Origin of the sequence: Rhizobium sp. BK289, from assembly GCF_014193575.1 — a bacterium.
In the GTDB taxonomy this organism is placed as follows: Bacteria; Pseudomonadota; Alphaproteobacteria; order Rhizobiales; family Rhizobiaceae; genus Rhizobium; species Rhizobium tropici_C.
Genome location: NZ_JACHZO010000001.1, coordinates 686131 through 743239, shown reverse-complemented (window position 1 = coordinate 743239; position 57109 = coordinate 686131). Strand labels below are relative to the sequence as shown.

The window sequence follows — 57109 nt, the reverse complement described above, 5'->3', positions numbered from 1 at the left end:
GAGGGGTCGACACGATAGACATTGCAGGGCAATTCCTGCTCGCTCCTATGACCTTCATAGTCCGTCGCAATGCCATAATGCGGATCGCTGAACCAGATGGCGCCGTCCGAGGCAACGATCACGTCATTCGGCGAGTTCAGCCGCTTGCCCTGATAGCTGTCCGCAACGACCGTGATCGATCCGTCATATTCGGTACGCGTCACCCGCCTGCCGCCATGCTCGCAACTGACGAGCCGACCCTGCCGGTCGCGCGTATGACCATTCGAAAAATTCGAAGGCTCGCGAAAGACGCTGACGCCGACGCCCGGTACCCAGCGCATGATGCGATTATTGGGAATGTCGGAAAAGAGCAGGCAATTCAGATCCCCGAACCAGACAGGCCCTTCCACCCAGTCGAACCCGGTGGCGATCTGCTTGACGGGGGCGTTGCCGAGGATGAATTTCCCGAAGGCCGGATCGATGATCTCGAAGAACGACATTGTGACAATACCTCCCATAAGGTTACATCTGGAGACCGACGTGTTATCGATAACATACTAAATTGAGTCCGCAAGCGGGAGGATAGTTGCATGAGCCATGTTCTGACGTCGAGTGTCTTGAGCGACGAAGGCGTAATGACACTGTTGACGGCGGCCATCGCCGCTGCCACCGAGATGGGGCAGCCACAATGTATCGTTATCGTCGATCAGTCCGGCGTGACGCTGGGCTCGTTCCGCATGCATGGTTCACGCTTCCAGTCGCTGAAAAGTGCCGCGGCCAAGGCGCAGACCGCCGCCTCCATCGGTGCGCCAAGCCACTCCTTGCCGGAGCATGCCAGGGTGCCGCTGGCGATTGCCACGCATGGCGGGATGACGGGCCTGCGCGGCGGCTTGCCGATCCGCGTTTCAGGCGTGCTTGTCGGCGGCATCGGCGTCGGATCGGGTTCCGGCGAACAGGACGAGCAGGTGGCACGCGCTGCCCTCAAGGCAATCGGCGCCGATCTCGATTAACAGGATGACGCCTCCCTCGGATCTCGCCGATCCAAGGGAGGTCGCACAATCGCAAACGATCAGGCGAAGACGATCTGCGCCTTCATCGCCTTGCTTCGATCCGAGGCGATCTCGAAGGCGCTGATCGCCTCGGCAAGCGGCACGGTATGCGTGATGAGCGGCCGCACATCGATAAGACGCTTGCGCATCAGATCGACGCCGACCGCAAACTCCTCATGGAAGCGAAAGGAGCCGCGCAGCTCCAATTCCTTGGCGGTAATCGCCATCATCGGCAGGCTCATATCGCCGCCGAGACCGAGCTGCACGATGATGCCGCGCGGGCGAAGCGCTGCAATACCGCCGACCAGTGCGGCAGCGGCTCCCGAGCATTCGTACAGGACATCGAAGGTGCCCTTGTCGGCGGAATATGCGGCTAGAGCTTCCGGCTCATTCTTCGTATTGATGATCCTGTCGGCGCCGGCCTGCTTGGCAAGCGATAGGGTGAAATCGGAAAGATCGGTGGCCACGATCTCGCCAGCACCCGCCCGGCGCGCGGCAAGGATCGACAGGACGCCGATCGGGCCGCAGCCAGTGACGAGAACGCGCTTGCCGAGCATCTCGCCCGCGCGTCGCGTGGCATGGAGCGTGACGGCCAGCGGCTCCGCCATCGCCGCTTCGCCCGGCGTCAGGCCATCAGCCGGCACGCATTGGATGGCGTCGGCGACGAGCGTCTCGCGAAATGCGCCCTGGATATGCGGGAAGGGCATGGCGCTGCCATAAAAGCGCATGTTGAGGCATTGGTTGGGCAATCCCTCCAGGCAGTAGCGGCAGGTTCGGCACGGGCGGGAAGGGGAGACGGCAACGAGCTGTCCGACCTCAAGGCCCTGCACGCCGGAGCCGAGAGCGATGACGGTGGCGCTGACTTCGTGGCCGAGGATCATCGGCTCCTTCAGGCGCACGGTGCCGAAGCCGCCGTGATGATAGTAGTGCAGGTCGCTGCCGCAGACGCCACCGGTTGCGAGCTTCAGCTTCACTTCTCCCGCGCCTGGTTCTTCCTCCGGACGATCCTCGATCCGCACGTCCTTGGCGGCGTGAGCGACGATGGCTTTCATCTTTTCCTCCTCAAAGAACGGGTGTTGGCAGAGCCTGGCCGGCGAAGTGGGCTGCCAGATTGTCGCGCAGCAGCTGCCCCATCGCCTTGCGCGTCTCCACGGTGCCGGAGGCATGGTGGGGCTGCAGCAGCACGTTGTTCAGCGCCAGGAAACGCGGATTGAGCTTCGGCTCGCCTTCGAAGACATCGAGCGCGGCCGATCCGAGCTTGCCGGCCTCCAATGCGTCGAGCAGCGCTTCTTCGTCTATATTGGAGGCCCGGGAAATGTTGATCAACATGCCTTCCGGGCCGAGCGCCTCGATCACTTTACGGCCGACGATGTGCCGGGTCGCGGCGGAAGCGGCGAGCGTCACGAATAGAAAATCCGACTGTCGCGCCAATTCGGCACCATCGGCCACGAAGGTTAAGTCCGATGCATATGGTTTTGCTTCAACGTCGGAATAGGCGATCTGCATATCGAAACCCTTCAGGCGCTTGGCGACTTCAAAGCCGATGCGGCCGAGGCCGAGCACGCCAGCACGCCTACCCCAGACGCGCCGCTTGAGGGGGTAGAGCCCCTTTTGTGCCCAGCTGCCATCGCGCACCCAGGTTTCGGCACCAATCATGCCGCGCGACAGGCAGAGCATCATGGCAATCCCCAGATCCGCGACATCATTGGTCAGGACGTCGGGTGTGTTGGTGACGCGAATGCCGCGCTCGCGGCAGGCCTGCAGGTCGACGGCATCGAAGCCCACGCCATAGACCGAAATGACCTCGAGATTCGGACAGGCCTCGATCATCGCCCGGTTGGCGCCGAGTTCCCCGCGTGTGGCAATGCCCCTGATCGATGGTCCGACGTCGGCAAGCAGTTTCGCCTTGTCGCCGGCCTCGAAATAGCGATGAACCTGAAATGCCGCATCGAGCGGTTCTTGATCCCATTGCGGATAGGGGCCAATCTGCAGAATTGACGGCTTGTCCATCTTTCATGTCCTCCCTTGACATAGAATGTTATCGATAACATAAACGGGGAAGGCAATCATTGTCGAGATAAAAAACGGAGGAAACGATGTCTCTTAGCCTCTTCGATCTGAAAGGGCGGCGTGCCCTGGTCACGGGCTCTTCCCAAGGCATCGGGCTTGCGCTGGCGAAAGGATTGGCGGCAGCAGGCGCCGAACCGGTTCTCAACGGCCGCGACAAGGAGAAGCTCGCCAAGGCGGCCGAAAACTTCGAGGGCAAGGTGTATCAGCTGGCATTCGATGCCACCGATCATGAGGCCGCGCGGCAGGCTATCGATGCCTTCGAAGCGGAGACGGGTGCGATCGATATCCTCGTCAACAATGCCGGCATGCAGTTTCGCACGCCGCTTGAGGATTTTCCCGCTGACGCTTTCGAGCGGCTTCTGCGCACCAACATCTCCAGCGTCTTCAATGTCGGCCAGGCGGTCGCCCGTCATATGATCAAGCGCGGCGCCGGAAAGATCATCAACATCGCGAGCGTGCAGACGGCGCTGGCGCGGCCCTCGATTGCGCCGTACACCGCAACCAAGGGCGCCGTCGGCAATCTGACGAAGGGCATGGCGACGGATTGGGCGAAGTACGGGCTGCAATGCAACGCCATCGCGCCCGGCTATTTCGACACGCCGTTGAATGCGGCCCTCGTTGCCGACGCCGATTTCTCGGCATGGCTTGAAAAGCGCACGCCTGCCGGCCGCTGGGGCCGCGTCGAAGAACTGGTCGGCGCCTGTATCTTCCTTGCTTCCGATGCGTCCTCCTTCGTCAATGGTCATGTGCTCTATGTCGACGGCGGCATCACAGCTTCGCTCTGATGGCGCTTTGCCGCGCCGCTTCGTCATCATGGGCGTCAGCGGCTGCGGCAAGTCGTCGGTTGGCTCGGCGAGCGCAACGCGCCTTGGAGGCATCTATGTCGATGGCGATGATCTTCATCCATCGGCCAATGTCGCCAAGATGAGCGCCGGCATTCCGTTGACCGACGCCGATCGTTGGCCTTGGCTCGACAAGGTCGGTCAATACCTGGCTTTGACGCAGGATACGGCATTGATCGGATGTTCGGCGCTGAAGCGCATTTATCGCGATCGGATCCGCGAGGTCGTCGCCGCGCCGGTTTCCTTCATTCATCTCGCCGGAACGAGGGAAACCATCCTGAAACGCATGCAGGCAAGGCAGGATCACTTCATGCCGTCGGCCTTGCTCGACAGTCAATTTGCCGCGCTCGAGCCGCCGGGCGCCGACGAGCAGGCGATCACGGTCGATATCGATCAGCCGCTGGATCAAGTCGTGGCGGCCATCTTAATTGCATTGGAGGAGGATCAATCATGAGCAGCAAGGTGGCGCTGATCGGCGCCGGTGCAATGGGCGGCGCGATCGGCGCCCGCCTGGCGGAAACCGGCAATCGGCTGACGGTTTTCGATCTCGACAAGGATAAGGTCGGGGCTCTGACCGCAAAAGGCGCCACGGCAGCCGCCAGCGCAGCCGCGGCGGCAGCCGTTTCCGATTTCGTCGTCCTCAGCCTCAATTCGCCGAAGATCATCCATGCCGCGGTATTCGGGCCCGAAGGCGTTGCCGCAGGTGCAAGAGCAGGCACGCTGATCATCGATATGTCGTCGATCGATCCCGATGCAACCAAGGCTCTTGCAGCAGAGGCTGCGGAAAAGGGATTGCGATGGGTGGACAGCCCGCTGTCCGGTGGAGCGCCGAAGGCCCTGATCGGACAATTGACGCTGATGGCCGGAGGCAGCGAGCGGGATGTCGCGGATGCGCATCAAGTCCTGCGCCATGTGGCTTCGAACTACACGCATATGGGTCCCGTCGGTGCGGGCCAGACGACGAAGCTCATCAATCAGGTACTTTGTGCGTTGAATTTCCTCGCGGTCGCCGAAGCGACGCAACTGGCGCTCGATGCCGGCGTCGATGCCGCGAAAATCCCGCAGGCGCTGAAGGGCGGGCGGGCCGACAGCGCCATCCTGCAGGAATATATGCCGCGCTACGTCAGCAAGGATTATCGCCGCACCGGCCGCATCGACAATATGGTCAAGGATCTGAACGGTGCTCAGGATCTCGCGCGCAGGACCAATACCGCCATGCCACTGACGGCGGTGTGTGCCGAGATACACCGCATGCTGACGGCTTCCGGGCTTGGCGGCGAGGATCAGGCGGCACTGATGGAATTCTTCAAGGGGCCGAACAAGGAGATCGCCGGATGATTACCCGATACGCATTATTCGAAGGCAAGATCAGGGAAGGGGAGGCGGAGGCGTTTCGAACGGCCGTCATGGAAACCATCCTGCCGAAGTGGAAGCAGTTTCCCGGCGCTCTCGACGTGCGGGTGACCTTTGCCGAGGCGCGCGATGAAGGCGCTCCGGAGTTCCCGATGATCTTGGCCGTGAACTATCCGGATATGGCTGCCGTGGGGAAAGCTCTTGCAAGCCCGGTACGCACCGAGGCACGTGCGGCGACGGAAGCGGTTCTCTCGCGCTTTTTCGAAGGACGCATTCATCATCATGTGACGCTCGCCCATGAGTTCGAGCTTTAGACTCTCATCACAGGACGCTTTCCGATGCGCGGCACCGGTGGTGACGTGTGCGCATGGCGGGGTAGCTGAAAGCGCCTCTTGCTATTCTGGGAAGAGGCATATTACTCTGATGGTAACGATAACATAGGCCATTGATGAGTAACGATCGCAAAACGCCGACCATGGCAGACATAGCCCGCGTCATGGGAGTTTCTCCCATGACCGTGTCGCGTGCCTTCAAGGCCGATAGCCTGGTTAGTCCGGAGACGCGCGAGGCGATCCTGAAAACGGCGGAGGAGCTGGGCTATGTCTTCGACAGCACAGCGTCCAACCTGCGTTCGCAAAAGTCCGGCTTCGTCGCCGTTACCATTCCTTCCATCAACAATGCCAACTTCGCAGATACGGTCGGCGGCCTCTCGGACACCTTGTCCAAGCGCGACATGCAGATCCTGCTTGGTTATACGAACTACGATGTCGAAGAGGAGGAGCGGCTGATCGAGCAGCTGCTGCGCCGCAAGCCGCAGGCGATCGTCGTGACCGGCGGCACACATACGCAGCGGGCGCGCAAACTTCTGCAGACTATTGCGATCCCCGTGATCGAGACCTGGGATATCCCGACCGATCCGATCGGCCACTATGTCGGCTTTTCCAATAGGGCCGTCATGCGCGATATGGTCGATCATTTCGTCGCGCTCGGCTGTCGCCGCATCGCCTTCATCGGTGGTGATGTCCAGCGGGATTCGCGCGGCAGCGAACGCAGACTCGGCTTCATTGCTGCCATGCAGGCGCATGGGCTCGACGCCACGAGGCTGATCGCAGCCGGATCGCCGCCGATCTCTATGCGGGAAGGCGCCAATGCCATGGCGAAGCTGATCGAGCTCTATCCCGATACGGAAGCGGTCGTCTGTGTCTCGGATCTTGCCGCCTATGGTGCGCTGACCGAATGCCGGCGGCTCGGGATTCCGGTGCCTGAGCGCTTTTCCATCGGCGGTTTCGGCAATTATGAAATCGGCGAGGTCTGCGTGCCGACCTTGACGACGATCAACGCCTTCGCACGTGAAATCGGCGAGCGGACGGCAGCGTTGATCCTCGATATTCTTGATGGCAATCAAGGCGCTGATGTCAGGATCTCACCCGAACTGATTGCGCGCGACAGCAGCCGATAGAAATTAGCCTTTTTCTGAATGACATGGCGCGGCCGTAGACCGCGCCACATCTTTTGGCCGGGATCACTTACCCCAGATTTTCTTGTATTGGTCCTTGTAGCCGTTATCCGGATCGAAGGTGTTCTTCGGGCCACCATCGGACTGGATATTGTCTGCCGTCACGACATGCAGCGGCGAGAGATAGCCGGACCATTTTTCGCCGGCGAAGGCACGATTGAGTTCATCGACCAATTGCCAGCCCTGGAGATTAAGAGGTTCGGCAACCGTGACCTTCTGGAATTGACCGGCGCGGATGCGCTCATAGGCCGATTGCGAACCGTCACCGGCAGCGACATTGATCGGCGCATCGGTGCCGCTCTTGCCGGCGGAGGCGAGCGATGGACCCATGAAATCGAAATAGAGGTCGTTGATCGCAAGCGAATGCGTCCAGCTGTCACCGTATTTCTGAAGGAGGGATGTCGTGAGCTGCGGCATGCGCTGCGATGTCTCGGCAATCGGCGTATCGACATATTCGAGCACCTTGCCGCCCAGCCGCTCGATCTCCTGCTTCATCCTGTCCGCTTTGGCGATGGCGATCGCATAGGTGGAGTCGGTGAAGATGATGACGCCCGGCTTGCCTTTGGCATCGACGAAGGCCCAATCGGCGGCCGCCTTCGAGACTTCCATGGCGTCAGTGCTGACATTGGCAAAGAGGCCATTCTTGTCGTCGGGGCCGATGGTCGGGCCGGCATGCCAGGCGACCAGAGGGATCTTCGCGGCCTTTGCCTGTTCTAGTGCCGGAGCCTGTTCGACGGCATCGAAGCCATCGATGATGATGCCGGCGGGCTGCAGCGCTATCGCCTGACCGAAGGCGGCCGTTCGCCCGCCGATGGAACCCGCACCATCCAGAACCTTCACTTCCCAGCCGATCGCCTTCGCCGCTTCCTCGACACCGTTGCTGACGCCGAGAATACCGCCATTCTTGAGATCGCCCGCGAGCACGACGATCGTCTTGCCGGCCTGTGCCTTCGGACCTGTCGTGGGGCCGTCCCATTTGGTGACCGGGGTTGCGTATTTGTCGACGACGGCCTTCGCATCCGCCAGCGGATCGGCATAGGCCTGGCTGGCGCATAGCACCAGCATCGCTGTCGTCGCCTGCAGGAATTGTCTACGGTTCATGTCTTCTCCTCCCTTTGGACATTCGAACTTCAGATGATCTTCATTTCTCCGCCGGCTTGGCGGAAAGTTGCGGCGCCTGAGCCGGGGCCATGCGCCCTGCATGGCTGCGGCGGCGCTGGGCGTAACCGGCAATGCCGATCGCGACGAGCAGGGTGACGCCGTTGAACAGGGGCTCGACATAGAAGGAGCCACCGAATTGCTGGATGCCGGCAATGCCGACTGCCAGAATGATGACGCCGATCATCGTGCCCCAGACGTTGACGCGACCGGGCTTGATGGTGGTTGATCCGAGGAATGCGCCGACCAATGCAGGCAGCAGATATTCAAGCCCGACGCTCGCTTGGCCGATGCGCAGCTTGGAGGCAAGCAGAACACCGGCGATGGCTGCAAGCGTTCCCGAGGTGACGAAGGCGCCGATGACGAAGCGGCGGACGGGAATGCCGTTGAGCGCGGCCGCCTTCGGGTTGGCGCCGATCGCATAGATGTAGCGGCCGATCGGCAGGTACTCGAGGACGATCCACATGACGAAGGCAAGTGCCAGGACATAGATGCCGGTGATCGGCAGGCCAAAGACCATGGTGCCGTTCAGCGCATAAAACCCTTGCGGCAGCATGCCCACAACCTGCCGGCCGCCCGTATGCCAGAGCGCGATGGCGTAAAGGACCGTGCCGGTGCCGAGCGTGGCGATGAAGCTGTCGATCTTGGCGATCTCTACCAGCAGGCCATTCAGGAAGCCGGTCAGTGCGCCAAGTGCGATGACGATCAGGACGGCAACCGGCCAAGGCAGCCCGAACATCGTCTGAAGGCTGATCGCCAGCACATGCCAGAGGACGATGCCGTAGCCGATGGTCAGATCGATGCGGCCCGCCGCCATCGGGATCATTGCCGCCAGCGACAGGATGGCGATGATGGTCTTGTCCGAAATGATCGAACGCAGGTTGAGCATCGTCGGGAATGTCTGCGGCAGCAGAATGGAGAAGAGCAGGATCAGGAAGATCGTCAGGATGACGAGGCCATAGACGGGCAGCAGGCGCTGGATCTTCTGGCCGAGGCTCATGGCCGAAAGCTCGGCGCGGGTCGGCTCGAGCGCGTTGGATTCGATCGATTGCATGGTGTTCTCCTCCGGTTCAGGCCGCTTCGGATGCAGATGCGGCGGCGATGACCGCCGGCGTTGTAAGGTCGGCACCGCTGAGTTCGCGCACGATCCTCCCGCGCGAAAACACCAGGGCACGATGGCAGATATGAGCGATTTCCTCGAAATCGGTGGAGACGACAAGAACGGCAAGGCCGGCCTCGACGGCCTCGGCGATCAGCCGATAGATGTCGGCCTTGGCGCCGACGTCGACGCCTGCGGTCGGATCCTCGGCGATCAGCAATTTGCGTCCGGTGGCCAGCCACCGTCCTACGACCACCTTCTGCTGATTGCCGCCGGATAGGGCTTCGATGGCAAGGCTCTGATCGTTAGGCCTGAGGCCGACACGGCTACCGAGAGAATAGGCGGCTTCGGCTTCGCGGCGCGGGGACAGGAACGAACACAAACTGCGCCCCGAAGCGCCCGGATTGAGGAACGTGTTTTCGCGCAGGCTGAGCGACATGGCGACGGACTCTTCCGTCCGATCCCTGGCGATTAGCCCGATACCCGAAGCCATCGCGGCGACGGTGCTGGAAAGATCGGGTGCCGTCCCATTCAAGCGAACGCTGCCCTGCGATGGTTCGCAACCGAACAGCGCGCGTCCGATCAATTCCTGACCGGCGCCGCGCAGGCCGACGAGACCGAGCAATTCGCCCTGTCGGATATCGAAGGATACAGGACCTGCGCCGCGGCAGGTGAGCTCTTTTACGGAAACGATGGCGGCCCCAGCGCTTCTTTCTGCCTTGACGAACAGTTGGTCCGCCTTGCGCCCGACGATCATGCGGATGAGTTCATCCGGCGTCGTCTCGGAGACTGGCTTCTGGCCCACCAGCTGACCATCGCGCAGCACGGCAACCCGGTCGGCAATACGGAAGATCTCGTCGAGACGATGCGAGACATAGATCATCGCCACGCCGCGCTCTTTCAGCGGGCGGATGGCGGCAAAGAGCTTCTCGACCTCATCGGCGGGCAGGCTGGCCGTGGGTTCGTCAAGCACCAGCACGTCGGCTTCGACAGCGAGTGCGCGGGCGATTGCCACAAGCGATTTCTCGGTGCGCGTCAGCTCCTGGACGCGGGTCGACGGATCGAAATCGCAGCCGACGAGTTTTAGCGCTTCCGCGGTGCGCCGCTCGGTCGCCCGCCAGTCGATCAAGCGGCCGCGCAGAGAATAGCCCTGGGCGAGACCGACATTTTCGCCCACCGTCATCCATTCGATCAGTCCGAGATCCTGATGGATGAAGGCGACGGGCTGGCGCTGGTTGGGTTGGGGTGGGCGATGATGATAGGGCTTGCCGCGAAACAGGATCTGCCCGCCATCCGGCTTGTAGATGCCAGCCAATGTCTTGATGAGCGTCGATTTGCCCGCGCCATTCTCTCCTAGAAGCGCGAGAATTTCGCCCCGCTGCAGGTCGAGAGATACGTTCGACAGCGCGCGCGTTCCGCCAAATTCCTTGGTGATATCGGAAAATTCGAGCAGCTTTCCGTTGTCCATCCTGCTCCTCCCAAAGCGTCGATGAAGGGAGGCTATGTTATCGATAACATTCCGTCAAGGCCTCCTGTTCCTGACCTCGTTACCGAGGCGTTCCTTTAACATTGAAAGAATTAAACTCCGCACCGCATAAGTGATTTCTTTTATATGTGAAATAAAGAAACGAGATATCGCAATCATCTTATGAAATGACGATCGTTCCCGCCAAACGTTCAAAGTACTAACCGCGGTTGTATGCCTTTAATTCGGACTAATGTTTCTTGGGTAGTGCGTTCGGTTCATATCTCGTCTAAAATTATTTGCGGATAATATGAATAACGGGCCGCTGCCGCACGCTTTGAGAAATTCCAAGGGAATGCCTCTCATCGTACGCATTTGAGGGAAATTTTTGACGTACGTTACTCAATCGGTATTCAAAATTGATAACGCCGATGCCGAAGAGATGACGGCGCATTATGCGAGGACCCTGTTTCCTGCCGTTGTCGAGCCACTTCAACGAGGCGCTTCGATTTCGGTGGAGGACCGGCATTATACGGTCGGCTCCAGTAGCGTATGGAACGGCAAATGCCACTCCGGAATGAGCGTGATGCTTTCGGGAGGTCCTGATGCCTATGGTTTTTATCTCCCAACCATGGGCAAAATGCTGATCGATGCAGGAGGGCGACAGCTGCTGTCGGAAGCAGGCAAGGGCCTGCTTGCAGATATGTCGTCGTTTGAAAAGCTGACACTGGAAGAGCGGCGCGGCCATATGGGCATGGCCTTCGAAAAATCGGCAATGATCCGTCAGCTAAGCGAATTGCTGGACGGCCCCGTTCTCGACGACCTGGAAATGGGCGGCACCGTCGATCTCACGACGCAAAGAGGCGCGCAGATTGCGGCGCTCGGAAATTTGATCTGGCATGATCTGACGGTCGATGATGCGGACCGCTCTTCCCCGGTGTTCAGCGAATGTCTGTTGCAGGCGATGATGATCGCGCTGCTGGAGGTGGTGCCGCATAACTATTCGGCGCAATTGCGCAGGCCGGTTTCGCCGGCGATGCCGAAACAGTTGAAGCGCGCGATCGAATATATGCATGCCAATGTCGGCGCCGATATCCGGATCGCCGAAATCGCGCGTGAGGCAGGAACGAGCGTGCGGTCGGTTCAGGCTGCCTTTCAGCAGTTCAAGAACATGACACCCCTCGACTATCTGAGGATGATCCGTCTGCAGGGCGTTCGCAGAGCGCTGCTGGACTGCGGATCGGCACGGCCTGTCGCCGGGATCGCGCGCGATTGGGGATTTTCCCATTTGGGCCGTTTTGCGGCGCTCTATCATCGCGCCTTTGGAGAAATGCCATCCGAGACCGCGAGAAGGCTCCGAAACGGCGATAGATAGGATGACGCCTCCGAAGCCGCATCCGTAAGCAGCCTGCGTGGGCTATAGCGATTGCGCAAAAAAGTTGGTTGTAGGCGGGGAGAATCCGCCTAATCTTGCGATGCAGCGCAGCTCCAGGTGATATCGTTGGCGACGGAGTGAGACAGAGATGCATCCATCGAAAATCACCATCCTGTCCTGCAGCATGGATCCGGAAAGCCGCAGCCGCCGGATCGCTCGTCAAGCGGAGAAGCTGTTGCGGGAGAGGCGGTCCGAGGTCGAATTTATCGATCTTCGGGACATCGAGTTGCCGGTATTCGACAATTTGAACTGCTATGGGCATCCTTCATACGACAGGCTTTATCGCGCAATTCGCGATACGGATGGCGTGCTGCTGGCCGTACCCATTTACAATTGGTCGGTCGGCAGCGCTGCCAAGAGCCTGATCGAACTTACCGGCGCGACAGGTGCGGGCGGTCGAAAATCCGCCTGGTTCGACCAGATCGTCACGTTCGTCTGCTCCGGCGGGCTTCCTCACAGCTACATGGCTTACGGAAATCTGGCGATGTCGCTGATGCTCGATTTCAAATGCGTGATCAATCCCTACGTCGTTTATGCGACGGAGAGAGACTGGATCGATGGTGACAACCTGTCCGGCGCGCTTGCCGCAAGGCTGCGAAAGACGGTCGAGGTCAAGCTGGAACTCGCGTCGCGTCTCCGGGGGAGAGGTTATGCTTCAGATTGGGAGATCTAAGGCGACCGGAGTCAAAGGAAACTCGCTTCCCTATCGCAATCCCGGCGAATGCGGGCTTCGAAAAGTTCTTCATTCTAATTCCTCTTTAGATTATTCTAGATACGTATTATGACATCTATATGTCGTATTATGATTATCGAAGATCAGAGGCTTGGCTGACCGGTCGGATCAGTTGGCGGCAACCGGATTGGGGATCTAAGAATGACGGCGATGGGCCGGGGTCGACAAAGGCTGGCGCAACAGGTGATCGATCAACTGCGAGCGCAGATCGAAACGGGCAAATTGAAGGTGGGGGATCAATTGCCGACGGAACCACAGTTGGAGGCGGCGTTTGGTGTCAGCCGTACCGTCGTGCGCGAAGCGATTGCCGATCTGCGTGCCGCCGGGCTCGTCAAGCCGGTTCAAGGCAAGGGTGTCTTCGTTGCGGAACAGACGGCGCGCGGCGGATTGGCGCTGACGCCAGTGGAAATCAAAAGCATCCCGGAAACCCTTGAATTGCTGGAGTTTCGCATGGCGGCAGAGGGGGAGGCGGCGGCGATTGCCGCTTATCGAAGAACTGCCGCGCAGGAAGCGGCGATCGCTGCGGCCAATCGCAAGATGGCAATGCTGATCGACCAAGGGCTGCCGACGGTCGAGGCGGATTATGAATTTCATATGGCCATAGCCGCCGCCACGAACAATCGATTCTATGTGGATGTTCTCATGCATTTCGGTGCCCGCACGATCCCGAGGGGCCAGTTTCCGACGCTGCCGGAAGCCAATGATCGCGCTTATCTCGAGAAAGTTCATGCCGAACATGTCGAGATTCTGGCGGCTATTGCGGATCAGGATCCCGAACGCGCGCGCCAGGCGATGCGGTCGCATATGATGGCCAGTCAACGCCGCTATCGCTTCCTCGCCGATCAGCAACAGGAATAGGGCTCGACTCCATATATAACTCATATTATGTCATATGATATTGTGTGAGATCAAACGGAGACATTGCGGGTGTATGTAGGAACGCAGGTCGACGCGCGGGACGACGATGACTATCGGGTGTTTGCGCAATTAGGGGTGAAGCACATTTGCGCCGATCCGCCGGGAAAGCCAGTGAGCTGGACGCTGTCCGACCTGGAACGTCATCGCGACAAGATAGAAAGCTTCGGATTGATTCTGGACATGATCCAGCTTCCGTTGCCGTCGCAGCCGATCGAAAAAGCGTCCTATCCCGATATCCTTCTCGCCGGGCCTGATCGCGATCGCCAGATAGACGCGGTCTGCAAGCTGATCGAGGATGTGGCCACGGCCGGCATTCCGGCAGTAAAATACAATTTAAATCTCATCGGTATTCCGCGCACACCGGAAGAACGGGGGCGTGGGGGCTCGATGAATGCGAGCTTCCGCTGGGACAAGGCGGATCATGACGCGGCGCCAGGTCTTGCGGGGGTTTTGTCGGAAGACGAAAACTGGGAGCGCATCGATTATTTCCTTGAGCGGGTTATCCCCGTAGCGGAAGGTAATCGCGTCCGTCTTGCCTGCCATCCCCATGATCCTTACACGCCACCGGGCTATCGCGGCGTCACGCGCGTACTCGGCTCAGTGGAGGGTTTGAAGAAATTTGTCCTCATGCGCGAAAGCCCCTATCACGGGCTGAACTTCTGCCAGGGATCGATCGGCGAGATGCTCGACAATCCGCGCGAGGAGATCGACGATATCATCCGCTGGTTCGGCAGCCGCGATAAAATCTTCAACGTCCATTTCCGCAATATCAGGGGCGGCAAGCTGTCCTTCATGGAGACCTTCCCCGACGAGGGCGACATGGACATGGTCCGCTCCGCCAAGGTGTATAAGGAGGTCGGGTATCGGTACATGCTGATGCCGGATCATGTCCCGACGATCAGCGGCCGTGATCCGACCGGCGTCGCCTTCGCCTTTTGCTATGGCTATATCGCGGCGCTCGTTCAGGCGCTCGAGCAGGCCTGAACCTTGTTGCCAGTTGAACGAAGACAGGATTCCACGATGAACCCGATTGAGCTGAAAAAGGCGGTTGGCAGCGGCCTGCTGTCGTTCCCGGTCACGCATTTCGATCAGAACCTGACATTCGACGAGGCGAAGTATCGCAGCCATATCGAATGGCTGGCTGGATTCGACGCCGCAGCACTCTTCGCAGCCGGCGGAACGGGCGAGTTCTTTTCCTTGAACCCCTCGGAAATCCCGCAGGTCGTGCGCGCAGCCAAAGCGTCGGCCGGCAAGACGCCGATCATCTCGGGGGCGGGTTACGGAACGTCGCTTGCCGTCGAAATCGCCAAGGCCGCGGAAAAGGCCGGCGCCGACGGCCTCTTGCTTCTGCCGCCATATCTCATGCTTTCCGAGCAGGCAGGCCTGATCGCCCATGTAAAGGCGGTCTGCCAGTCCGTCGGCATCGGTGTCATCGTCTACAATCGCGACAATGCGGTGCTCAGCGCAGATAGTTTGGCTCGGCTCGCCGACGAATGCCCCAACCTTATCGGCTACAAGGATGGGATCGGCGATGTCGACAAGGTGATTGAGATCACCACGACCCTCAAGGATCGTCTGGTCTACGTCGGCGGCATGCCGACACATGAGGTCTACGCCCAAGCCTATTTCGCGGCCGGCGTCACGACCTATTCTTCCGCGGTCTTCAATTTCGTTCCGGCTCTGGCGCAGCGCTTCTATGCCGCACTGCGCGTCGGAGATCAGGCAACGGTCGACCATATTCTCCGGAGCTTCTTCTTCCCGCTCGTAACCCTGCGCAACCGTAAGAAGGGTTACGCCGTCTCCATCATCAAGGCGGGCCTGCGTATCGTCGGCAAGGATCCCGGCCCGGTCAGGCCACCGTTGACGGATCTGACGCCGGAGGAAATGGCTGTGCTAGAAAAGATCGTCGCCTCAGCGGAGTGACGGTGGCCAGGACTTGAGCGATGGTTTGCGATAACGAGGATCCGTATTGGAGGGAGGAGACGCGTGACGGAGACATCCTTTGGACTTACCGCATCGGCGCTGGCAATGACGTCCATGCTTTCAAGTGCCGGCAACCCTTCTGCAAGGACATTCGTTTACGTTTCGGCAGCGACGGCCGGAGCGATCGACACTTACAGCATGGACGCGAAAACCGGGTCGCTTAAGCGAGTGTCGAGCTTCGATGCGGGCAAGATGGTCATGCCGATGACCGTCAGCGCCGATAAGAAACACCTCTATGCTGTCATCCGTTCGCAGCCATATCGCGTGCTGACGCTGGCGATCGATCCTGCCACCGGCAAACTCAGCCAGGAAGCCGTCGCCGCCTTGCCCGACAGCATGCCTTATGTCTCCACCGGCCCGTCGGGCCGTTTACTGTTCACCGCGTCTTATGGCGGCAACAAGATCGCCGTACTGCCGATCGGCAGGGATGGGCTCGTGACCGATGGTATCAGGCAGATGATCCTGACCGGCCGCAACGCGCACTCCATCGTAAGCGACCGTACCGGCAGATATGTCTTTGCAACCAATCTCGGCTCCGATGTCGTGCTGCAATTCGTGCTCAATCCGGAGACCGGCATGCTGGAGGCGAACGATCCGCCCGAGATCGCGACAAAGCCGGGCTTCGGTCCGCGCCACATCATCGTCTCGCCGGATAACAAATCCGTCTACGTTCTGACCGAATTGACGGGCCACGTTATCCACTATGCTCTCGATACGGCCAAAGGCACGTTGAGCGAGGTCGAAAGCGTGAAATCCGTTCCTGATGATGCCGGGCTTTTTCCGGGCATTGCCCCGCCGGCCCCGGCAGCGTTCAACGCAACCGCGCCGGTTGCGGTTCAGGCCGATGACGGCAAGCCGAAGGTATGGGCTGCCGATATCGGTATCACGTCGAACGGACAGTTCCTCTATACGACCGAGCGAACCACCAGCAGGATCGCGCTCTTCCAAGTGGCCGCAGGCGAGGGGAAGTTGACCTATGTCACGAATTACCCCACCGAGCAGCAGCCGCGCGGCATTCGCATCGATCCATCGGGCCGCTTCCTTGTCGCCTCCGGCGAGAAATCCGACAGGCTGTCGGTCTATGCCATCGATCAGGCAAGCGGCGTGCTCACGCCGGTCGGTCGATATCCGGTCAATGCTGGCGCCAACTGGATCGAGATCGTGACGTTACCCTGAAGCGCAGCCCTATGCTGTAAATGCCAAGCGTCAGCTTCGTTATTCGGCCTTGGCGATCATCCCGGCAAGCAGGCTTTCCACCTCGGAAGAGGGAAGGGGCCGGGCAAACAGATAGCCCTGGAGAAGCTCGCATCCGGCCCCTTCGAGGAAGCGGGCCTGTTCTTCGGTCTCCACGCCTTCGGCCACGACTTCCAGTTCGAGGGTTCGGCCGAGCGACACGATGGCGGAGGTAATTGCCATATCGCCGGGCTTGGCCGGAATATCGGCAATGAACGACCTGTCGATCTTCAATCGGGACAGCGGAAAACGCCGGAGGGTGCTCAGGCTTGAATATCCGGTACCGAAATCGTCGATTGCGAGACTGACGCCCAGCGCCTTCAGTTCAAGCATGCGCTCTATCGCTCCCTCGACGTCGCGCATGATCAGGCTCTCCGTCAGTTCAAGCTCGAGCCATTGCGGATCGAGGCCTGCCGCCTGCAGCGCCGACGCAACCTGGCTTGTCAGCGAGCTCTCCAGAAATTGCCGTGCCGACACGTTCACACCGATACGCAGCTCCGGCAGGCCGCGATCCCGCCATGCTCTGGCCTGCTGACAGGCTTTGCGCAAAACGATTTCACCGAGCGGGACGATGAGCCCCGTTTCCTCGGCGAGCGGAATAAAAGCATCGGGAAGCAAGAAGCCCTCGGAAGGATGCTGCCACCGCACCAGCGCTTCGACGCCGATCACCCTGCCGCTGCGGATCTCCTTTTGCGGCTGGTAATGCAGCACGAATTCATCCCGCTCCACTGCGCGCCGCAGCTCTTCGATGCGGATCAGCTTGTTGCGGGCATCTTCCGCCATGGCCGGCGTGAACAATCGAATGGAATTGCGTCCGGCTTCCTTGGCGCGATAGAGCGCCATATCGGCACTTGCAAACAGGTCCGAGGCGGTCTCGCCATGCTCCATGGCGCATGCCACACCGATGCTGCAGCCGACGCGGATTTCGACACCGTCGATCGTCAGCGGCTTGGATATGTCCTTGAGAATGGCGGTGAGCCTCTCGTATACGGTGTCGGAGGATTCCTCCAGGACGATGATGAATTCATCGCCGCCGATCCTCGCAACGATGCCGCGGCGGCCGACTTGGGTCGATATGCGCTGTGCGACCGCCATCAGCAATTCGTCTCCGGCTGCATGACCGAGTGTATCGTTCACCAGCTTGAAGTTATCCAGGTCGACAAAGGCAACCGCCAGCGGCTTTTGCTTGCGCGAGGCTTTTTCCAGAAGAGCGCTGAGCTTGCGGTCGAGCAGCATGCGATTGGGCAGGCCGGTGAGGGCATCGTGCTCGGCCAGATAGGCAATGTGGGCGATGTCCCGATGGCGATCGATAGCGATCCCAATCGTCTGCGCTATGCCGGCGAGGAATTCCATGAGCCCGGCTTCGTCGCCGTCGATCGTTTCCGTTATCAGCGCCCCATGTCTGCCGCCATCCCGCGAGAAGATCGGAAATTCCTGAATGTCGCCGGCCAAGGATTCAGGTTGCTTGCTGTCGAGAACAAAGTCGATCTGCCGGCCGTCGAGCAGCCGCTCGAGGAGGGATCGCGCATCCTTCAGAAGCTCGTCAAGATCGACGCCCCGCGCCACATCCTGCAGGAGCTTCGTTTGTGCGCTCATCAGTTCTTCGGCGCGTTTGCGAGCGGAGATATCGCGTGAGGCTCCGACGACACCGATGATGTTGCCGTTTCTGTCCCGCAACGGCACGCGCGACATCATCAGCCAGCCTTCGCCCTTGAGGCGCCGCTCTTCCACGCCGAGATCGGCTTCGCCCGTTTCCATGACCTGACGCTCGACTTCCTCGATCTTATGCGCGTCGGCCATCGGATGAATTTCGGCGTCCGTGAGGCCGATCAGTTCAGTGACATGTGTAAAGCCATTGTTGAGAACGATGGCCTGATTGGCAAAAAGGAAACGGCCGTCTCTATCCTTGGCGTAGATATAGTCGGGCACGTAATTGATCATCGCTTCGAGCCATTCGTAACGCTCGGTGAGCGATAGATGCTGAGCCTGGAGCAATTCAAGCAGCTCACGGACATGCCGGTCATCATCGTTCGCATCTGTATTCGCCGACTTCGACGATCTACCCGGCCGCTGTGTCATCAATGTTCTCTCACGTGGTGAACGGACAATAGAGGCAAGCAGTTATGTAACCATGAAAACGGATGGCCATTTTGGCCGTCATAAACGAAAGCGTAAAGGCATATTTATCGAAGCTTTAACCAGAAGAATCTCGTCAGCTGAGCATTCATGCGGCGGTGAAACATTGCCCGATCGAAGCCGTCCGGATCGGCGCTCAAGAGGGGCGGATTGGGAGGCGTCGCGCTGCATGGTGGGAGAAAATCACAATGCCAAGCAAGCGCCATAGCTTGGCGCTTGATGATGTAGCTAGAATTTCGTTCTTGCTGCCGCGCCGGATGCCGATCTTATTCAGCTTGACGTGTGTCGGTTGCCTTGCGGAGCAGGGACGAAAGCCGCTAAAGCCGAGGCGGAGGAAATACAGGATTCGCAAGGATGAAAGACATGAACGTTCGCAAGGCTGCGGCGAATGGCAATCTCGTGCTTGCCGGCATGCTTCTGATGCTCGTCGGCGATTTCATGTTTTCGCTGAACGATGCCATGGGCAAGTGGTTGGTTGCGAGTTTCTCCGTCGGGCAGATTCTGGTCATCCGCTCGCTCGGCTCGTTTATCGTCCTGGCACCCATGATTGCACGGCAGGGTGGCGACGCGCTCTTTCGCCTCGAGCAACCGCCGCTGCAGCTCTTGCGGGTGGCTATGACAACGCTCGATGTCGGTCTTTTCTACGCCGCCGTCGCCTATCTGCCGCTTGCCGATGTCATGACTTTCTATATGGCCGGCCCCATCTATGTCGCCGCCATCTCGCATTTCTTCCTGGATGAGAAGATCGGCTGGCGGCGCTGGCTGGCCGTTTTCGCCGGCTTCCTCGGGGTATTGATTGCCCTCAGACCTTCGGCGGCCATGTTTTCCTGGCCATCGCTTTTCGGCCTCGGCGGCAGTCTCGCATTCGCGATGACGCTTGTGCTCGGGCGGCGACTGCGGCAGACGAGCGATGCCACGCTCGTCGCCTGGCAGACGGTTGGCGCCCTTGCGGCCGGTCTGACGCTCAGCATCGGCAATTGGCGCGCGGCATCGGCACTCGATTTCGGCGCCATGCTGGCGCTCGGAGTCGTTGCCGGCAGCGCACACTTGATGATTACACGATCGTTGAAGCTTGCTCCGGCTTCGCTGCTGGCCCCGCTGCAGTACAGTCTTCTCCTTTGGGCGATCATACTGGGCTTTGTTTTCTTCGGCGATATTCCGGATGCTCAGATCATCATTGGATCTGTCGTCATCGTGCTCGCCGGGCTCTTCATTTTCCATCGGAAGAATCTGGTCGACACGATCCCGAAGGACGCGATAGCGCGGGATGGGCACTGAGGCCGATACGTCTCGCCATCTTGGTGATGTCTCAGCCATACGGCAGCGCGCCTGCCTCGGAAAGGCGCCGCAGGGATTTGTAGGGATCTGCCAGACAGAGGAGAGGGGAGGCTGGATCCAGCCACTAGGATTCGTGTCCATCCCCCGTTACGATAAACCGCGCGTCAACAAATCCGTGGCAGCCTATGGAAGCCAACGACTGGAACGGGGAATATGAGCCTGCTGTCGTCCCTGATGAGAAGAGTGCGGAGCCACCCCGATGTACCAGGCATCGATCGCCTCGATCCGTCATACGATGTGCACCATCTGAAAAAGGTTTTCGACCGCTGTTCCAAGGCCGCCAGGATCGGAGTGTGGGAGTGCAGCCTTCCGGATGAACGGCTCTCCTGGACGGACATGGTCTACGAACTGTTCGATCTTCAACCGGGAACACCCCTGGTCCGCGATGACATCGTCGCGCTCTATTCGCCGGATGCAGCCAGGGAGCTTGCGCGGCTTCGAAATGCAGCCATCGAACAGCGCGGCAGCTTCTCACTCGATGCCGAGATCGTCACCTGCAAAGGCAATCGACGCTGGATCAGGATCACGGCGACGGTCGAATGCGAGGATGACATTCCCGTCCGCATCTTTGGCCTGAAGCAGGACGTCACGGCAGAAGTCATGATGCTGCACGAGATTCGCCGCCGGGCAGACTTTGATCACCTGACCGGACTGCCTAACAGGTTCAGGTTTCATGAACGCCTCGACATGCTTTGCGGATTGGGATCGGCCACCAACACAGCTCTTCTGCTGATAGATCTCGATGGGTTTAAGCGCGTCAACGATACTCTGGGCCACCGAATGGGAGATACTTGCCTGGTAGAGGCAGCAAGGCGTCTGACCGGCGCAGCCGAGCACGCCGATCTGGTGGCAAGAATCGGAGGCGACGAGTTCGCCGTAATCTATACCGGAGCCTCCGTGGGGGATGTTGAGCATGCTGCCAGCCGTATTGCGCAGGAAATGCTGTGGGACGCTCGTGACGGAATCATCCTCGGCGCGTCCGTCGGTATCGCTTGGGCAGTGCCGGGAACGACGCCGGCCTCGCTCTACGAGGAGGCCGATAAGGCCATGTATCGGGCCAAGACCCAGGGTCGGGCTCGCCTTGTCCCTCAATGCTCAGCCATGGACGAGCCGCGGCCATTCAAATCCGCTGGATGACTTCAAGGCGTGTTCGGACACTTGGTATTCGCCTTTTGCAAGGGAGGCACGCGATTCTGGTGGTTCATTAGGCAGCGCTGATCACCTAAATTCCTGCCTTCCAAAACAAAGGACCAAGATGTCTGAACATTCACGACCGCTTGAATCGACAAGGCACTGCGTATCTGACCGCAAGCCGAAAGGGACGAGCACTTATATAGCCGTAGCAATCATCGCTGTTCTCACATCCGCGATTTCAGCCCGACATGAAGCTCCCGCGCCATCGCAGAAACCCGTTGCGACATTGCTTCACGACGTCAACTGATCTGCCGGGACTTTGCCGCATATCGACATCGTCAGCGGTTGTGAATTATTGCTTGGACAATCTGTGATTGATGACAGATAACATACATTATGGAACTGAACTTCCTGCCGCCGGATATCGACAGTCCATGCGCAAAGCATCTATAAAGCTTCAATAATCGGCTTACCGATCAACGCTGTCTGCACTCACCAGAAGCTTGTCGATCCGGCGACCGTCGAGGTCCACCACCTCGAAATGCCATCCGTCTTTTGCGAAGCTTTCGCCAACGTCTGGAAGATGGCGCAGTTCCTGCAGCACGAAGCCTGCGACGGTCTGATAGTCGCGATCGCCCTCGATCTTGAAATCCATGAAATCGGCGAATTCATCGATGGGCATCCATCCGGACACGAGATAGCTGCCATCATGACGGCGGACGATGGCCTGTTCGCCGCCGGCATCGGCTTCTTCCCGCACTGCTCCGAGAATGGCTTCGAGAATATCGCGCGAGGTAATGACGCCTTCGAAGTGGCCATATTCGTCGTAGACCAGTACCATGTGCGACGATGAGCCGCGCAGCGCCTTGACAACGTCAAGCGCGCCGGAAAGATCCGAGACGATCGGCACCTGCTTTGCCAACGCCGGAATATCGGCAGCGCCACCGGAGGCCAGCGCATCGAAGAAGTCACGCGTCGTCAAAACGCCGACGATCTCGTCGGAACTGTCCTTTCGCAACGGCAGCCGCGCCTTTTCAGTGCGGCGAAGCTGCTCGCGGATCTCATCGAAACTGTCTTCTATATCGATGACCTCTACATCGCGGCGCGGCGTCATCAGCGCCCTGGCAGTTCGGTCGGCCAATCGCATGACGCCCGAGATCATCGCCTGTTCTTCCGTCGCGATGACGCCGGCGCTCTGCGCTTCGGCCAGAACCGTCTTGATTTCTTCGTCGCTGACGCCGTCCGCGGCTTTGCCGGACTGACCGAGCGCGCGAAGGACCAGCCTCCCCGACATGTCGAGAAGCCAGACGAGCGGTGCTGCCGCACGAGAAAGGAACACCATGGCCGGGGCAACCTTGCTGGCAACGGCTTCAGGCGCCCGAAGTGCCACCTGCTTGGGCACCAGTTCTCCGATGATCAGTGATAGGTAGGTGATGGCGACGACAACGGAACCGACGCCGATGGTATCGGCAACCGCGGTCGATAGGCCCTGCGCGGCAAGCCATCCCGACAGCCGGGCGCCCAGGGTGGCGCCCGAAAAGGCGCCGGACAGGACACCGACGAGCGTAATGCCGATCTGTACCGTGGACAGAAAGCGGCCCGGCTCTTCGGAAAGCCTTATTGCCATTGCGGCGCCGCGGCTGCCTTGATCCGAAAGGACCTTAAGTCGGGCGGGCCGTGACGATACGATCGCCAGTTCCGACATGGCAAGCACGCCGTTGAGGAGGGTGAGAACGACAACGATCGAAATTTCAAGAAGCAAAGGCGGCCCTTTTTGGTTTCTTCGGAAAGATAGGTACCAGCGGCCGCGAAAGCCAGCATCCGATAGACATGATTTCCATTGCCACCTATCTTCGGCACTACCATCAAGAGCAATTCGCTGACCCTAGCGCATGGCCGGCAGGATATCCGCAGCAAGCTCCTCCATGACATCGCCGGGCGGCCTGCCCTGTGCGATGAGGTTGAAGGCGACGTGATGAATGCCGGCTTCGCGCATTGCCGATAGCGTCTCGATCAGGCCCCGCCTGCCGGTTCTGCCGCCGAGATTGACCTCCTCATACGGCGCGTCGGATTTGTCGAGCAGATCCAAAACCATCGATTGGCCGAAGCCGCGGAAATCGGTAGCGACTTTTGTCTGAGCATTATGCCAGAGCCCCAGCCGGTCTTTCTGAACCGATAGCGGGCGGTAGTAGGTCATCCAGGCCGTTGCATGCCTGGCGATCCATTCGAGGGATTGCGACGATGAGCCCACAGCCACCATCGGAACGGACGCTTGCTGCAGGTGGGGCCTTATGGCGAATTCTTCCCGCGGGCGACCGTCGTCGTCGATTATCTGCTGATCCGGGCTGAGAGCGGCGGCGAGACGCTCCCAATGCGATTGGAAGAGCGTCTTGCGGTTTTCGATATCTTTTCCGAACACGCTGTATTCGGTCGGCCTGTCTCCGGAGCCGAGACCGAGGATGAATCGTCCTTTCGAGAGGGATGCCATCGAAAGGGCGGCCTTGGCGATATGGAGCGGATGGCGCAGAGGCAGCACGATCGCGCCCGTTGCCAGGGCGATCCTGGATGTGGAGGCCGCCAGCGCCCCGAGGAAAACCCATGGATCGGCGTGACCGATCGGATCGGGATAGCTTTCGCTGTTGAGGGGAACGTCCCTCACCCACAAGGCATCGAAACCCAATACGTCCGCTTGAACGGCAACACCGAGCTGATCATCGAACCGCACGTCGGTAAGGGTTCTTTTCTGCGCCGGCAGGACAATGCCGAATGAAAGCCGATCTGGATGAAAAACCACGTTACGCCTGGATCCTATTGCCTCTGGCATGGAGATAAGGCGACCTACCCTCGGGAAAAAGGGCTTACGTCGAGCTGCGTGGAGTGATGTGATGTTCGCCTGGCATAATCCGCCCGAGGAAGGGGATCATGCGGCTTGCAAATAGCATTTCCGATGAGAGGCTGTGCCGGCAACTCAGGGCCTGCCTGAAACAGATCGCTGTCGAACTCAGGTGAGCTTTCCCGTCAGATGCAGAGCGCCGCCCGAGCCGATATCCAGAGCGAGGCGGTCGTAGCTTTCGATGCTCGGATGCCGCGTGAGCAATGGCGCCCGATGGGTGGCGCTGATGACGAGCACGGAAGCGCCTGAGGCCTCCGCTGCCTCTATGCCGGCAGGTGCATCCTCAAAAACAAGACAATCTTCAATGGGTTGCCCCAATATCCTTGCAGCCAGAATGAAGCAATCCGGCGCCGGCTTGCCATTGTGCACATCCTCCCCGGCAATCAGAACCGGTGGGCGGGGAATACCGGCCGCCTCAAGGCGAACTCTAGCCAACTCCCGCGGCGCGGAAGTGACGATCGCCCAGCGATCCGATGGCAGGTTTTTCAGAAAGGCGATGGCGCCCGCGATCGGCTCCACGCCGGCGACATCATCGATTTCGGCTTGTGTGAGTACCCTCACTTCTTCGGCAGGGTCGATCCCCGACAGGTTGAGCCGGGTGATCGTCTCGATCGCCTTGCGGCCGTGAACGGTCGCCAGAAGACTGACGGCGTCGATGCCGCGTTTTTCCGCCCATGCGGTCCAGACCCGTTCGGCGACCGCAATCGAATTCAGGACGGTTCCGTCCATGTCGAACAGGAAGGCGCCAAAGGAGCGGCCGTCGAAAGACATCAGGATCGATCCTCGGCTTTCTGATTGGATGACAGACAATCAAGAATGGCCTGCGCGGTATTGGCGTCCGTCACCAGCGCATTGATCATTCCCGACCGTGCCGCGCCGATGATGCCGCTTGCCTTGCCGGGGGTCGCCGCGACCGCAATACAGAGCGGCACCTTGCGCAATTGTTCGGGCGAGGCTGCGATCATGCCCTCCTCTCCATCCCAATGCAGGATTTCGCCGGTCTCGGTAACATAGTGGCGCAGCACGTCTCCGGCCGCGTGGCTCAAGGCCTTTTCTCCCGGCAACGCCGTTTCGGAAGGGTTTGCCGCATGTGTCAGTCCCACACCGACAATTGCCGCATCCAGCCTGTCCCAAAGGGAGGTCACCTGCTGCACGGTAGGGTCGCCCAGAATTGCGTCCCGGAGTTCGGCCGAGGAAATGTAGGGCGCATGCAGGAAATGCGGCACGCCTCCCATCTGGGCTGCCGCCTGGCGGACGAATTCGTTGATCTGAAAGTGCGGGGCTGCCTGCTGCATGCCGCCATTCAGCGCGACCGTGACGATACCGGGCAATTGCGGCAGGCCCGCCAATGTCACCTCGCGTACCGCCCTTCCCCAACCGATGCCGAGCGTCGAGCCGGAGCGCAGACCCGCCTGCTGCAGAAGCGAGCCGACCGGTGCGGAAAGCGCGCTCAATACGTTTGACGACGGCGTATCGATTACCGCGGCCGCGCGCAGCTTCAGGCCCTCGATCAGCGCAGCGCTCAGATCCTCGGCGGGCGAGAGATCGATCACTTCGATCCGGACGATCCCGACCGCCCGAGCCCGCTGCAGCAATCGGGAAACCGTCGCCGTTGATAGGCCGAGCTTCCTGGCGATATCCACCTGCGACATGTCGGACTGGTAGTGCAGTTTGGCGACCGTATGCAGCAAAGCGCGATTTGCCGCAGCCTCCTGCGATTGAGATGAATTCAGGTTGAAATTCCTTTCTGCAATGTGTTACACATGCGGCACTTGAGGGAGTTATCGCTCAAAACAGCCGGTTTCGCAACGTTTATACCGCGCATGGGAGCCCTCAATTTCAAGAGCATGCCTCTCTCGGGGAGTGGTGAAGGCGTGCTCGGACGGGTGCCGTTTTTTCAGCGGCTGGAGGAAGGATCATATGACGAAATTGACGACAGCGGAGATGCGCGGCTACCAGCAGATTTGCGGCAGCGATGGTGCCATGATGGTGATTGCCTGCGACCAGCGCGGCGGCATGCGCAGTCTCCTGGCCAAGGATCCGGCGGAACAGGCGGCCATCTCCGACCAGGTGCTGGGGAACACCAAGGCCGATATAGCCCGCTTCCTGGCAAGCAAGGCGTCCTGCGTGTTGGTCGATCCGATCTGCGCCGTGCCGGCGCTGGTCGACGAACGCGTCCTCCAGCGCGATACCGCGCTGCTGATCGGGCTCGACGCTTCCGGTTGGGATACCTCGCCGGAAGGCTATCGTCTGTCGAAATTGGTCCCCGGCATTTCGGCGCGCCGCGTGCGCCAGTTGGGGGCAACCGGCGGTAAGATCATGGTCTACCTGCGTTCGGATCGGGAAGCGGCGAATGTCCATAACATCCGGATTCTGAAGCAGTGCATCGAAGACTTCGCTCATGAAGATCTTCTGCTTGTCGTCGAATTCCTGACGTACAAATTCGATGACGAAGACGAGGCCGATTATAGAGCGAAGCTGCCGTCTCTGATCGTCGGCGGCAGCAAGATTTGCCTCGATCTCGGCGCGAAAGTCTTGAAGATCCCCTATCCTGGATCATCGGAAGCTTGTGCCGAGGTCACGCGTCTTGCGGGCGACGTGCCGTGGGCGGTGCTGTCGGCCGGTGTCGACCACGCAACCTTCCTCACCCAGGTTGAGGATGCCATGCGCAACGGCGCTTCCGGCGTCATCGCCGGCCGGTCGCTTTGGAAGGACTGCATCTCGCTCGACCGCACGGTAACGAAGGATCGACTGGAGACGATCGCGGTGCCGAGGCTTCGTGAAATCCAGGCCGTCATCGCGACACACTTCAAACGGGTTGGATCGGACGATTCTGACCAGAGGCAACGCGCCAATGGTTGATATTGCCATCGGCGTCGATATTGGCGGCACGAATATTCGTGCTGCCCTCGTCTCTGCCCAGGGCGAAATTCTTGGCAAGCTGTCGGAACGAACCCCGACCGATCCGACGCTGGCATTGGAGCGCGTCATCGCGATGGCGCGTGCGCTCGATGTTCCCGAAGTCCTGGGGGTCGGCGTCGGCATACCCGGACGGGTCGATATCGCCAGCCGTGAAATCCTGTCGGGTGGTATTCTCAATCTTGCCGGCCTCGACTTCGTGCCGCGGCTCGAGGCGGGACTTGGAAAGCCCGTCGTCATCGAGAATGATTGCAGCATGGCGCTGATCGCCGAAATGCGGATCGGCGGCGCCAAGGGCTTTCAAAATGTTGCGATGTTGACAATCGGAACGGGCATCGGCGGCGCTGTCGCCCATGCCGGGCGCATTTATCACGGGCATAGGGCCGCCGGGCAGCTCGGTCACATCTGCGTATCTCAGGATGGCCCACCCTGCCCCTGCGGCAGGCGCGGCTGCGTCGAGACCTTCAGTTCCGGAACGGCATTGCGCCGTCATATCGCCGAAGCAGGATTGTCTGTCGCGACGATCGGGGAAATTTTCAGCATGGCAGCCGAGGGGAATGGCGCGGCGGTGCGCGTCTTGCGCCAATGGGCCAATCCTCTGCGGGCGGCGCTCGACAACATCGCGGCGACGATGGATCCCGAAATCATCCTGCTTGGTGGCGGGCTCGGCTGCGACGCTGCGCGTGCGCTTGCAGACCTGCCGGCGACAGCGCCCTGGTTCTGCCCGCCAATATTGCCGGCGAAACTTGCCGACGATGCCGGCGTCATCGGCGCTGGCCTGTCGATTTTTACTGCCGATCCGTCGTCACGAGGAAAGCGGGTCGTCCTGGTCAACGGCGTGCCGGCCTCCGGTAAAAGCCGCCTTGCCAAGGCTTTGTCCGATCGAACCGGTTGGCCGGTCCTGTCCCTCGACGGCATCAAGAATCCGTTCCTGCAGCATATCGGACCGGTCGATCGCGACTTTAACCGGACTTTGGGAAAGGCGAGCTATCAAGCGATCTGGTCCGTCGTCGCCGAGGCGCCGGCCGGTTCGACCTTCATCATCGATGCCTGGTTCGGTTTTCAGCCGAAAACGCAGCTCGAAAACTATATCGGTGCTGCGAAAGTCGGGGATGTCGCCGAGCTTTGGTGCAAGGTGCCGGGATTGGTTGCGGGCGAGCGTTATGCCAGTCGGCTGCACGATCGGTTGCCGGGCCATCCGGGTGCCGAATATGTGCCCGAGCTGATGGTACTTGCCGATCGTGCCGAGCCGATGGGCTGCGGTGCCGTGATGACGATCGACCAGACCAAAGAGCCGGACATGGACGCGATCCTAGCCTGGGTTCGGCGCGTGTTCGACCGCGAATGATATCGGTCGCCGCCCGGATGGACGGCTCGGCTGCGGAATAATGATGAACGCCGTGCGACGCTATGTCTCCCGGCGGATGATGATATTGCGGCCACTATTGAATTACTTAATTATATCAATTGGATAAAAGAAATTCCTTGCAGAAAAAAATTACTTGACGCGTCGCGGTAACCCACTGATTATCGCTGTGCCGAACAGGGGAGGTTCGGCTTCAAGAGGAGGAAAATTATGGAGCGCCGCTCATTTCTGAAGGCCTCGGCCGTGGCATCGCTCGCGACGGGTGTTGCAGCTGTTGCCGGCACCGCCAGGGCTGCAGACAAGAAATTTACGATTGCCCTTATTCCGGGGCTGACGACGGATGCTTTTTACATCACCATGCGCAAGGGCGCCGAGGCCGCGGCCAAGGCCATCGGCGCGACGCTTGTGTTTCAAGGTGGCCCCGATTTCAATCCGGTGACGCAGGTTCCGGTTCTTGACGCGGTGATCGCCAAGAAGCCAGACGCGATCCTCATCGCCCCGACCGACAAGGATCAGCTGATCCAGCCGCTCAAGAAGGCGGCGGATGCCGGTATCCCGGTCATCACCGTCGATACCTTCATCGGCACCGGCGTCTACCAGACCGGCAAGGGCGATGCCGATTTTCCGCTGTCCTACATCGCTTCCGACAACCTGCTCGGCGGTGCGATTGCCGCACGCGCGCTGGCGAAAGCCGTCGGCGAAAAGGGCAAGGTCTACGTTTCCAACGTGAAGCCCGGCATCTCGACTACGGATCAGCGCGAGCAGGGCTTCAAGGAGGAAATGAAGAAATATCCGAACATCACCGTTCTGGAGACGCAGTATAACGACGACGACGCCAACAAGGCGGCATCGCAGTTGCAGGCGGTCTTTGCCCGCAACTCCGATCTCGATGGTGTCTTCGGGGCCAATCTATTCTCCGCCCTCGGTGCCGCAAACGGCGTGCAGCAGGCCGGTCAGACGGGCAAGATCCGTGTGGTCGCCTTCGATGCGCCGACGTCGATCGTCGACAACATCAACTCCGGCCTTGTCGATCTGGCGATTGCACAGCATCCGGCTGAAATCGGCTATTTCGGCGTGATGGCAGCCTACGCCCACCTGACCGGCAATTCGATCCCGACGGCGATCGGCACCGGCTTCACGGTCATCGACAAATCGAACGTCACCGACAAGAACGTCGCGAAGTTCATCTACTCCGATTGATCCGGAGCTAGTCTGTGCCTCGCCACAGGGCGAGGCACATCATCCAACGATGATAGAGCGAACGGCGCCGTGATCTTCGCGCCTTCAACGCTTCAGTTTGGACAGTCAATGACAATCGACAATGCAGAGGTCCGCAAGGCGGATCACCACGTGGCGCCGCAGGCGGACCACGGCGACCAGGCAAAAACCATCCTAAATCGCATCGCGCAATTGCGCGCGTGGCTGTTTCTTGCCGGACTTATCGTGACTTTCGAAATCTGGGCACGGATCGATTTCGGCGGCACGTTCATCGGCTCGAGCTTCAACTGGCAGTCCGTCGCGATCTTCGCCGTAGCGCCGCTGCTGCTGGCGATCGGACAGACCTTCGTTATCATTTCCGGCGGCATCGATCTGTCGACCGGCTTCATCATGGGGCTTGCTGCCGTCGTTGCGGCGCATATCGCCAATATCGCCGGGCTCTACATGCCTCTGCCGATAGCGATGGTATTCGGTATTCTCGTTGCCATGCTCGCCGCCGCGGTCCCCGGCTTCATCAACGGTCTGCTGATTTCCCGTCTCAAAGTTCCGCCGTTTATCGGCACGCTTGGCATGTTCGGCGTGGCCCGGGGCACGGCCTTCCTGATTGCCGGCGGCACCACCGTGCCGGTCAAGAATTCCTATTTCGCCGAGCTCGGCAACGGGCGGCTCTACGGCGTGCCCTATCTCGTCATCGTCACGCTGGTCTTCGTGGTGATCATGCATTACTTGCTGAGCCAGACCCGCTTCGGCCAGCATAATTATGCCATCGGCGCCAATGCGCAGGCCGCGCGCCGCGCCGGCATCGACATCAAGTCCCATCTGCTGCGGCTCTATATCCTCTCTGCTGTCTGCGCAGGCCTGGGTGGTGCGCTTTATGCAGCTCGTTTCACCGCAGGCGCTGCCCAGGCCGGCGAACCCCTGCTGCTCGATAGCGTGGCCGCCGTCGTCATCGGTGGCGCGAGCCTGTTCGGCGGGTCCGGCACGATCATCGGCACCATTGCCGGTGCTCTCGTCATCGCCGTCATCCAGTATGGCCTCGTCTTCATGAACGTGGAGCCGTTCTGGCAGTTCATTGCCGTCGGCATCGTCATCATCATTTCGGTGCTCATCGACCAGGCACAGCGCCGGTTCAGCGGAGCGAAACAGGATGAATAGTGCAACTCCCCTCCTCGAGGTCCGCAATCTCTCGCGCTATTTCGGCGCGGTGCGTGCCCTCGACAATTGCTCCATGGTCGTTCGGCCCGGCGAAGTCGTGGCACTTGCCGGCGATAATGGTGCGGGCAAGACGACGATGATCAAGGCGATCTCCGGCGTCTACCCGCCGACTGCGGGCGAGATCCTGATCGAAGGCAAGCCGGTCACCTTCTCATCGCCGCAGGATGCGCGCGAGAAAGGCATCGAGACGATCTACCAGGATCTGGCGCTTGCCGACAATCTGACGATCGGCTCCAACATCTTCCTTGGGCGCGAACCGATGAAGAAGCTTTTTGGTTTCCTACCGGTTCTCGATCGGAAGGCCATGGCAGAAGCGGCGCGCAAGACCATGGCGGAGCTCGATTTCCATGTGAAGCGGCTCGATGCGCCGGTCAGCAACTTCTCCGGCGGTCAGCGTCAGGCGGTCGCGATCGGACGTGCGGTTTACTGGAATGCCCGCATTCTGGTCATGGACGAACCGACGGCCGCACTCGGTGTGCCCGAACAGCGCAAGGTCGTGGCCCTGATCAAATCGCTGAAGGCGCAGGGGCGCGGCGTCATCTTCATCTCGCATAATCTGCAGGATATTTTCGCGGTTTCCGACCGCATCGTCGTCTTGCGGCGCGGGATCGTGGCCGGCGAACGCAACATCGCCGACACCAATCACGAGGAAGTCGTCCGGCTCATGATCGGCGGCTAACTCGTCACCGAACCAAGCTTCGTTCAAAACAAGGTGATAGCGATGATGTGTCATCGCTATCACCTTGCTTGCGTAGGGGACCTTTGGCTTGATCGCTCGGCGCTGCTTGAGCTTTTCCGCGCGCCCAATATTGCCTCGCAATGAGATAGCGGTGTTCGTCAATCCATATGGCTGTTGCTGGTCATGCGCCGTGCTATGCGTGATGTCTATCTAATTCGATGACCAATATAGACTGGAAGAGCGTTCTGGCGAAGATTGCGGGAAACCGAGCGCACGTCTTGGAGGCAGGCAGGAATGAGCAAGACGGACAATATCGTATCCTTCACCGGAGCACCCCCGACGGTGAGCGATATTGCTGCAATCGCGCGACGCAACGCCAGGATCGCGATTTCTCAGGACGTCGAAGACAAGATCGCCGCCGCCCGCGCTATCGTTGAACGCTACCTGGCGGCCGACCGGCCTGTTTATGGTTTGACGACAGCGTTAGGCGCGGGCGTTGATACTCGCCTCGCCACGGATGACCTCATCGCCTTCCAATTGCGCGTGCCGCAGGCTCGTGCCGTAGGAGTTGGGTCGGCGCTTCCGCGCGAAGCCGTGAGGGCGATGATGGCCGCTCGCATTGCCGGCATGGCGGCTGGCGGCTCCGGCGTGTCGCTTCCGGTTTTCGCCGGCCTCGTTGAGGCGCTCAATGCGGGCTTTCATCCGGTCGTGCCATCGCTCGGTTCGATCGGTGCTGCCGATCTTGCGCCTCTGGCGCATATGGCACGAGCCTTGTTGGGCGATGGCGAGGCAGAAGTGGATGGCACGATCGTGCCGGCATTGGACGCTCTGTTGAAGGCTGGCCTGAAACCTCTGCCGATCGCGCCGAAGGACGGCCATGTCCTTGTCGTCGCCAACAGCCTGTCGGTCGGCAAGGCCTGCCTCTGCATCGAGGATATCGAGCGGCTGTTTGATTGGTCGCTTGCGGCTGTTGCCCTGAACTTCGAGGCTTTCCGGGCGAACGTCTCTGCCTTCGACGACCGGGCACTGGCGGCCAGGCCGGCCTTCGGCCAGCGCGAGACGGCGGCGAGACTGCGGGAGCTGCTTTCCGGAAGTTCTCTTTTGATCGAAGGTGCGGCGCGGCGTCTGCAGGATCCTTTGAGCTATCGCTGTGCTCCCCAGGTATGGGGCGCCCTCCTCCATGCGATCGGCGATGCGCGCGCCGCGACCGAGATCGAACTCGCAAGCTCCGGCGACAATCCTGTCGTGCTGGCCGACGAAGGGCTTATCCTGTCGCATGGCAATTTCGACATGACAGCCTTCGTTCTGGCCTGGGAGCGGCTCGGCCAGGCCATCGCCCATTGTGCGGCAGGGGCCGCCTATCGAACCATGAAGATCATGTCACCAGGCATGTCGGAACTGCCGCGGTTCCTGACGCCGCTTGGGCAGAGCAGAACGGGTTTTGCCACCGTGCAGAAAACGGTCTCGGCGCTCGAAGCCGAGATACGCCATCTGGCTATTCCGGTGTCGCTCACGCCGATCCCGGTTGCAGACGGTGTCGAGGATCAGGCATCGATGGCGCCGAGTGTCCTGACGAAGATAGAAGCCATGATCGAACGGCTGCGCTATCTCGTGGCCATCGAGCTTGTCGCATCCGCCCAGGGCGTTGATCTGCGCGGCATCGTGAGCGAGCTTGGCGGCGGGACGTTGCGCGCCTATCGCAAGGTGCGCGAACTGGTTCCTCCGCTGGAGGAGGATCGTGCGCAGGGGCCGGATTTTCAGAAGTTGTCGGAGTTCATTAAGAGCGCCGATGTGATGGAAACAGCTTCCTGATCGATATGGCGGCAAGGCGGTCCATGCCCGTTGCCTTGCTTTTCGCAGGTCGCCCATGCGGCTTGGATCATTCGTTAGACCGGCATGGCCGGTGCAAGGCCTGGAGAACGGTAATGCAGGAAATCTGGATCGACTATCTCAATGCCATCGACGCCAAGGCGCTGGCGCTTTCCAACGATGAAATTCTTGACGCCGTGACCAGTGCGCTCAATGCGCAAGGGCGCGGCGAGACCGTCATCGAGCCTCGCGTTCATCTCGTGCCCGAGAGTTCCGACAAGGGGCATTTCAACGTGCTGCGCGGTTATGTGAAGCCGCTCGGCTATGCCGGCGTCAAGGTGGTCGGCGATTTCGTCGACAATTACAAGCAGGGCCTGCCCTCGGAAATGGCGGTCCTCAATCTGTTCGATCCGCACACCGGCATGCCGCGAGCCATCATCGATGCGACCGCGATCACCGACATGCGCACGGGCGCCGTCACCGCCATTGGCGCGCGCCATCTTGCCCGCAAGGACAGCAGGATTCTCGGCCATATCGGCGCGCGGGGCACCTCTTATTGGAACGTGCGGCTGCTCGATCACATCTTCGATTTCGACGAGATCCGCGTGCATTCGCGCCGTCCGGAAAGCCGCGATGCCTTCGCCGCACGGCTGGAAAAGGATCTCGGTAAGAAGATCATCGTGACGGACAATTGGGAGGATTGTCTGAAAGGCGCCGATATCATGATCGAGGCGAGCCGCCTGCCGGAGCCGACGCCGCTCTTCAAGACTGCTTGGGTCAAGAAAGGCGCTTTCGTCGTGCCTTATGGCACGATGAGCGCGCTCGAATTCGACCTGACCGATATCATGGACAAGGTCGTGGTCGATGACTGGGGCCAATGCGGCCCTGGTCGCCCCTTCGGCGCGCTGCGCCGTCATGTCGACGAGGGCAAAGTGACAGCCGACACGCTGCATGCGGAGATCGGCCAGATCGTTTGCGGCGCCAAGCCGGGCCGCGAAAGCGATGACGAGACCATTCTTTTCTGGCATCGCGGGCTCAGCACGACCGATGTCGCGCTTGGCGCGGCGATGGTCGAAAAAGCAAAGCGCATGAATCTCGGCCAACGCCTTCGATTTGCGTGACGAGCATGACGATGTCTCTCACCCCTGCCCCCGTCATTGCCTGCTCGCGAATGTACAATCTGAGCCCGAAAATATCGGAGCTTTGGGACCGCCTCTTTCATTGGCTGGCGGATCGATCTGATGTCAGGCTCGAGGTCATCGCCCACGCCGCACCGGCGCCGCTTTCCGAGCTATGGGCGCGCCCGGATATGGGCGCCGTCTTCATGTGCGGCTTTCCGTTCTCCAGGCTTGCGAAAGCGGAGCGTCCGCTGCCGCTTGTAGCGCCTGTTTCGCTGGCGGATTGGGCAAACGGCCAGCCGGTCTATGCCAGTCACGTCGTCGCCGCGCGCGACAGGCCGTTTGCAGGGGCCGATCTTGTGACCGCGCGCTGGGGCTGGACGGTGCGGGACTCGCAGTCGGGCTACAATGCGCCACGCGAATTCTTTACGGCACTTGCCGGCGGACGGCCGGCGAGCGAGACTTTCGGTCCGCTCCTCAATCCGCGTGGCGTGATCGAGGCAATCCGCTCAGGCGTCGTCGATGTCGGCGCGATCGATGCCTATGCCTACCAGCTTCTGGAAATGCATGAGCCAGACATGATCGCATCGTTGCGGGTCATCGCCACGACAAAGCCCGCGCCCTTCCCTCTGCTGGTTGCCTCCCGACAACAAACGTCCGAAATCACTGCTGCGCTTCGTGCTGCTCTGCTCGGCGCACACCGGGACCCGGAAGGGCGCGATATCCTTGCGTCACTCGGCCTGGCTGCGTTCGTGGAACCGGATATTGCCGCGTATGAGCAGCTGCCTGCGCGAGCGCGCTCTGTCGATGAAGCTCTCGAGGCTTGGTAAAGTTCGAAGGAACTTCCGCCGCTTTTGCTGAGTCAGCAAAATGAAGCGGTCAAGAGGCGGCGCATTCCGTGCCGTTGGCTTGCCTCAACAATTTGCCGGCAGCGACGCGAAGGCATTCCTCGAACGCGGTCAGATCCAGAAAAAGCTGATCCGCCGCGACCTGGCGCGTTATGATGATGCCGTCACGTGCTGCAACGCCGCCGTCGAGCATCAGATTGTCGGCCATGTCGAAGTTTTCCAGCGCCATTCCGTCGGGACCGCGATGGCGTCCGTCCGGACCGAGACGAACGTCGCCATTGTAAAGTCCGCTCACACGCTCGAAATGGTTTTCGGTGCAGTTCGAAAAGGCGAATGCCGGGCAGCCGCGTGCGCACATGAAGCCGAGCTCGAAGGCTGTGCCGACATCCGCGGCGATACCGCGAAACGGCGTCAGGTTGGCGATGATGAGATCGGCGCTCGACATCAGCGTCTCGTTGATCGCGCTGATGGCAAGACCTCGCTCCCGGCGTGTCTCCGTCTCCGGCGCTACCAGATCACCGGGCGAAACGGGGATAAATCCGTAGCTGCGAGCCAATGCGATCTTGCGATCGAGGATTTCCCTTGCATTGGGAAGAAAGACTTCGGGGCCTGCCAGATATGCTCTCAATAGCTTTGCCTCTCGATATTGCACTGCGGGAATTGCGGAACCATATGAAGCCTATGGCCGATTCAAGCCTCTTCTGCCATAGCCTGAAACATAATCTACGAAATCGCGAAATAGAGGCGATTGCCGTTTCCCGGCCGCTGGCGAGGCGCGTATAGTCACGCTCAGTATCGAATGGCGTCGAAGGCCCATGGCAGCTAACGGAATTTGTGGGGTATAAGGAAATGCAATCTTCCATCGAGGCAATTGCCGAAGCACCATATGACGATCGCGGCAACTGGCCGACAAAGCAAAGCAAGATTCTCGATTGGCTGATGAACGATGTCCGCGACCAGCGTTTCATCGACAACATTCTCGTCGAACTCTGCGAAAAGATGCGCGCGGTTGGGATTCCGGTGGCAAGAGCGACCATGCATTTCCGGACGCTGCATCCGCAATGGCTCGGCGCGCGAATCCTCTGGCGCACCGGAATGAAGGAAGCCGATATCGCAACCTTCAGCTATGGGGTGGAGAACACGCCGCAGTTTCTGGCAAGTCCCATCAACGAGATTTTCAACGGCGCGGCCGAAGTTCGGCAGAATCTGGAGGTCTCCGGCAAGGATCAGCTGACCTATCCGCTGTACAAGGAAATGTATGACGAAGGGCTGACCGACTATATTGCCTGGCCGATCTACCACACGCTCGGCAAGCGGCACATTGCCACCTTCGCCTCGGATGCGCCCGGCGGCTTCACCGAGCAGCACATGACTTTCCTGAAGGATTTGCTGCCGGCCCTGACGATGGTGACCGAGATCCGGCTGAAGAACATCATGGCCCGCACGCTGTTGCGCACCTATGTCGGGCCGCATGCGAGCGAGAAGATCCTTGCGGGTGCGACGACGCGCGGCAGCGGCACCACGGTCGGCGCGGCCATTCTCATCTGCGACCTGAGAGATTTCACCACCATTTCCGATATGTGGCCACGGGACGACGTCATCGAGCTGCTCAACGGCTATTTCGATGCCATGGTCGAGCCGATTGAGAAGCATGGCGGTGAGATTCTCAAATTCATGGGTGATGGATTGCTCGCGATCTTTCCATTGAGCGATCCCAATGCATGTCACAATCTTCTTCTTGCCATCAGCGAGGCGCAGGCGGCCGTAGAAGCACTCAACGAAGAAAACCGCAAGCATGGCCGCGAAATACTGCGCTATGGCGTCGGGGTGCATGTCGGCGACGTCATGTACGGCAATATCGGCTCCCGCACCCGTCTCGATTTCACCGTCATCGGGCCGGCCGTCAACATTGCCTCGCGGCTGGAATCGTTGACCAAGGAGGTCAAGCGACCGGTACTGCTGTCGAAGGCATTCGTCGATATGGCCGCATGTCAGCGCGATATGGAAAGCCTCGGCTCCTTCCCTCTCAAGGGTCTCGGCGAACCGGTGGATGTCTACGCCTTCGCGGCAAGGGAGAAGCTGCCGCAATCGGGCTGATCAGCGAAGGCAAATCCGCTGGCCGGACGGCGATTTGATACGGCGCGACTCAGTCGGTTGCAAAACGTGAAATGGTCCGGGGGTGCCGCTGCGGATCCAGTTCCCTATATTGTGAAGTGGATCATGACGATAGCCGCCTTATTTTGGGGATCGTTCTGCGCGTACGTACGTTTAGTAAGGGTTGATTCTATCGGCTCGACCACGAGGGTGCCTGCCACCCATAATACTCTGACAAGGAGAAAACAGATGAGAAAAATTTTGACCCTGGCGTTTTCAGCAGCATCTTTGATCGTTGCAGGCGCGGCGGTGGCACGGGCGGCGGATATGCCGACGACCTATCGCGAAGAAGAACCCGATCAGCGCAACGGCGTGAAAATCGGCTATCTCGAATGCGAGATCGGCGGCGGTGTCGGCTATGTGCTCGGCTCGGCTAAGGAGGTGGATTGCACCTTCCATTCGACGGTCGGACGCGAGCGCATCGACCATTATACCGGTGCGATCAGGAAGATGGGTGTAGATCTCGGCTTTACGACCCGCAGCCGGCTTGTCTGGTTGGTCTTCGCGCCGACAGCCGGCTATCATCATGGTTCTCTGAGCGGCCTCTATCAGGGCGCTACCGTTGAAGCGACGGTCGGTGCCGGCGTCGGCACGAATATTCTCGTTGGCGGCACCTCCGGCTCGATCCATCTTCAAACCGTAAGCGTGACGGGTCAGCTCGGCTTGAACCTTGCTGCGACCGGTACGTCGGTTACGCTGACTTCGGCCGAGTAAGGCTTTCGGTCACAGTCGTATCGCGTGATATGGCCGCTCCCGCATGGTGCTGGAGCGGCCATTCTTTCATGCGGACGCCGCGCTAGCGCGGGGCCATAGCTAAAACAATTCCAGGAAAAGTGCGTAGCGGTTTTGCCTCCGCAATTGCGGAAAACAAGAGGACGGAGCCTTTTCGCGATTCGAAGAAAAGCGGAAATGCTCTATGCAAAACCGAGTGATTCATTGGAGCCAGGTTCATGACCGATACCGTCACCGATCGTTTTCTTCGTTACGTTGTCATCGATACGCAATCGGACCCGACCTCGAGCGCGCAGCCTTCCACCGAAAAGCAGAAAAATCTTGGCCGCGTCCTCGTCGATGAGTTGCTGGCGATCGGCCTTGCCGACGTACATCTCGACGAGCATGGCTATGTCTATGCGACCATTCCATCGAATGTCGATAAGCCTGTTCCCGTGATCTGCTTCTGCTCCCACATGGACACGGCGCCGGATTTCACCGGCACGAATGTCAAGCCGCAGGTCCTCAAGAACTACGACGGCGGCGATATCCGCCTGCCCGGCGATCCGCAACAGGTCATCCTTGTCGGCGAGCACCCTACTCTGCGCGACCAGGTCGGCAATGACATCATCACCTCGGATGGTACGACGCTGCTCGGCGCCGATGACAAGGCGGGCCTCGCCGAGATCGTGGCAGCCGCGCAATATCTCGTCGACAATCCGGATATCCGCCACGGCACCATCAAGCTTCTGTTCACGACCGATGAGGAGATCGGGCGCGGCGTCGACAAGGTCGATCTGAAGAAGCTGGGGGCACAATTCGCCTATACGGTCGACGGCGAAACGGCAGGCCACATAGAAGACGAGACTTTTTCGGCCGATAGCGTCGAGATCGTCATTCAGGGCGTTGCCATTCATCCGGGCTTCGCCAAAGGAAAGATGGAGAACGCCATCAAGATCGCCGGCGCGATCATCGACAGGCTGCCGAAAGACATTGCGCCTGAAACGACTGAGGGCCGCGAGGGTTTCATTCATCCCACCGGCGTCAGCGGTTCGATGGAGAAGGCAGCACTCGGTTTCATCATCCGCGATTTCGACGAGGCGGGTCTTGCGGTCAAGGAGAAGATGCTCGAGCAGATCGTCAAGGACGTGATGACCGCTTACCCCGGCTCCTCGCATACATTTACCGTCAGGCATCAATACCGCAACATGAAGGCGATCCTCGATCGCCATCCACAGATCGTCGAGAATGCCGTCCAAGCCATAAGACGGGCCGGCATGACGCCGGTTCGTGGCAGCATTCGCGGCGGTACGGACGGTTCCAGGCTCTCGTTCATGGGCCTGCCCTGCGCCAACATATTTGCTGGCGGACACGCCTTCCATTCGCCGTTGGAATGGGTCAGCCGCCAGGATATGGAAAGAGCGGTGAAGACGCTCGTTGAATTGGCGAAGATCTGGGCGGAACGCGCCTAAGCGTTTCCAAGAACAGGTTTTTCCAATCTACCAATCTATGCGAGCGACGGTATCGAGCGCCTCGCGACCCCGTCGCAGCATTACGCTGGGCGCATCCACCGCCCTCGTCAATATATGGCGGGCACCGGCCAGCGGGTGAAAGCCAGCCCTCTCCTCCACTATCGGAGGCGGATCGTCGTCCCTGACCAGGGACGGCTTCGCCTCGGCATATTGCGGATATCCCGAAATCAACGGATCGCGTGTTTCGCATTGTGGCAGGCAACGATCGAAACGCTCGACGTCACCGGATGCCGCGACGCTCGTCTTAGCGGCATCGGTCCGCGAGGCAACCTTCTTTGCCGAAGCACTGCTTTTCGCAGCGGCGAGAGGCGATGGCTGTGGAATCGGCACCGACGTTACCGGTTGGGTAGGGCTCGCATCCACCACGACCTGCAACCCATTCGTTGCGACATGGTCCAGCAGCCCGCCGTTGCCGATCGTAATTCGACCGCTATCATCGATAATGCGCATGGCGCGTTCGGTCGGAGCCGTCTGAACAATCATGTAGAGAGCACCGACGACCGTGCCGCAAACGGCAAGTCCGGAACTCAGCCGCCGGGTCGTCTCGCTTTGGCCGTTCCACCATCTCGTAGGCTGCGTATCCATCGATCGCTCCTTAGGACAAGATCTCGCTTGCCCATTTTGACGGGAACTGTGGCGCAGCTTTTACCGAAACATGGCTAATTGCAGACCTTTTGCAAAAAAATGTTGATGGAGGTCCTGGTTCGGGAGGGATGACCGGCAAGTCACGGGCGCCTCTTTCTGAACTTTGATCCAGGCGAATCACTGACCTTTTCCCAAGAACATGATTCGCGGAGTATGAAGCTCGTATTTCCGTTGATGCTATCCGGTTTCGGTGGCCGTTCAATACATTTTTCGTTAACCATGTTTTTCAAAAATACAAATCATATTCCGGTAATTGTTCAATAAAATTAAACTATACTCGAGCGGTATTCTTTCGATACTGTAGCGATCTCGTTCGCCTTTTTCCTCCTCATTGCCAGCAAAGCAGATATGTGATTACTTTATTATATTCTGATGTTTTTGCAGGCTGTGTTGAGGGGGAATACGAATGCAGAGAGTGCTGTGCGGTGCTGTCCTTGCTGCCATCTCAATGATCGCAGCAGCACCGCCCACAATGGCTGCCACGGCGACGGCCAATATGACAGTCCGCATTACCATTCAGGCACAGTGCCTGATCCAGAGCGCCAACGATCTTGATTTCGGCACCAACGGCGTCATCGCGGCCAATATCGATCAGGCCACCACCATCGGCGTTCAGTGCACATCGGGGCAAACCTACAATATCGGCTTGAGTGCCGGCGCGGGCAGCGGAGCGACGACGGCTGTCCGTGTGATGACCGGGCCGAGCAACGCAACGATCAACTACGGCATTTATCGCGACGCTGCCCGCACGCAGACATGGGGCATAACCATAGGCACAGATACCGTCACGGGTACAGGCAACGGCGCGGTGCAGAACATAAACGTCTACGGCAGGGTGCCACCGCAAACCACACCGGCTGCCGGCGTCTATACGGATACTGTGGCGGTTACCGTCACCTACTGAAAACCCATCGATCGAGGAGGCTGTCATGCAACGCATGTTGCCATGCATTGCTGCGTCTATGCTTTTTTGCCTCAGTGCTGACGCCATCAACGCGGCTTCTCTGCGCGTCGCACCCACAAGTCTCGAACTCGTCGCGCCAGCCAGCGCAGCCGTTTTGAACCTCGGCAATGACGGGGATCATCCCATCAATGTTCAGATACGCGTTTTCAGATGGAGCCAGGCCGACGGGATAGAGCGCCTGGAACCGACGAGGGATGTTGTCGCCAGCCCTCCTTCGACGAGAATGAACCCCAACGGGCAGTATGTCGTCCGAGTGATCCGTACCAGCAAGGCGCCAGTCAGAGCCGAAGAGACCTATCGCGTCATCGTCGACGAATTGCCCGACGCGTCACGGGCACGGGCCGGCACGGTTACGCTCATCATGCGTCAATCCATTCCCGTCTTTTTCAAGCAAGCCGATGTAAAGGCGCCCGATGTCTCCTGGAGCGTCGCCCGTCAAGGCAGCGGTCTCTTTCTGGTCGGCAAGAACAATGGTGCCAGCCGCTTCCGTTTGTCGAACCTCACCCTGGCGCAAGGAGGGACGAAGATCAGCGGCCGCAACGGGCTGGTCGGATATGTGCTCGGCGGCGCGACGATGCAATGGCCGATCGGGGCTGCGAAGTCCCTTTCCGGCAGTACGGTAACGCTACATGGCCAGAGCGATCTTGGGCCGTTCGATGCAAAAGTCGCCGTTAATCAACGGTAGCGCCGGTGCCGTTCTCCTATGCATGTGTCTTTCGGTTTCGGTCCTGCGCGCTCAGGAAGTGCCCAATCGCCCGACGGCGATCGTGTCCGCAGACCAGCCGGCCGGCACGCGGGACATCTACCTGGAAGTATTCATCAACAATACCTCGATGAAGATGATCGGCAATTTCAAACAACGCCCGAATGGCTCGCTTGCGGCAACAGCCGAGGAACTCCGCGAGGTCGGCATAAAACCTCCATCCGATGCCGCCGACAATAGGCTCATTGAACTCGGCGCCCTGCCCGGCCTGTCGTATCAGGTCGACGAGGAAACTCAGCGGCTTTATGTCCAGACGACCGACAAGGGTCGTGCCCCGCACGTCATCGATGTCAAACGGCAGCAGGAAAGCACGATCCCAGCACCCCAGGCAGGCTACGGCGCTGTCCTCAACTATTCCCTCTATGCGAGCTCCAACAGCCTTTTCGAAGGCGATTCAAGCCTGTTCCAAGGCATATCCGGATCGTTCGATGCCCGTCTCTTCAGCCCCTACGGAACGCTCAGCCAATCCTTTCTGGCCGGCTACTCCAACGGCAGCCTCGACGGAATAACCCGCCTCAACACGACGTGGAGCTACTCCGACCCGAAGAACCTCGTTACCTATCGCGCCGGAGACGTAACGACCGGCGGTCTCTCGTGGACGCGGCCGGTCTATTTCGGCGGCATTCAATTCCAGCGCAATTTCGCGCTGCGTTCCGATCTGGTGACCGAGCCGTTGCCTGCGTTTGCGGGTAGCGCCGCCGTCCCTTCGACGCTCGACATCTACACGCAAAACGTCCGTACCTATTCAGGCGAAGTGCCTGCAGGGCCGTTCGAAGTGACCAATCTCCCCGTCTTTTCGGGCGGTGGACAAGCGACCGTGATCTTGCGCGACAGCCTCGGGCGGGAGACGACGCAGACCTTACCCTTCTATGCGTCCAATTGGCTTCTGCGCCACGGTCTGCTGGATTTTTCGGCGGAACTTGGCGTCCCCCGGCGAAACTTCGGCACGGAATCGGACGATTATGACGGCCGGATCATGGGAGTCGCCACGGCACGCTACGGATTGACCGACTGGCTGACGCTGGAGGGGCATTTCGAAGGTGGCACGGAGCTGTTGAATGGCGGTGTCGGAGCCGCCTTTCCTCTCGGCGCCTGGGGCGTGGCATCGATTGCCGGCGCGGGGAGCAAAAGCGGCTCCCGCACGGGGGCGCTTGTGAATGCCTCGTTTGAGCTGAGCTACGACAGGTGGGCGCTCTATGCGCGCATGCAGCGCGCCTTCGACGATTACGACGACATAGCATCCGTTTCCGCCAGGCCGACGGCCAGTACGGCCGGCGAATTCACGATATTCAGCGCCGGCGTGCCGCGCGCCATCGATCAGGTCACCCTCAGCGTGCCGGCGCCGCTGGACCTTTCCAGTCTCAACCTCTCTTATACGAGGCTTGAGAATTCGGACGGAAGCAAGAGCCGGATCGCAGGACTTTCGTATAGCCAGACGTTCAGGCGCGCGACGCTCTACGCCACCGCCTTCACCGACCTCGATGAACGAAGCAATTTCGGCATCTTCGCCGGCCTTTCCATTCCTTTCGGCGACAACATCACAGCGAACACGGGCATTCAAAGTGGACCGAATGGCCTTGACGTGGTTGCCGAGGTTTCCAAGCCGCTGCGGCAGGAGGACGGCAGCGTCGGCTGGCGGCTGCGTACCTCCGAAGGCGAGGATGCCAACCGGGAGGCTGCGATCGGCTATAGGGCCTCATTCGCTGAGTTCGAAGCCGGCGTCCAGCAGCAGAACAACCAGGCACGGGCGGTCGCGCGCATGGACGGCGCCATCGCAGTCGCGGGCGGTGGCGTCTTTGCCACCAACCGGATCGACGATGCCTTTGCCGTCGTCGATGTCGGCGCCCCCGATGTTGAAGTCCAGCAGCAGAACAGGCCTATCGGCAGGACCGGCCAGAGTGGCCGCATTCTGGTGCCGAACCTCAATTCCTATGAACCCAATACCGTTTCCATCGATCCCAAGAATCTTCCCGTCGATGCTGACGTTCCGGCAACCCGGGAAACTGTCGTCCCGGCGGATCGAAGCGGTGTCGTCGTCAAATTCGGCGTAGCACAAGCGCCGCAGGCGGCGCTCGTGACGATCAGAGATAAGAACGGTGCGCTGCTGCAGGCGGGCCTGAGCGGAGCATTGCAGGGATCGGACGAGCCGTTTGTCATCGGCTATGACGGCCAAGCCTATATTCGCGGGCTGCACGCGCGCAACTCGATCGACGTCTCGCTTGAGGACGGGACGAAATGCCACGCCGAGTTCGCTTACAAGCCGCAGCGGGGCGAGCAGGTGGTAATCGATGATGTCCGATGCTTTTAAAAGGGAGGTGAAAGGATGCTGCGTTCGATCACCGTTTTGCTCGCATTATTGCTGCCTTCGCTGTGCCTGGCGCAGAGCTGCAGTTTTACTGCGACCGACATGAATTTCGGTGCTGTCGATACCTTGTCGGGCACCCCGGTCAATTCGACATCTACGATAAGTGTAAGTTGTACAGGGGCGCTCCTGGACCTGGGCAAGCGGCTCCTGATTTGCCCCGATATCGGCGCCGGCAGCGGCGGAGCATCTTCCGCCGCGGCGCGCCAGATGGTGAACGGAACCAGTACTGTGAACTATCAGCTCTATTCCGATAGCGGCCGGAGCGTGGTGTGGGGGGCGAGCAGCTGGTCCTATCCGTCGCGAGCGCCGGCCTATGCGCTGACAATGGCCCTGTTGAATGTTTCGCTGGTCGGCGCAAGCGGCAGCATGACGGTCTATGGAGCAGCACTTGGAACTCCATCGACGGCGGTACCGGGGCCGTATACATCCAGCTTCACATCGACCTCCACCTCTTTCTATTACAGCTATAGTAGCGCCACAACCTGCACCGCCCCCTCGGGAACGGTGGGAACCGCGTCCTTCAGCGTCAATGCGAGCGTTGCCGCCAATTGCCTGGTCAGCGTCCAGAATATCGATTTCGGTAGCCAGGGCGTATTGAGCACCAATGTCGACGCCACCGGTTCCATTACGGCAACCTGCACGCCGGGCACGACCTACACGATTTCCCTGAATGGCGGCACCGCGAACGCCGCGCCGACCGCCAGGAAAATGTCGAAGGGGGCCGAAACGGTGACCTATGGTCTTTACAAGGATACGAACCGGTCGCAGCCCTGGGGCGATGCAAACACCCCGGGAAGCACCGTCGGGGGAAGCGGAACCGGCGCAGGCCAGCTCCTGACAGTCTATGGCCGCGTACCACCACAGACGACGCCGTCTCCTGGGATCTACACCGATACGGTGGTGGTCACGCTCACCTACTGACGCGAAATTCTCAGCCGGTAGACCGTCACGCGGCGTTTTCGACGCCTGGGGCAGCCGGCCCGACTTTCACTGCCGACACGATCGTCTTCTCCTCAAGCGCATCGGAAAAACAGACCCGATTGCGCCCGTTTCGTTTGGCCTGATAAAGGCGCTTGTCGGCAACCACGGCGAGTTTTTCCCAATCTTCGAATGTGCATTGTGCACGCCAGTCGACACCGAAACTGGCCGTGACCGTCAAGCCATGCTCGCCGTCGATGACAGCCTGTGCCAAGGTCTCCCGCAGCCTTTCCGCGGTCGACCGTGCCGATGTTTCACTCACGTCGCAGAGGACGATGATGAATTCCTCGCCGCCATAGCGCGCGAACAGATCATCGGGACGCAGGCATGGCCCTAGAATTTCGGAGACTCTTTGAAGCGCCCGGTCGCCGACGGCATGTCCATATCGATCATTGATCGATTTGAAATGGTCGATGTCGAACATGACGACACTGAAGCCACGGAAACCTGTTTTCTTTGCGGAAAGCAGCCGTCCGACTGCCTCGCCAAGCGCGCGCCGATTGAGGAGTCCGGTCAACGAATCCGTCTGAGAGAGGCGCCTGAGCTCTTCCGTCATCGACTTGCGTTCCATTTCCAGATGCCGCTTGAATCGCTGCTGCTCACGCAGAATATCGAGCCGCTGGAACATTTCGCGCACTTCCCGGCCGGCATGAGGCATTGTCGGTGGCGTCGCGAGGTTGCCCGCGGCAATCTCGTCGATCTGACCTATGGCGGCAAGCATGGGCCTGAAGAGCGAGCGTCGCAGCGTGTAGGCCAACCCGATGACCACCACGATCGCCATCCCCGCCAGCGAGGCGGAGACCAGCATGGCTTTCACAGCGTTCTCCCTAGCCCTATCGAACGAAGTCAATGCACTCGTTTCGATGAACTCGCGCAGGATCTCGGTGGACTTCATTCCGGGAACGTAATTTGCCGTGAATTCGGCCGGTGTCGGCGCGTTATCGATGTTCGACTCGAAGGCAACACGCTGGGCATAGGGCAGCGATCCGGCAAAGTAGCTGAGCGTCACCTGATCCAGCAGCCGTGCAACGGCTTGGGATTGCAAGGTGGTGGGCGCATAGGTCTTCAGAAGCGCGTTCACCTCGAAGAGGCTGTTCAATTCGCGGTCGAAGGCGCTGCGATAGTGCGAACGAGCCTGTCCTTGCGAGGTCAGCATCATGACCACATAGGATCCCAGGCGTCCAGCGTGCTCTCTCAGCGTGCCGGCCATCGATGTCAGCATGACTTCGGCGCCGGTCTCCGGTGCCAGAGCAATGATCGATCGGCCCGCAATGTCGCGGTAATCCTGCGCCCGGTCCGCCGCACGAAACATTGCCTGGATCGCCTCTGCGATCTTTGCGCCGCTACGCTCGCTCCGCGGCATGGCGGCCACCGCGTCGACGGCCTGCCTGCCGGATTCCAGCTGCGCCTTGACCGCCATGAACGCGCTGCGCATCTCCGGCGACTGATCTATTTCCATTCGAAAGAGTGTTTCGAGTTCGGCAATGTTCTTGTCGGTCTCATCACGGCTGGCCTTCAAGGCGGCGGCAAATTGCGGCCGCTCGTCTTGCGAAGCGCCCATGAGACTGTTTGCCGGCCCCCGTTCCCTCGAGATCATCGCCGCCGCATGCAGCGCCGCGTGAAAACGGCTGAACTCCGTCACTCCCCGCTTGTAACTGATGTAATCCGACAGGGTAAAGGCAATCGTAGAGCCGGCCATCATCAAGCAAACCATGATAACAGCAACCGCGCCGATCCATTGCAGCTGTTGAATTCTGAGCCGTGACAAGAAATGCTCTCCAAAACTACCTTCTGTTCGACGATTACAACAGATTCATTGGAATCTTCATTTAACGAACAGACTTAAAACTTCTTCATTTTTCGAGAGCGCAGCGACCGCAATAGCCAGCCGGACAGTGTTTGCCTTCACGTCTTTGCGATGACAGCCAGCATCCCACTCGCGGAAGCGATAGGGAAGAATAATGCCGAAAGTGAGGTTTCGTCACATTTTCCCGATTGCCGCGCAGGCGTTGCGGGGCATCTAGTTCTGTACGAAAGCAGGGGGCATGAAATTGACGCGAGCGGAGTAATGCGGCTGGCCGACCACATGCGATATGACAAGCGCATAGACCAGGATCGAACCCAGGACGATGACGATGCCGCTCAGCGGAAAACCCATCTTCGACGTCGCATCCGGTAAAGCTTCGGGCGGATTTATATCAGCATGTTTTTTCGCGGCTGGTCCAACGGCCGGAGAAGGAAGCCGCAGCTCCTTTTCCAGGCGGGCTTGCGCATCAGGATGCTTGCCATATTTGCTCGCGGGCCGCGGTGCGCAGGAAATCAGCCTGTTTGCGCCATCTTTTCGCGTTGTGCTCTATCGCATCGATTGTCCATCCCAAACGGAGTCCTTGAGATAATTAAGGACGATCTGCGGCCCGTGCAGCGTTGGTGCTTGCGTCGGCGATCCTTTCACGCGACACATTTGCCATGAGTGTACCGACAGCCCATCCCTTCGACTTCGATCCGACCTATGGCATGCAGCTCTCGCAGTTGCAGGCCATCGAGACACCGGAAGCCCCGTTCGGCTTCGACGATTTCTGGCGGCAGCGCTACAAAGCCGCCATCGCCGTCGATCCGCAACCGAAACTTCGTCGCAGCAGATTGCGTCACGACAACTGGCATGTTTTCGATATCAGCTATGTGTCGACGGGATCGTTTCAGATCAACGGTTGGCTGCTTATTCCCCGCCATGGTCAGGTGCGCCGCGGGCTCGTCGTCGGACATGGATATGGAGGAAGGGATCAGCCCGAATTCGACTTGCCGCTGGAAGAGGCCGCTGTTCTGTTTCCCTGCAGCCGTGGGCTTTCTTTAAGCGCCCGCCCGCCGATCCCATCGGACGCGTCGGGGCATGTTGTGCACGGCATCGAAAATCGCGACACCTATGTCATCGGCGGCTGCGTCGAAGACATCTGGCTTGCCGTTTCGACCCTGGAGATCCTCTACCCATGGGTTGCCGGCCATATCGGCTATAGCGGCATCAGCTTCGGCGGCGGTATCGGCGCATTGGCGATTCCGTTCGATGCGAGGATCAGACGCGGCCATCTCGTAGTCCCGACTTTCGGGCATCGTCCGCTATGGCTGACCTTGCCGACCGTCGGCAGTGCGCAATCCGTCCAGGCCTATCAGAAGCAACATGGCAGCGTTCTCGAAACCCTGCGTTTCTTCGATGCCGCGATCGCAGCAAGCCGGATCACCGTTCCGATGCTCGTCGCGCCTGCCCTTTTCGATCCGGCCGTTGCGCCGCCCTGCCAGTTCTCCGTCGCAAATGCGCTGCAGAAGTTTAACGAAATCTTCATCCTGGATGCCGGCCACTTCGATTATGCTGGTAGCGAAAAGCAGAACGCAATTCTGCGAGACAAGGTCGGGCGATTTTTCAAGGTGCTATGAACCGCGAATACCTGCGCTGGTACAGCGCGCGGCTGGATCGAGACATGGAGCTGCTGGTGTTCGGTCACGCCGGCGCCAAGGTATTGGTGTTTCCCACGCGCGACGGACGATTTTGGGAATATGAGCAGATCGGCATCGTCGCCAGCCTCGCTGACAAGCTGGTCAGTGGGCACCTTCAGCTCTATTGCATCGAAGGGCTGGCCAGGGAAACCTTCTACGATGCTCATCGTCACCCGGCCGAGCGCATTCGCAGGCATAAAGCGTTCGAGGAATATATCCTGAACGAAGTCCTGCCGCTGATGGCGCAGAAGAACGCGCATGAGTGTACCATCGTCCATGGTTGCAGCCTCGGCGCCTTCCAGGCGGCCAGCCTGGTTTTCCGCCACCCTCACCTCTTCCGCAAGCTGGTCGCCTTTTCCGGCCGCTACGATCTGACGATGACGGTCGAATCCTTCACCGACCTGTTCGACGGTTACTATGATGACGAAATCTATTTTCACACGCCGACACATTTTCTGCCGGGGCTAGCCTGCGATTGGCGATTGGAGAAGCTGCGCCAGATCGAGATCGTCATGACGATCGGAGACGCCGATCCCTTCATCGACAACAACCGCCACCTGAGCCGCCTTCTGGCTGACAAGCAGATCGACCATCGACTGCACGTATGGGATGGGCGCGCTCATCGAGCCGGCGCATGGCGCAGAATGGCGCCGCTTTACATCTGATCAGGCGACCGACGCCGTGAACCCGCGTGTTGCGAACTCGTATCCGTCAGTGGGATATCAGGCAAGTCCGGCCGGGATTGGTCGCAAAGCCTTGCGCGCACCGTAATCCCGCTCGTGAGACTTGCGATGTTGCTGCTCGGAGCTTGCGGAGAACTCAACCAGAATGCGGTCCATCATGCCATCCGGATAGGTTCCGGTGTCGGCGGTCTCGACTTCCGACTGGGCAGTAACAATCTTCAGATTCATCTTTAGTCCTCCGGCTCGGCGCGGAAACCCTTGATTCCAATGTTTGTTCCATTAGTATCTGCATAATTGTTAAAAAATTAACTACGTCCGTTAATCAATTCGGGCGACGCGGTATCGAACTTGAACGGTCGGCCGGATTGGAACATTCTTGCAATCCTGGCATTCAATCTCTGATGGATTGGGGATCTTGATGCATCGATCCAAATCACTTTGGAAACCGCACCGGATGCTGCCAGCGAAACAACCGACATCGATTTCGACTTAAGAGTGGCCGCGGACTCCGTTGGAGCCCGCGTGTTCTTTGCATGCCTTCGATCAATCACTGTCCAATCGACGGATAGACTGGAACGGATCATGGCCATCATCATCACTTCGATCATTCTGGCGCTCATCGGCTTGGCGCTCGGCGGCGGCGGACTTTGGCTCATCCTGCTCGGGGGAAGTTTCTTTTATCTTCTGGCCGGACTCGCCTTTCTCCTGACCGCCATCCTGCTTGCCATGCGCAAGGCGGCCGCCCTTTGGCTCTATGCGATTTTCGTGCTTGCAGCGCTTGCCTGGGCGATATGGGAGGTCGGTTTCGACTGGTGGCAGCTCGGTCCGCGCGGCGGCCTCATCATTCTGATCGGGCTCTGGCTGCTGACACCCTGGATCCGGCGCCCGCTCGGCTTTCGCAGCCTCGACGGGGTTCATTATGGAGCCAATCCATGGCCGCTTGCCATTTCTCTCGTCATCGCCGTCGTCGCTGCAGCCTATTCGATGACGACCGATCCTCACGATCTAGCCGGCGAGTTGCCGACGGCCGTCGTGTCAAATGCCCCGATGGGCGGCAATGTGCCTGATGGCGAATGGCATCAGTATGGCAGAACCTCCTTCGGCCAGCGCTATTCGCCCCTCGATCAGATCAATCCGCAGAATGTCGCCAATCTCAAGGAGGTCTGGCGCTACCAGACCGGCGATCTGAAGCGGCCCGACGATATCGGTGAGACCACCTATCAGGTGACTCCGCTGAAGGTGGGCGACACACTTTTCATTTGTACACCTCACAGCCTGGCGATCGCCATCGGTGCGACGGACGGCAAGGAAAAATGGCGTTACGACGCCAATGCCGGCATGAACCCCAACCGCCAGCATCAAACGTGTCGTGGCGTCTCTTACTACCACGACACGGCCGCCGCAGCCGGAGCGCCTTGCGCCGACCGCGTCTATCTGCCGACCTCGGATGCCCGATTGATCGCGCTCGACGCGGCCAATGGCAAGGTGTGCCCGAGCTTTGCCAATCAGGGCACACTGCATCTGGAAGCTGGCATGAAGTACAATCCGGCCGGCTACTATTATTCGACGTCGCCACCCGTCATCGTTGCCGACAAGATCATCATCGGCGGTGCGGTCAACGACAATTACTCGACGCAGGAGCAATCCGGCGTCATTCGCGCCTTCGATGCCCGGACCGGCACATTGCTCTGGAACTGGGACTCGGGCAATCCGGACCATACAGCCCCCATACCCGCGGGACAGACCTACACCACCAATTCGCCGAACAGCTGGTCGGTTTCCAGTGCCGATGAGGCACTCGGCATGGTCTATGTCCCGCTTGGCAACCAGACGCCCGACCAGCTCGGCATGGGGCGCAGCGAAAACGTCGAACGCTTTTCCTCCTCGGTGGTGGCGCTCGATATCAATACCGGCCAGCTCAAATGGGTGCAGCAATTCGTCCATCATGATCTCTGGGACATGGACGTACCGGCGCAGCCCGTGCTCTTCGATCTGACAAAGGCGGACGGCAGCGTCGTTCCGGCACTGGTCGCCTCGACCAAGCAGGGCGACATCTATGTGCTCGATCGCCGCACGGGCGCGCCGATCATTCCCTTTAAGGAGATTCCTGCGCCGGGCGGCACCATTCCGGAGGATCATGCCTCACCAACACAACCGATCTCGGATCTGACCTTCTCGCCGCCGCCGCTCACGGAAAAGGACATGTGGGGCATCTCGCTGTTCGATCAGCTCGCCTGCCGCATCTCCTTCCATCAGCACCAATATGAAGGCCGTTATACGCCGCCATCGCTGCGCGGCTCCATTATCTTCCCCGGCAATTTCGGCACCTTCAACTGGGGCAGTGTCGCCGTCGATCCCGAACGGCAGATCATGTTCGGCATGCCGACCTATCTGGCCTTCACCTCGCGGCTGGTACCGCGTGCCGAAATCCCGCCCAAAGGCGCCGGCGACAAGGGGAGTGAACAGGGGCTCAACCGAAACGAGGGCTCACCCTATGGCGTCTATATGGGACCGTTCGTCAGCCCGCTCGGCATTCCCTGCCAGGCGCCGCCCTGGGGCTATGTTGCCGGTGTCGACCTGAAGACCGGCAAGATCGCCTACAAGCACAAGAATGGTACCGTCCGTGACATGACGCCCTTGCCGTTGCCCTTCAAGGTCGGCGTTCCCGGTATCGGCGGGCCGATGGTGACTAAGGGCGGAGTGGCGTTCCTGGCCGCCGCCGTGGACGATTATCTGCGAGCCTATGATGTCACCACCGGCAGGCAGCTTTGGCAGGCACGCCTGCCGGCAGGCGGCCAAGCAACGCCGATGACCTATACGGCAAGCGACAACAAGCAATATGTCGTCATGGTGGCTGGAGGGCACGGTTCGGTGGGAACGAAGCCTGGCGACTATGTGATCGGCTATACGCTGCCATAGGCCGATGGTTTTGGTCAGCTTTTCCGGGAGCGGAGCTGGTCCGGTTCGATGCGATCGCCATCGGATTCGGAGGGAGGCTCCCAGCCGAAAACGCTGCGGCCGCCATAGGAGTAAGAGCGGTCGAATTCGCCGGCTACGATCTCCTTGAGATCAGGGCCGGTGACATAGCGTTCCAGCATTCTCGACTGATCATCCAGGCGCTTGAGAGCCGACAATTCCTCGTCGCGACCGAGACGGCCTTTCCTGACCGCCGATTTCATCACGCTGATCGTCTCGTCATAGACTTTCAGCGGCACGGGAAAGGGATGCCGGTCCTTGCCGCCATGCGCGAGGGAAAAGCGCGCCGGATCGGAAAAACGGCAGGGTGCGCCATGCACGACTTCGGCGACCATCGCCAAAGCCTTGACCGTTCTGGCGCCGACGCCGGGCGTCAGCAGCAATTCCTGGAAATCGACCGGACCACGGTCGGCCGCGGCGGCGAGATTTCCGTGCAAACGCCGCATGTTCACATCTTCTTCACGCACGTCATGATGTGCCGGCATGATAAGATAGGGCAGCGTCGGCTGAAGCTCGATTTTATCATTTACTTCAGCTTGTCTCTCCAGCGCATTGAATTCACGAATAATTCCGTCCGGACCTATCGAGGCGAGCAAATCGAGCTGTTCGCTGCGGGAGCGCTCCGCACGCCGATCGGCGAGATTGATGATCTCGCCCTGCTCGCGCCCTTCGATGGCTGCGTGGGGCGAATCCAGAAAGCTCGTGAGGCCCTCGGATAACCAATGATAGCGCCGCGCCTGCCGCCGTTCGCCATTCATGCCCTGCTGGATGACGACCCACTTGCCGTCATCCGCGACGATGAAGCCATGCAGATAGAGATCGAAGCCATCCTGCACGGCTGCACTATCCACTTTTGCGATCAGTCGGCTCTTGGTCGCGAGCGACGCGCCGTCGATGCCGACGCGATCGCCGATCTCAAGCAGTTCGCCCGGCGTCTTTCGGGATTGCGCACCACGGCCGCCGCAGACATGGATGCCGAGCTCGCCCGAAAGCGGCGTCAGGCCGCGCTTCAAGGCACCCAGAACGCTTGTCGTAATCCCCGAGGAATGCCAATCCATGCCCATGACGGCGCCGAAAGACTGGAACCAGAATGGATTGGCAAGGCGCCGAAACAGCTCGTCGCGACCATAATGCTGCACGACCGCCTCGGTAATGACGGCACCCAAGCGCGTCATCCGGTCTCCAAGCCAGCGCGGTACGCGGCCGCCATGCAGGGGAAGATCAGCTTTGCCAGCTCTCTGTGCCAAATCCACGACTCTCGTTCTTTATCGAGACATTGTAGTCCCGGGAGCGGAGATATGCCAATCGCAACGCTTTAGCGATCAGCGGAGGCCGTGCACGTTGGATTGTGATGAGATTAGGCCAATACCGGTGTCGGCGCGAAGTCCTGCATTGCTCCCGAAAACGGCTTGGGCAATGGCGAGGCGTAGGAGCTGCGCTTGCTGGTGGAGAGACCCAAGGACACCAGCGCTTCGGCCTGCTTGACCGCCGCGGCAACACCATCCACGACCGGGACACCGTAGATCGATTGCAGCTCCCTTGCGAGATCCGTCATGCCGGCGCAGCCGAGGACGATTGCCTCCGCCCCATCTTCGGCAAGCGCGCGTTCGATTTCCGCCCGCAACTTTCCGATCGCGCCGGAAGACGAGTCCTCAAGCTCGAGAACGGGAATGTCCGAAGCTCGAACCTTCGCTCGCGCGCCCATGCCGTAGCGCTGGACGAGATTATCGATGAGGATGCGCGAACGTTCGAGTGTCGTCACCACGCTGAAGCGCTGCGCCAGAAAGCCGGCTGTTGCAACGGCAGCTTCGCACAAACCGACAACGGGCACATCGCAAAACATGCGTGCGGCTTCCAGGCCGGTATCGTCGAAGCAGCAGATGATCGCGGCGTCATAGCCTTCAGCCCGCCTCTCCCTCAGTTCACGCAGCATACCGGGTACGGCCAGCGCTCCATCGTAATAGCCCTCGATCGAAGCCGGCCCCATTTGCGAGGTGGCAGCAATGATCTCCGTGCCGGCGCTCGCCACGGCGCGTGCAGCGATCGCCGCCTTCTCCGTCATGGAAACGGTGGTATTCGGATTGATGAGCAGCAGGCGCATGATCTTAGCTTTTCTTGGCTTGGCGGCGGCCGAGCATGGTCATGATCGCAAGCGCCAGCAGGATGATGGTGAAGGAAAAGAGCGTCGTCACCGTTCCGAGCGCATAGAGCACCGGCGTCGTGACATTCGTCGTCATGCCGTAGATCTCGAGTGGCAGGGTGTTGTAGGTGCCTGATGTCATCAGGGTGCGGGCGAACTCGTCATAGGACAGCGTAAAGCCGAACAGGCCGACGCCGATCAGGCTCGGTGCGATCATCGGCAGCACGACATGGCGGAAGGTTTGCCAGGAGCTAGCACCGAGATCTCGGGCAGCTTCCTCATAGGCCGGCGAAAACCGGTTGAAGACCGCAAACATGATCAGCACGCCGAAGGGCAACGTCCAGGTCAGATGCGCGCCGAAGGCGGAGGAATACCAGGCCGGCGCGATGCCCCCCTGTTGGAAGACAACGCCGATCCCGAGCGAAATGATGATGGATGGGACGACGAGGCTGGCGACGGTCGCATAGAACAGGAATGTCGAGCCACGAAACCGGCGGCGAAAGGCTAGCCCTGCCAGCAGCGAGACGACAACGGTCACGATCATGACCATCACGCCAAGGATCAAGGAGCGCTGGAAGGAGGCGCCGAAATCGCCGACCGCTTGCTTCTCGAAGAGATTGGCGAACCAATGCAGCGAGACACCATTCAACGGGAAGGTCAGGCCGCCGTCCGGCCCCTGGAAGGACAGGATGATGACCGCCGAGAGCGGGCCATAGAGAAACAACACGAAAATGGTGAAGAAGATCGCCAGGACGTAGAATTCGAGGCTGCGCTTTTCGCGGTTCATCCTAGAGCTCCTTGCGAATATCGACGATGCGCAGGATGGCGGCGACCATCAGCAGCACGACGATCAGCAGCACGACGGCATTGGCGGCGGCCGCCGGATATTGCAGCAGCGACATCTGGTTCTTCATCATCAGTGCGATGGATGCGCTTTGGCCGCCCGACATGACCTGCACGGTGGAAAAATCAGCCATGACGAGCGTGACGACGAAGATGCTGCCGATCGCCATCCCAGGCTTCGCAAGCGGAATGACCACATTCCACAGCACCTGCCATCCGCTGGCGCCGGCATCGCGCGCGGCTTCGAACAGCGAGCGGTCGATGCGCATCAGCGTATTGAAGATCGGCGTCACCATGAACAGCGTGTAGAGATGCACCATGGCCAGCACGACGGCGAAATCGGAATAAAGCAGCCATTCGATCGGCTGCGGGATGAGGCCCATCTCGATCAGCGTCGAATTGACCAGCCCGTTGCGCCCGAGAACGGGTATCCACGAGATCATACGGATGATGTTGGACGTCATGAAGGGCACGGTGCAGACGAGGAAAAGGATCATCTGCGTCGAGGTACGGCGGATATGAAAAGCCAGGAAATAGGCGACCCAGAAGCCGATGAAGAGTGTCAGCGCCCAGACAATGGCTGTAAATTTCAATGTGTTGAGGTAGGTTTTCCATGTAACCCACGAACCGAGCGTATCGGTGTAATTCGTGGTCAGGAATGCCGGATAGAGGCCGGCGAAATCATAATCCCAGAAACTGACGATGCCGATCATGGCGATCGGCAACAGGAAGAAGAAGCCGAGAATGAGAAACAGCGGCGTTGCCTGCAGATAGGCAACCGCCCAGCCGGGCACGGCTAAACCGCGTCTGGCCTTCTGAGTTTCCTGCTCCGCATCCGAGGAAGCGATTGTCGCCATATTCCGGCTTCTCCATTGATAGGATCCTCTCCCCGCCTTGAAGCGGGGAGAGGAGATGACGGCTATGCAGCTTAGGCAGCGATGAACTCGTTCCAGCGGCGGACCATGTAGCGGTCCTCGTCCATGACCGAGTTCCAGCAGGCGACCGCGCCCATGCGGGTTTCGAAGGAACCGCCGTCGCGGACGGCGCCGGCCTTCTCCATCACCTTGCCTTCCGGAGACAGGATATCGCCCTGCGCCGGCTTGCCTTCGATCCAGTAGCCCCATTCGTCGGCCGACATGAACTGCTTTGCAGTTTCCATGCAGGCGGAATAGTAGCCTTGGCGGTTGAGATAGCCGCCGACCCAGCCGGACGTATACCAGTTGATATACTCATAAGCCGCGTCGAGCTGTGCGCCCTTGAGATGCGAGGCAAGGCCGAGACCGCCGCCCCAGGCGCGATAGCCTTCCTTGAGCGGCTGGAAGGTGCAGGCGATGCCCTTGGAGCGGACGGCGGCAACCGCCGG

General features: G+C 59.8%; 53 protein-coding genes (2 of these 53 running past the window's edge). 32 read left to right on the top strand and 21 right to left on the bottom strand.

What is annotated here, in order from left to right; translation table 11 throughout:
* A protein-coding gene (locus FHT84_RS03395; RefSeq protein WP_113250268.1) for an SMP-30/gluconolactonase/LRE family protein crosses the window boundary here: on the bottom strand, positions 1-479 show its 5' portion. Its footprint begins 412 nt before the window's first position; the window shows 479 of its 891 coding nt (coding positions 1-479); it begins with the start codon at positions 477-479; its stop codon lies beyond the left edge, outside the window.
* A 90-nt stretch (positions 480-569) separates the two neighbouring features.
* On the opposite strand from FHT84_RS03395, the gene FHT84_RS03390 reads away from it, so the two are divergent.
* Positions 570-989, top strand: coding sequence for a heme-binding protein (locus FHT84_RS03390; RefSeq protein WP_113250267.1), 420 nt, complete (start codon positions 570-572; stop codon positions 987-989).
* Between the two features lie 59 nt (positions 990-1048).
* Here the strand turns inward: FHT84_RS03390 and FHT84_RS03385 are convergent, their stop codons facing one another.
* On the bottom strand, positions 1049-2080 hold the full coding sequence (locus FHT84_RS03385) for an L-idonate 5-dehydrogenase (RefSeq protein WP_113250266.1): 1032 nt from the start codon (positions 2078-2080) through the stop codon (positions 1049-1051).
* A 10-nt stretch (positions 2081-2090) separates the two neighbouring features.
* Positions 2091-3038, bottom strand: a complete 948-nt coding sequence (locus tag FHT84_RS03380) for a 2-hydroxyacid dehydrogenase (protein ID WP_113250265.1) — start codon at positions 3036-3038, stop codon at positions 2091-2093.
* Positions 3039-3124: 86 nt separating this feature from the next.
* On the opposite strand from FHT84_RS03380, the gene FHT84_RS03375 reads away from it, so the two are divergent.
* From FHT84_RS03375 to FHT84_RS03355, 5 genes are all read left to right on the top strand, one after another.
* Complete coding sequence (locus FHT84_RS03375; RefSeq protein ID WP_183760834.1) at positions 3125-3883, top strand: SDR family oxidoreductase; 759 nt, start codon at positions 3125-3127, stop codon at positions 3881-3883.
* A complete protein-coding gene (locus FHT84_RS03370; RefSeq protein ID WP_113250263.1) occupies positions 3852-4394 on the top strand; it encodes a gluconokinase in 543 nt (180 codons plus the stop codon). The genes FHT84_RS03375 and FHT84_RS03370 overlap by 32 nt, the downstream gene beginning before the upstream one ends.
* Complete coding sequence (locus tag FHT84_RS03365) at positions 4391-5278, top strand: NAD(P)-dependent oxidoreductase (RefSeq protein WP_113250262.1); 888 nt, start codon at positions 4391-4393, stop codon at positions 5276-5278. Before FHT84_RS03370 ends, FHT84_RS03365 begins: the two co-directional genes overlap by 4 nt.
* Positions 5275-5607 (top strand): hypothetical protein, encoded by a 333-nt coding sequence (locus FHT84_RS03360; protein WP_113250261.1) that lies wholly within the window; start codon positions 5275-5277, stop codon positions 5605-5607. The genes FHT84_RS03365 and FHT84_RS03360 overlap by 4 nt, the downstream gene beginning before the upstream one ends.
* A gap of 134 nt (positions 5608-5741) precedes the next feature.
* The gene (locus FHT84_RS03355; RefSeq protein WP_113250260.1) at positions 5742-6752 is read left to right on the top strand and encodes a LacI family DNA-binding transcriptional regulator; all 1011 of its coding nucleotides are present in this window, start codon (positions 5742-5744) and stop codon (positions 6750-6752) included.
* A gap of 63 nt (positions 6753-6815) precedes the next feature.
* On the opposite strand, the gene FHT84_RS03350 is transcribed toward FHT84_RS03355, so the two are convergent.
* The 3 genes from FHT84_RS03350 to FHT84_RS03340 are packed head-to-tail and all read right to left on the bottom strand — an operon-like array spanning position 6816 to position 10534.
* Positions 6816-7910, bottom strand: a complete 1095-nt coding sequence (locus FHT84_RS03350; RefSeq protein WP_113250259.1) for a substrate-binding domain-containing protein — start codon at positions 7908-7910, stop codon at positions 6816-6818.
* A gap of 40 nt (positions 7911-7950) precedes the next feature.
* On the bottom strand, positions 7951-9021 hold the full coding sequence (locus FHT84_RS03345) for an ABC transporter permease (protein WP_113250258.1): 1071 nt from the start codon (positions 9019-9021) through the stop codon (positions 7951-7953).
* 16 nt (positions 9022-9037) lie between these two features.
* Entirely contained in the window at positions 9038-10534 is a 1497-nt protein-coding gene (locus FHT84_RS03340) for a sugar ABC transporter ATP-binding protein (protein ID WP_183760837.1), read from the bottom strand.
* Positions 10535-10973: 439 nt separating this feature from the next.
* Here FHT84_RS03340 and FHT84_RS03335 point away from each other — a divergent pair, with 439 nt between their 5' ends.
* From FHT84_RS03335 to FHT84_RS03310, 6 genes are all read left to right on the top strand, one after another.
* Entirely contained in the window at positions 10974-11906 is a 933-nt protein-coding gene (locus FHT84_RS03335; RefSeq protein ID WP_113250294.1) for an AraC family transcriptional regulator, read from the top strand.
* A gap of 148 nt (positions 11907-12054) precedes the next feature.
* Entirely contained in the window at positions 12055-12639 is a 585-nt protein-coding gene (locus FHT84_RS03330; RefSeq protein WP_113250256.1) for an NADPH-dependent FMN reductase, read from the top strand.
* 201 nt (positions 12640-12840) lie between these two features.
* Positions 12841-13557, top strand: a complete 717-nt coding sequence (locus FHT84_RS03325) for a FadR/GntR family transcriptional regulator (RefSeq protein WP_113250255.1) — start codon at positions 12841-12843, stop codon at positions 13555-13557.
* 69 nt (positions 13558-13626) lie between these two features.
* Positions 13627-14601 (top strand): mannonate dehydratase, encoded by a 975-nt coding sequence (locus FHT84_RS03320; RefSeq protein WP_113250254.1) that lies wholly within the window; start codon positions 13627-13629, stop codon positions 14599-14601.
* A gap of 36 nt (positions 14602-14637) precedes the next feature.
* A complete protein-coding gene (gene kdgD / locus FHT84_RS03315) occupies positions 14638-15540 on the top strand; it encodes a 5-dehydro-4-deoxyglucarate dehydratase (RefSeq protein WP_113250253.1) in 903 nt (300 codons plus the stop codon).
* 63 nt (positions 15541-15603) lie between these two features.
* On the top strand, positions 15604-16776 hold the full coding sequence (locus FHT84_RS03310) for a lactonase family protein (RefSeq protein ID WP_183760840.1): 1173 nt from the start codon (positions 15604-15606) through the stop codon (positions 16774-16776).
* A 39-nt stretch (positions 16777-16815) separates the two neighbouring features.
* On the opposite strand, the gene FHT84_RS03305 is transcribed toward FHT84_RS03310, so the two are convergent.
* Complete coding sequence (locus FHT84_RS03305) at positions 16816-18912, bottom strand: GGDEF and EAL domain-containing protein (RefSeq protein WP_113250251.1); 2097 nt, start codon at positions 18910-18912, stop codon at positions 16816-16818.
* A 420-nt stretch (positions 18913-19332) separates the two neighbouring features.
* Here FHT84_RS03305 and FHT84_RS03300 point away from each other — a divergent pair, with 420 nt between their 5' ends.
* Positions 19333-20247, top strand: a complete 915-nt coding sequence (locus FHT84_RS03300; protein WP_113250293.1) for a DMT family transporter — start codon at positions 19333-19335, stop codon at positions 20245-20247.
* A 213-nt stretch (positions 20248-20460) separates the two neighbouring features.
* The gene (locus FHT84_RS03295; RefSeq protein WP_245430478.1) at positions 20461-21444 is read left to right on the top strand and encodes a GGDEF domain-containing protein; all 984 of its coding nucleotides are present in this window, start codon (positions 20461-20463) and stop codon (positions 21442-21444) included.
* Positions 21445-21910: 466 nt separating this feature from the next.
* On the opposite strand, the gene FHT84_RS03290 is transcribed toward FHT84_RS03295, so the two are convergent.
* From FHT84_RS03290 to FHT84_RS03275, 4 genes are all read right to left on the bottom strand, one after another.
* The gene (locus FHT84_RS03290; protein ID WP_112345052.1) at positions 21911-23203 is read right to left on the bottom strand and encodes a hemolysin family protein; all 1293 of its coding nucleotides are present in this window, start codon (positions 23201-23203) and stop codon (positions 21911-21913) included.
* A gap of 123 nt (positions 23204-23326) precedes the next feature.
* A complete protein-coding gene (locus tag FHT84_RS03285; RefSeq protein ID WP_210209437.1) occupies positions 23327-24235 on the bottom strand; it encodes a TIGR03571 family LLM class oxidoreductase in 909 nt (302 codons plus the stop codon).
* A 207-nt stretch (positions 24236-24442) separates the two neighbouring features.
* The gene (locus FHT84_RS03280) at positions 24443-25105 is read right to left on the bottom strand and encodes an HAD-IA family hydrolase (protein WP_112345050.1); all 663 of its coding nucleotides are present in this window, start codon (positions 25103-25105) and stop codon (positions 24443-24445) included.
* Positions 25105-26025 carry a sugar-binding domain-containing protein gene (locus FHT84_RS03275; protein ID WP_113250250.1) on the bottom strand — a complete coding sequence of 307 codons (921 nt, stop codon included), beginning with the start codon at positions 26023-26025 and terminating at the stop codon, positions 25105-25107. The genes FHT84_RS03280 and FHT84_RS03275 overlap by 1 nt, the downstream gene beginning before the upstream one ends.
* A 229-nt stretch (positions 26026-26254) precedes the next feature.
* On the opposite strand from FHT84_RS03275, the gene FHT84_RS03270 reads away from it, so the two are divergent.
* The 8 genes from FHT84_RS03270 to FHT84_RS03235 all read left to right on the top strand — a co-directional run bounded on the left by FHT84_RS03270 (position 26255) and on the right by FHT84_RS03235 (position 35488).
* Positions 26255-27196 carry a tagatose-bisphosphate aldolase gene (locus FHT84_RS03270; protein WP_112345048.1) on the top strand — a complete coding sequence of 314 codons (942 nt, stop codon included), beginning with the start codon at positions 26255-26257 and terminating at the stop codon, positions 27194-27196.
* Entirely contained in the window at positions 27189-28601 is a 1413-nt protein-coding gene (locus FHT84_RS03265; RefSeq protein ID WP_183760843.1) for an ROK family protein, read from the top strand. Before FHT84_RS03270 ends, FHT84_RS03265 begins: the two co-directional genes overlap by 8 nt.
* Positions 28602-28829: 228 nt before the next feature.
* Positions 28830-29819: an ABC transporter substrate-binding protein gene (locus FHT84_RS03260; RefSeq protein ID WP_112345046.1), complete on the top strand. Its 990-nt coding sequence runs from the start codon at positions 28830-28832 to the stop codon at positions 29817-29819.
* Positions 29820-29927: 108 nt separating this feature from the next.
* Positions 29928-30992 (top strand): ribose ABC transporter, encoded by a 1065-nt coding sequence (locus FHT84_RS03255; protein ID WP_112345045.1) that lies wholly within the window; start codon positions 29928-29930, stop codon positions 30990-30992.
* Entirely contained in the window at positions 30985-31731 is a 747-nt protein-coding gene (locus FHT84_RS03250; RefSeq protein ID WP_015343065.1) for an ATP-binding cassette domain-containing protein, read from the top strand. The genes FHT84_RS03255 and FHT84_RS03250 overlap by 8 nt, the downstream gene beginning before the upstream one ends.
* A gap of 294 nt (positions 31732-32025) precedes the next feature.
* Complete coding sequence (gene hutH / locus FHT84_RS03245) at positions 32026-33543, top strand: histidine ammonia-lyase (protein ID WP_112345044.1); 1518 nt, start codon at positions 32026-32028, stop codon at positions 33541-33543.
* 113 nt (positions 33544-33656) lie between these two features.
* A complete protein-coding gene (locus tag FHT84_RS03240) occupies positions 33657-34661 on the top strand; it encodes an ornithine cyclodeaminase family protein (RefSeq protein ID WP_112345043.1) in 1005 nt (334 codons plus the stop codon).
* Between the two features lie 11 nt (positions 34662-34672).
* Positions 34673-35488 (top strand): PhnD/SsuA/transferrin family substrate-binding protein, encoded by an 816-nt coding sequence (locus tag FHT84_RS03235; RefSeq protein ID WP_245430477.1) that lies wholly within the window; start codon positions 34673-34675, stop codon positions 35486-35488.
* A gap of 49 nt (positions 35489-35537) precedes the next feature.
* Here FHT84_RS03235 and FHT84_RS03230 read toward each other — a convergent pair whose 3' ends face one another.
* A complete protein-coding gene (locus tag FHT84_RS03230) occupies positions 35538-36134 on the bottom strand; it encodes a nucleoside 2-deoxyribosyltransferase (RefSeq protein WP_112345041.1) in 597 nt (198 codons plus the stop codon).
* 221 nt (positions 36135-36355) lie between these two features.
* Here FHT84_RS03230 and FHT84_RS03225 point away from each other — a divergent pair, with 221 nt between their 5' ends.
* The 3 genes from FHT84_RS03225 (at position 36356) to pepT (ending at position 39843) form a co-directional block, all read left to right on the top strand.
* Positions 36356-37603: an adenylate/guanylate cyclase domain-containing protein gene (locus tag FHT84_RS03225; RefSeq protein ID WP_112345040.1), complete on the top strand. Its 1248-nt coding sequence runs from the start codon at positions 36356-36358 to the stop codon at positions 37601-37603.
* Between the two features lie 246 nt (positions 37604-37849).
* Positions 37850-38374 carry a DUF992 domain-containing protein gene (locus FHT84_RS03220; protein WP_112345039.1) on the top strand — a complete coding sequence of 175 codons (525 nt, stop codon included), beginning with the start codon at positions 37850-37852 and terminating at the stop codon, positions 38372-38374.
* Between the two features lie 236 nt (positions 38375-38610).
* Positions 38611-39843 (top strand): peptidase T, encoded by a 1233-nt coding sequence (gene pepT, locus FHT84_RS03215; protein WP_183760846.1) that lies wholly within the window; start codon positions 38611-38613, stop codon positions 39841-39843.
* 27 nt (positions 39844-39870) lie between these two features.
* Here pepT and FHT84_RS03210 read toward each other — a convergent pair whose 3' ends face one another.
* Positions 39871-40488: a hypothetical protein gene (locus FHT84_RS03210; RefSeq protein WP_113250248.1), complete on the bottom strand. Its 618-nt coding sequence runs from the start codon at positions 40486-40488 to the stop codon at positions 39871-39873.
* A gap of 466 nt (positions 40489-40954) precedes the next feature.
* Between FHT84_RS03210 and FHT84_RS03205 the strand changes: the two genes are divergently transcribed.
* Genes FHT84_RS03205 through FHT84_RS03190 form a run of 4 tightly spaced genes read left to right on the top strand, consistent with a single transcriptional unit; the run spans position 40955 to position 45561 of the window.
* Positions 40955-41452, top strand: coding sequence for a spore coat U domain-containing protein (locus FHT84_RS03205; protein ID WP_112345036.1), 498 nt, complete (start codon positions 40955-40957; stop codon positions 41450-41452).
* 25 nt (positions 41453-41477) lie between these two features.
* Positions 41478-42197 carry a molecular chaperone gene (locus FHT84_RS03200; protein ID WP_112345035.1) on the top strand — a complete coding sequence of 240 codons (720 nt, stop codon included), beginning with the start codon at positions 41478-41480 and terminating at the stop codon, positions 42195-42197.
* 22 nt (positions 42198-42219) lie between these two features.
* Positions 42220-44583 (top strand): fimbria/pilus outer membrane usher protein, encoded by a 2364-nt coding sequence (locus tag FHT84_RS03195; RefSeq protein ID WP_183761273.1) that lies wholly within the window; start codon positions 42220-42222, stop codon positions 44581-44583.
* Positions 44584-44598: 15 nt separating this feature from the next.
* Entirely contained in the window at positions 44599-45561 is a 963-nt protein-coding gene (locus FHT84_RS03190; RefSeq protein ID WP_112345033.1) for a spore coat protein U domain-containing protein, read from the top strand.
* A gap of 25 nt (positions 45562-45586) precedes the next feature.
* Here FHT84_RS03190 and FHT84_RS03185 read toward each other — a convergent pair whose 3' ends face one another.
* Both FHT84_RS03185 and FHT84_RS03180 read right to left on the bottom strand, forming a co-directional pair.
* On the bottom strand, positions 45587-47386 hold the full coding sequence (locus FHT84_RS03185; protein WP_113250247.1) for a diguanylate cyclase: 1800 nt from the start codon (positions 47384-47386) through the stop codon (positions 45587-45589).
* A 252-nt stretch (positions 47387-47638) separates the two neighbouring features.
* Positions 47639-47776, bottom strand: coding sequence for a hypothetical protein (locus FHT84_RS03180; RefSeq protein WP_162736997.1), 138 nt, complete (start codon positions 47774-47776; stop codon positions 47639-47641).
* Positions 47777-48084: 308 nt separating this feature from the next.
* Between FHT84_RS03180 and FHT84_RS03175 the strand changes: the two genes are divergently transcribed.
* Positions 48085-49044 (top strand): acetylxylan esterase, encoded by a 960-nt coding sequence (locus FHT84_RS03175; RefSeq protein ID WP_113250292.1) that lies wholly within the window; start codon positions 48085-48087, stop codon positions 49042-49044.
* Positions 49041-49769 (top strand): alpha/beta hydrolase-fold protein, encoded by a 729-nt coding sequence (locus FHT84_RS03170; protein WP_112345030.1) that lies wholly within the window; start codon positions 49041-49043, stop codon positions 49767-49769. Before FHT84_RS03175 ends, FHT84_RS03170 begins: the two co-directional genes overlap by 4 nt.
* Before the next feature lie 57 nt (positions 49770-49826).
* On the opposite strand, the gene FHT84_RS03165 is transcribed toward FHT84_RS03170, so the two are convergent.
* On the bottom strand, positions 49827-50015 hold the full coding sequence (locus FHT84_RS03165; protein ID WP_112345029.1) for a hypothetical protein: 189 nt from the start codon (positions 50013-50015) through the stop codon (positions 49827-49829).
* A gap of 354 nt (positions 50016-50369) precedes the next feature.
* On the opposite strand from FHT84_RS03165, the gene FHT84_RS03160 reads away from it, so the two are divergent.
* Positions 50370-52706 (top strand): glucose/quinate/shikimate family membrane-bound PQQ-dependent dehydrogenase, encoded by a 2337-nt coding sequence (locus tag FHT84_RS03160; protein ID WP_112345028.1) that lies wholly within the window; start codon positions 50370-50372, stop codon positions 52704-52706.
* Positions 52707-52720: 14 nt separating this feature from the next.
* On the opposite strand, the gene FHT84_RS03155 is transcribed toward FHT84_RS03160, so the two are convergent.
* The 5 genes from FHT84_RS03155 to FHT84_RS03135 all read right to left on the bottom strand — a co-directional run.
* Complete coding sequence (locus FHT84_RS03155; RefSeq protein WP_112345027.1) at positions 52721-54010, bottom strand: DUF763 domain-containing protein; 1290 nt, start codon at positions 54008-54010, stop codon at positions 52721-52723.
* A 110-nt stretch (positions 54011-54120) separates the two neighbouring features.
* Positions 54121-54864 (bottom strand): aspartate/glutamate racemase family protein, encoded by a 744-nt coding sequence (locus tag FHT84_RS03150; protein ID WP_112345026.1) that lies wholly within the window; start codon positions 54862-54864, stop codon positions 54121-54123.
* Positions 54865-54868: 4 nt separating this feature from the next.
* Complete coding sequence (locus FHT84_RS03145) at positions 54869-55690, bottom strand: ABC transporter permease (RefSeq protein WP_112345025.1); 822 nt, start codon at positions 55688-55690, stop codon at positions 54869-54871.
* Between the two features lies 1 nt (position 55691).
* Positions 55692-56603: an ABC transporter permease gene (locus FHT84_RS03140; protein WP_112345024.1), complete on the bottom strand. Its 912-nt coding sequence runs from the start codon at positions 56601-56603 to the stop codon at positions 55692-55694.
* Between the two features lie 71 nt (positions 56604-56674).
* Positions 56675-57109: the 3' portion of a PotD/PotF family extracellular solute-binding protein gene (locus FHT84_RS03135; RefSeq protein ID WP_112345023.1), read on the bottom strand. The gene runs 864 nt beyond the window's last position; the window shows 435 of its 1299 coding nt (coding positions 865-1299); the start codon falls outside the window, past its right edge; it ends in the stop codon at positions 56675-56677.

What these genes read in the sequence shown, in the direction of transcription:
- FHT84_RS03390 (WP_113250267.1), top strand. Translation starts at nt 570, where the DNA reads ATGAGCCATGTTCTGACGTCGAGTGTCTTGAGCGACGAAGGCGTAATG.
- FHT84_RS03385 (WP_113250266.1), bottom strand. Translation starts at nt 2,080, where the DNA reads ATGAAAGCCATCGTCGCTCACGCCGCCAAGGACGTGCGGATCGAGGAT.
- FHT84_RS03380 (WP_113250265.1), bottom strand. Translation starts at nt 3,038, where the DNA reads ATGGACAAGCCGTCAATTCTGCAGATTGGCCCCTATCCGCAATGGGAT.
- FHT84_RS03375 (WP_183760834.1), top strand. Translation starts at nt 3,125, where the DNA reads ATGTCTCTTAGCCTCTTCGATCTGAAAGGGCGGCGTGCCCTGGTCACG.
- FHT84_RS03370 (WP_113250263.1), top strand. Translation starts at nt 3,852, where the DNA reads ATGTCGACGGCGGCATCACAGCTTCGCTCTGATGGCGCTTTGCCGCGC.
- FHT84_RS03365 (WP_113250262.1), top strand. Translation starts at nt 4,391, where the DNA reads ATGAGCAGCAAGGTGGCGCTGATCGGCGCCGGTGCAATGGGCGGCGCG.
- FHT84_RS03360 (WP_113250261.1), top strand. Translation starts at nt 5,275, where the DNA reads ATGATTACCCGATACGCATTATTCGAAGGCAAGATCAGGGAAGGGGAG.
- FHT84_RS03355 (WP_113250260.1), top strand. Translation starts at nt 5,742, where the DNA reads ATGAGTAACGATCGCAAAACGCCGACCATGGCAGACATAGCCCGCGTC.
- FHT84_RS03350 (WP_113250259.1), bottom strand. Translation starts at nt 7,910, where the DNA reads ATGAACCGTAGACAATTCCTGCAGGCGACGACAGCGATGCTGGTGCTA.
- FHT84_RS03345 (WP_113250258.1), bottom strand. Translation starts at nt 9,021, where the DNA reads ATGCAATCGATCGAATCCAACGCGCTCGAGCCGACCCGCGCCGAGCTT.
- FHT84_RS03340 (WP_183760837.1), bottom strand. Translation starts at nt 10,534, where the DNA reads ATGGACAACGGAAAGCTGCTCGAATTTTCCGATATCACCAAGGAATTT.
- FHT84_RS03335 (WP_113250294.1), top strand. Translation starts at nt 10,974, where the DNA reads ATGACGGCGCATTATGCGAGGACCCTGTTTCCTGCCGTTGTCGAGCCA.
- FHT84_RS03330 (WP_113250256.1), top strand. Translation starts at nt 12,055, where the DNA reads ATGCATCCATCGAAAATCACCATCCTGTCCTGCAGCATGGATCCGGAA.
- FHT84_RS03325 (WP_113250255.1), top strand. Translation starts at nt 12,841, where the DNA reads ATGACGGCGATGGGCCGGGGTCGACAAAGGCTGGCGCAACAGGTGATC.
- kdgD (WP_113250253.1), top strand. Translation starts at nt 14,638, where the DNA reads ATGAACCCGATTGAGCTGAAAAAGGCGGTTGGCAGCGGCCTGCTGTCG.
- FHT84_RS03305 (WP_113250251.1), bottom strand. Translation starts at nt 18,912, where the DNA reads ATGACACAGCGGCCGGGTAGATCGTCGAAGTCGGCGAATACAGATGCG.
- FHT84_RS03300 (WP_113250293.1), top strand. Translation starts at nt 19,333, where the DNA reads ATGAACGTTCGCAAGGCTGCGGCGAATGGCAATCTCGTGCTTGCCGGC.
- FHT84_RS03295 (WP_245430478.1), top strand. Translation starts at nt 20,461, where the DNA reads ATGAGCCTGCTGTCGTCCCTGATGAGAAGAGTGCGGAGCCACCCCGAT.
- FHT84_RS03280 (WP_112345050.1), bottom strand. Translation starts at nt 25,105, where the DNA reads ATGTCTTTCGACGGCCGCTCCTTTGGCGCCTTCCTGTTCGACATGGAC.
- FHT84_RS03270 (WP_112345048.1), top strand. Translation starts at nt 26,255, where the DNA reads ATGACGAAATTGACGACAGCGGAGATGCGCGGCTACCAGCAGATTTGC.
- FHT84_RS03265 (WP_183760843.1), top strand. Translation starts at nt 27,189, where the DNA reads ATGGTTGATATTGCCATCGGCGTCGATATTGGCGGCACGAATATTCGT.
- FHT84_RS03260 (WP_112345046.1), top strand. Translation starts at nt 28,830, where the DNA reads ATGGAGCGCCGCTCATTTCTGAAGGCCTCGGCCGTGGCATCGCTCGCG.
- FHT84_RS03255 (WP_112345045.1), top strand. Translation starts at nt 29,928, where the DNA reads ATGACAATCGACAATGCAGAGGTCCGCAAGGCGGATCACCACGTGGCG.
- FHT84_RS03250 (WP_015343065.1), top strand. Translation starts at nt 30,985, where the DNA reads ATGAATAGTGCAACTCCCCTCCTCGAGGTCCGCAATCTCTCGCGCTAT.
- hutH (WP_112345044.1), top strand. Translation starts at nt 32,026, where the DNA reads ATGAGCAAGACGGACAATATCGTATCCTTCACCGGAGCACCCCCGACG.
- FHT84_RS03240 (WP_112345043.1), top strand. Translation starts at nt 33,657, where the DNA reads ATGCAGGAAATCTGGATCGACTATCTCAATGCCATCGACGCCAAGGCG.
- FHT84_RS03235 (WP_245430477.1), top strand. Translation starts at nt 34,673, where the DNA reads ATGTCTCTCACCCCTGCCCCCGTCATTGCCTGCTCGCGAATGTACAAT.
- FHT84_RS03225 (WP_112345040.1), top strand. Translation starts at nt 36,356, where the DNA reads ATGCAATCTTCCATCGAGGCAATTGCCGAAGCACCATATGACGATCGC.
- FHT84_RS03220 (WP_112345039.1), top strand. Translation starts at nt 37,850, where the DNA reads ATGAGAAAAATTTTGACCCTGGCGTTTTCAGCAGCATCTTTGATCGTT.
- pepT (WP_183760846.1), top strand. Translation starts at nt 38,611, where the DNA reads ATGACCGATACCGTCACCGATCGTTTTCTTCGTTACGTTGTCATCGAT.
- FHT84_RS03210 (WP_113250248.1), bottom strand. Translation starts at nt 40,488, where the DNA reads ATGGATACGCAGCCTACGAGATGGTGGAACGGCCAAAGCGAGACGACC.
- FHT84_RS03205 (WP_112345036.1), top strand. Translation starts at nt 40,955, where the DNA reads ATGCAGAGAGTGCTGTGCGGTGCTGTCCTTGCTGCCATCTCAATGATC.
- FHT84_RS03200 (WP_112345035.1), top strand. Translation starts at nt 41,478, where the DNA reads ATGCAACGCATGTTGCCATGCATTGCTGCGTCTATGCTTTTTTGCCTC.
- FHT84_RS03195 (WP_183761273.1), top strand. Translation starts at nt 42,220, where the DNA reads ATGTGTCTTTCGGTTTCGGTCCTGCGCGCTCAGGAAGTGCCCAATCGC.
- FHT84_RS03190 (WP_112345033.1), top strand. Translation starts at nt 44,599, where the DNA reads ATGCTGCGTTCGATCACCGTTTTGCTCGCATTATTGCTGCCTTCGCTG.
- FHT84_RS03180 (WP_162736997.1), bottom strand. Translation starts at nt 47,776, where the DNA reads ATGGGTTTTCCGCTGAGCGGCATCGTCATCGTCCTGGGTTCGATCCTG.
- FHT84_RS03175 (WP_113250292.1), top strand. Translation starts at nt 48,085, where the DNA reads ATGAGTGTACCGACAGCCCATCCCTTCGACTTCGATCCGACCTATGGC.
- FHT84_RS03170 (WP_112345030.1), top strand. Translation starts at nt 49,041, where the DNA reads ATGAACCGCGAATACCTGCGCTGGTACAGCGCGCGGCTGGATCGAGAC.
- FHT84_RS03165 (WP_112345029.1), bottom strand. Translation starts at nt 50,015, where the DNA reads ATGAATCTGAAGATTGTTACTGCCCAGTCGGAAGTCGAGACCGCCGAC.
- FHT84_RS03160 (WP_112345028.1), top strand. Translation starts at nt 50,370, where the DNA reads ATGGCCATCATCATCACTTCGATCATTCTGGCGCTCATCGGCTTGGCG.
- FHT84_RS03150 (WP_112345026.1), bottom strand. Translation starts at nt 54,864, where the DNA reads ATGCGCCTGCTGCTCATCAATCCGAATACCACCGTTTCCATGACGGAG.
- FHT84_RS03145 (WP_112345025.1), bottom strand. Translation starts at nt 55,690, where the DNA reads ATGAACCGCGAAAAGCGCAGCCTCGAATTCTACGTCCTGGCGATCTTC.
- FHT84_RS03140 (WP_112345024.1), bottom strand. Translation starts at nt 56,603, where the DNA reads ATGGCGACAATCGCTTCCTCGGATGCGGAGCAGGAAACTCAGAAGGCC.